52 protein-coding genes, 1 pseudogene and 2 riboswitches (2 of these 55 only partly in view) are annotated in these 56,971 nt (G+C 58.3%); of the genes and pseudogenes, 27 read left to right on the top strand and 26 right to left on the bottom strand.

The features are described from left to right. The 3 genes in view from mgtA to mgtU are tightly spaced (at most 18 nt apart) and all read left to right on the top strand, a layout consistent with a single transcriptional unit that may run on beyond the window. A protein-coding gene (gene mgtA / locus F8562_RS15535) for a magnesium-translocating P-type ATPase (protein ID WP_049080919.1) crosses the window boundary here: on the top strand, window positions 1-57 show its end. Its footprint begins 2,676 nt before the window's first position; 57 of the gene's 2,733 nt are visible here — the last part of the coding sequence; its start codon lies off the left edge, out of view; the stop codon is at window positions 55-57. An 18-nt stretch (window positions 58-75) separates the two neighbouring features. Next, window positions 76-168, top strand: coding sequence for a protein MgtR (gene mgtR, locus F8562_RS15540; protein WP_014229313.1), 93 nt, complete (start codon window positions 76-78; stop codon window positions 166-168). 13 nt (window positions 169-181) lie between these two features. Next, complete coding sequence (gene mgtU, locus F8562_RS29650; protein ID WP_251009858.1) at window positions 182-268, top strand: magnesium transporter protection protein MgtU; 87 nt, start codon at window positions 182-184, stop codon at window positions 266-268. 50 nt (window positions 269-318) lie between these two features. Here the strand turns inward: mgtU and katG are convergent, their stop codons facing one another. Next, entirely contained in the window at window positions 319-2,502 is a 2,184-nt protein-coding gene (gene katG / locus F8562_RS15545; protein WP_014838449.1) for a catalase/peroxidase HPI, read from the bottom strand. A gap of 265 nt (window positions 2,503-2,767) precedes the next feature. Beyond that, the gene (locus tag F8562_RS15550; RefSeq protein WP_014838450.1) at window positions 2,768-3,700 is read right to left on the bottom strand and encodes a LysR family transcriptional regulator; all 933 of its coding nucleotides are present in this window, start codon (window positions 3,698-3,700) and stop codon (window positions 2,768-2,770) included. Between the two features lie 99 nt (window positions 3,701-3,799). On the opposite strand from F8562_RS15550, the gene F8562_RS15555 reads away from it, so the two are divergent. The 3 genes and pseudogenes from F8562_RS15555 to F8562_RS15565 all read left to right on the top strand — a co-directional run bounded on the left by F8562_RS15555 (window position 3,800) and on the right by F8562_RS15565 (window position 5,494). After that, window positions 3,800-4,234 (top strand): DMT family transporter, encoded by a 435-nt coding sequence (locus tag F8562_RS15555; protein ID WP_004850792.1) that lies wholly within the window; start codon window positions 3,800-3,802, stop codon window positions 4,232-4,234. Window positions 4,235-4,243: 9 nt separating this feature from the next. Beyond that, the gene (locus F8562_RS15560) at window positions 4,244-4,711 is read left to right on the top strand and encodes a DMT family transporter (protein WP_025108281.1); all 468 of its coding nucleotides are present in this window, start codon (window positions 4,244-4,246) and stop codon (window positions 4,709-4,711) included. A gap of 149 nt (window positions 4,712-4,860) precedes the next feature. After that, window positions 4,861-5,494 (top strand): annotated as a pseudogene (locus tag F8562_RS15565) (LysE family translocator). A 46-nt stretch (window positions 5,495-5,540) separates the two neighbouring features. Here F8562_RS15565 and F8562_RS15570 read toward each other — a convergent pair. After that, window positions 5,541-6,233: a B3/4 domain-containing protein gene (locus tag F8562_RS15570; RefSeq protein ID WP_014229318.1), complete on the bottom strand. Its 693-nt coding sequence runs from the start codon at window positions 6,231-6,233 to the stop codon at window positions 5,541-5,543. 43 nt (window positions 6,234-6,276) lie between these two features. On the opposite strand from F8562_RS15570, the gene F8562_RS15575 reads away from it, so the two are divergent. The 10 genes from F8562_RS15575 to F8562_RS15620 all read left to right on the top strand — a co-directional run bounded on the left by F8562_RS15575 (window position 6,277) and on the right by F8562_RS15620 (window position 19,818). After that, on the top strand, window positions 6,277-6,879 hold the full coding sequence (locus tag F8562_RS15575; protein WP_014229319.1) for a helix-turn-helix domain-containing protein: 603 nt from the start codon (window positions 6,277-6,279) through the stop codon (window positions 6,877-6,879). A gap of 212 nt (window positions 6,880-7,091) precedes the next feature. Continuing rightward, a riboswitch (guanidine-I (ykkC/yxkD leader) is annotated at window positions 7,092-7,190 on the top strand. Window positions 7,191-7,247: 57 nt separating this feature from the next. Further along, a complete protein-coding gene (locus F8562_RS15580; RefSeq protein ID WP_014838452.1) occupies window positions 7,248-8,306 on the top strand; it encodes a putative urea ABC transporter substrate-binding protein in 1,059 nt (352 codons plus the stop codon). A 24-nt stretch (window positions 8,307-8,330) separates the two neighbouring features. Further along, window positions 8,331-9,146, top strand: a complete 816-nt coding sequence (locus tag F8562_RS15585; RefSeq protein WP_009652192.1) for an ABC transporter permease — start codon at window positions 8,331-8,333, stop codon at window positions 9,144-9,146. After that, on the top strand, window positions 9,143-9,919 hold the full coding sequence (locus F8562_RS15590; RefSeq protein WP_014838454.1) for an ABC transporter ATP-binding protein: 777 nt from the start codon (window positions 9,143-9,145) through the stop codon (window positions 9,917-9,919). The genes F8562_RS15585 and F8562_RS15590 overlap by 4 nt, the downstream gene beginning before the upstream one ends. Before the next feature lie 4 nt (window positions 9,920-9,923). Then, the gene (locus F8562_RS15595) at window positions 9,924-10,652 is read left to right on the top strand and encodes an urea amidolyase associated protein UAAP1 (RefSeq protein WP_014838455.1); all 729 of its coding nucleotides are present in this window, start codon (window positions 9,924-9,926) and stop codon (window positions 10,650-10,652) included. A gap of 10 nt (window positions 10,653-10,662) precedes the next feature. Further along, window positions 10,663-11,298, top strand: a complete 636-nt coding sequence (locus tag F8562_RS15600; protein WP_009652130.1) for an urea amidolyase associated protein UAAP2 — start codon at window positions 10,663-10,665, stop codon at window positions 11,296-11,298. Window positions 11,299-11,466: 168 nt separating this feature from the next. Beyond that, a complete protein-coding gene (uca, locus tag F8562_RS15605) occupies window positions 11,467-15,072 on the top strand; it encodes an urea carboxylase (RefSeq protein WP_014838456.1) in 3,606 nt (1,201 codons plus the stop codon). Further along, window positions 15,069-16,865 (top strand): allophanate hydrolase, encoded by a 1,797-nt coding sequence (gene atzF, locus F8562_RS15610; protein ID WP_014838457.1) that lies wholly within the window; start codon window positions 15,069-15,071, stop codon window positions 16,863-16,865. Before uca ends, atzF begins: the two co-directional genes overlap by 4 nt. A 185-nt stretch (window positions 16,866-17,050) precedes the next feature. Continuing rightward, window positions 17,051-18,970 carry a penicillin-binding protein 2 gene (gene mrdA, locus F8562_RS15615; RefSeq protein ID WP_014838458.1) on the top strand — a complete coding sequence of 640 codons (1,920 nt, stop codon included), beginning with the start codon at window positions 17,051-17,053 and terminating at the stop codon, window positions 18,968-18,970. 104 nt (window positions 18,971-19,074) lie between these two features. Then, entirely contained in the window at window positions 19,075-19,818 is a 744-nt protein-coding gene (locus tag F8562_RS15620) for a glutamine amidotransferase (RefSeq protein WP_014229326.1), read from the top strand. 2 nt (window positions 19,819-19,820) lie between these two features. On the opposite strand, the gene F8562_RS15625 is transcribed toward F8562_RS15620, so the two are convergent. Next, window positions 19,821-20,369 carry a TetR/AcrR family transcriptional regulator gene (locus tag F8562_RS15625; protein ID WP_014838459.1) on the bottom strand — a complete coding sequence of 183 codons (549 nt, stop codon included), beginning with the start codon at window positions 20,367-20,369 and terminating at the stop codon, window positions 19,821-19,823. Window positions 20,370-20,485: 116 nt separating this feature from the next. Between F8562_RS15625 and F8562_RS15630 the strand changes: the two genes are divergently transcribed. Continuing rightward, complete coding sequence (locus F8562_RS15630) at window positions 20,486-21,274, top strand: SDR family NAD(P)-dependent oxidoreductase (protein ID WP_014838460.1); 789 nt, start codon at window positions 20,486-20,488, stop codon at window positions 21,272-21,274. A gap of 329 nt (window positions 21,275-21,603) precedes the next feature. On the opposite strand, the gene F8562_RS15635 is transcribed toward F8562_RS15630, so the two are convergent. The 9 genes from F8562_RS15635 to F8562_RS15675 all read right to left on the bottom strand — a co-directional run bounded on the left by F8562_RS15635 (window position 21,604) and on the right by F8562_RS15675 (window position 31,558). Next, window positions 21,604-23,085 (bottom strand): pyridoxal phosphate-dependent decarboxylase family protein, encoded by a 1,482-nt coding sequence (locus tag F8562_RS15635; protein WP_160740681.1) that lies wholly within the window; start codon window positions 23,083-23,085, stop codon window positions 21,604-21,606. 9 nt (window positions 23,086-23,094) lie between these two features. Then, window positions 23,095-24,480 carry a diaminobutyrate--2-oxoglutarate transaminase gene (locus tag F8562_RS15640; RefSeq protein ID WP_009652210.1) on the bottom strand — a complete coding sequence of 462 codons (1,386 nt, stop codon included), beginning with the start codon at window positions 24,478-24,480 and terminating at the stop codon, window positions 23,095-23,097. A 307-nt stretch (window positions 24,481-24,787) separates the two neighbouring features. Next, the gene (locus F8562_RS15645) at window positions 24,788-25,723 is read right to left on the bottom strand and encodes an ABC transporter substrate-binding protein (protein ID WP_014838463.1); all 936 of its coding nucleotides are present in this window, start codon (window positions 25,721-25,723) and stop codon (window positions 24,788-24,790) included. Window positions 25,724-25,747: 24 nt separating this feature from the next. Continuing rightward, window positions 25,748-26,488 carry an ABC transporter permease gene (locus tag F8562_RS15650; RefSeq protein ID WP_004850829.1) on the bottom strand — a complete coding sequence of 247 codons (741 nt, stop codon included), beginning with the start codon at window positions 26,486-26,488 and terminating at the stop codon, window positions 25,748-25,750. Then, window positions 26,485-27,213, bottom strand: a complete 729-nt coding sequence (locus F8562_RS15655) for an ABC transporter ATP-binding protein (protein ID WP_032695014.1) — start codon at window positions 27,211-27,213, stop codon at window positions 26,485-26,487. The genes F8562_RS15650 and F8562_RS15655 overlap by 4 nt, the downstream gene beginning before the upstream one ends. Then, a complete protein-coding gene (locus F8562_RS15660) occupies window positions 27,210-27,905 on the bottom strand; it encodes a TenA family protein (protein ID WP_014838465.1) in 696 nt (231 codons plus the stop codon). Before F8562_RS15660 ends, F8562_RS15655 begins: the two co-directional genes overlap by 4 nt. Before the next feature lie 69 nt (window positions 27,906-27,974). Further along, a riboswitch (TPP riboswitch) is annotated at window positions 27,975-28,076 on the bottom strand. Window positions 28,077-28,228: 152 nt separating this feature from the next. Then, window positions 28,229-29,401, bottom strand: coding sequence for a Gfo/Idh/MocA family protein (locus F8562_RS15665; RefSeq protein WP_014838466.1), 1,173 nt, complete (start codon window positions 29,399-29,401; stop codon window positions 28,229-28,231). A gap of 14 nt (window positions 29,402-29,415) precedes the next feature. After that, window positions 29,416-30,339, bottom strand: a complete 924-nt coding sequence (locus F8562_RS15670) for a sugar phosphate isomerase/epimerase family protein (RefSeq protein WP_009652232.1) — start codon at window positions 30,337-30,339, stop codon at window positions 29,416-29,418. A 184-nt stretch (window positions 30,340-30,523) separates the two neighbouring features. Continuing rightward, entirely contained in the window at window positions 30,524-31,558 is a 1,035-nt protein-coding gene (locus tag F8562_RS15675; protein WP_014229335.1) for a LacI family DNA-binding transcriptional regulator, read from the bottom strand. Between the two features lie 168 nt (window positions 31,559-31,726). Between F8562_RS15675 and F8562_RS15680 the strand changes: the two genes are divergently transcribed. Further along, window positions 31,727-32,869: an alpha/beta hydrolase gene (locus F8562_RS15680; RefSeq protein WP_014838467.1), complete on the top strand. Its 1,143-nt coding sequence runs from the start codon at window positions 31,727-31,729 to the stop codon at window positions 32,867-32,869. Window positions 32,870-32,929: 60 nt separating this feature from the next. Here the strand turns inward: F8562_RS15680 and ykgR are convergent, their stop codons facing one another. Next, the gene (ykgR, locus tag F8562_RS29695) at window positions 32,930-33,031 is read right to left on the bottom strand and encodes a small membrane protein YkgR (RefSeq protein WP_004137159.1); all 102 of its coding nucleotides are present in this window, start codon (window positions 33,029-33,031) and stop codon (window positions 32,930-32,932) included. Between the two features lie 200 nt (window positions 33,032-33,231). Here ykgR and F8562_RS15685 point away from each other — a divergent pair, with 200 nt between their 5' ends. Both F8562_RS15685 and F8562_RS15690 read left to right on the top strand, forming a co-directional pair. After that, a complete protein-coding gene (locus tag F8562_RS15685) occupies window positions 33,232-33,657 on the top strand; it encodes a hypothetical protein (RefSeq protein WP_014229337.1) in 426 nt (141 codons plus the stop codon). Window positions 33,658-33,662: 5 nt separating this feature from the next. Next, window positions 33,663-34,223 (top strand): RNA polymerase sigma factor, encoded by a 561-nt coding sequence (locus F8562_RS15690; protein ID WP_014229338.1) that lies wholly within the window; start codon window positions 33,663-33,665, stop codon window positions 34,221-34,223. Window positions 34,224-34,280: 57 nt separating this feature from the next. Here F8562_RS15690 and F8562_RS15695 read toward each other — a convergent pair whose 3' ends face one another. From F8562_RS15695 to F8562_RS15705, 3 genes are all read right to left on the bottom strand, one after another. Further along, complete coding sequence (locus tag F8562_RS15695) at window positions 34,281-34,898, bottom strand: TetR/AcrR family transcriptional regulator (protein WP_014838468.1); 618 nt, start codon at window positions 34,896-34,898, stop codon at window positions 34,281-34,283. Between the two features lie 166 nt (window positions 34,899-35,064). Beyond that, window positions 35,065-35,517, bottom strand: coding sequence for a nuclear transport factor 2 family protein (locus tag F8562_RS15700; protein WP_014229342.1), 453 nt, complete (start codon window positions 35,515-35,517; stop codon window positions 35,065-35,067). A 51-nt stretch (window positions 35,518-35,568) separates the two neighbouring features. Further along, entirely contained in the window at window positions 35,569-36,897 is a 1,329-nt protein-coding gene (locus tag F8562_RS15705) for a glycoside hydrolase family 10 protein (protein ID WP_014838470.1), read from the bottom strand. Between the two features lie 269 nt (window positions 36,898-37,166). Here F8562_RS15705 and F8562_RS15710 point away from each other — a divergent pair, with 269 nt between their 5' ends. After that, window positions 37,167-38,702 carry a cyclic diguanylate phosphodiesterase gene (locus tag F8562_RS15710; protein ID WP_094909384.1) on the top strand — a complete coding sequence of 512 codons (1,536 nt, stop codon included), beginning with the start codon at window positions 37,167-37,169 and terminating at the stop codon, window positions 38,700-38,702. 120 nt (window positions 38,703-38,822) lie between these two features. After that, entirely contained in the window at window positions 38,823-39,434 is a 612-nt protein-coding gene (gene nqrE / locus F8562_RS15715; RefSeq protein ID WP_009652200.1) for an NADH:ubiquinone reductase (Na(+)-transporting) subunit E, read from the top strand. Window positions 39,435-39,522: 88 nt separating this feature from the next. Here nqrE and ivy read toward each other — a convergent pair whose 3' ends face one another. Both ivy and F8562_RS15725 read right to left on the bottom strand, forming a co-directional pair. Further along, window positions 39,523-39,963, bottom strand: coding sequence for an Ivy family C-type lysozyme inhibitor (ivy, locus tag F8562_RS15720; protein ID WP_014229345.1), 441 nt, complete (start codon window positions 39,961-39,963; stop codon window positions 39,523-39,525). A gap of 57 nt (window positions 39,964-40,020) precedes the next feature. After that, window positions 40,021-40,182 carry a YqaE/Pmp3 family membrane protein gene (locus tag F8562_RS15725; RefSeq protein ID WP_004102047.1) on the bottom strand — a complete coding sequence of 54 codons (162 nt, stop codon included), beginning with the start codon at window positions 40,180-40,182 and terminating at the stop codon, window positions 40,021-40,023. Window positions 40,183-40,500: 318 nt separating this feature from the next. Here F8562_RS15725 and F8562_RS15730 point away from each other — a divergent pair, with 318 nt between their 5' ends. After that, a complete protein-coding gene (locus F8562_RS15730; protein ID WP_014838472.1) occupies window positions 40,501-40,731 on the top strand; it encodes a hypothetical protein in 231 nt (76 codons plus the stop codon). Between the two features lie 53 nt (window positions 40,732-40,784). On the opposite strand, the gene F8562_RS15735 is transcribed toward F8562_RS15730, so the two are convergent. Together F8562_RS15735 and F8562_RS15740 are read right to left on the bottom strand one after the other, a co-directional pair. Then, window positions 40,785-41,669, bottom strand: coding sequence for an SDR family oxidoreductase (locus F8562_RS15735; RefSeq protein ID WP_004850866.1), 885 nt, complete (start codon window positions 41,667-41,669; stop codon window positions 40,785-40,787). A 116-nt stretch (window positions 41,670-41,785) separates the two neighbouring features. Then, window positions 41,786-42,313, bottom strand: a complete 528-nt coding sequence (locus F8562_RS15740) for a GNAT family N-acetyltransferase (protein WP_014229347.1) — start codon at window positions 42,311-42,313, stop codon at window positions 41,786-41,788. A 144-nt stretch (window positions 42,314-42,457) separates the two neighbouring features. Here F8562_RS15740 and treZ point away from each other — a divergent pair, with 144 nt between their 5' ends. Genes treZ through glgX form a run of 3 tightly spaced genes read left to right on the top strand, consistent with a single transcriptional unit; the run spans window position 42,458 to window position 48,860 of the window. Next, window positions 42,458-44,245: a malto-oligosyltrehalose trehalohydrolase gene (gene treZ / locus F8562_RS15745; RefSeq protein WP_014838473.1), complete on the top strand. Its 1,788-nt coding sequence runs from the start codon at window positions 42,458-42,460 to the stop codon at window positions 44,243-44,245. Then, window positions 44,242-46,785: a malto-oligosyltrehalose synthase gene (gene treY, locus F8562_RS15750; protein ID WP_014838474.1), complete on the top strand. Its 2,544-nt coding sequence runs from the start codon at window positions 44,242-44,244 to the stop codon at window positions 46,783-46,785. The genes treZ and treY overlap by 4 nt, the downstream gene beginning before the upstream one ends. 5 nt (window positions 46,786-46,790) lie before the next feature. Continuing rightward, window positions 46,791-48,860 carry a glycogen debranching protein GlgX gene (gene glgX, locus F8562_RS15755; RefSeq protein WP_014838475.1) on the top strand — a complete coding sequence of 690 codons (2,070 nt, stop codon included), beginning with the start codon at window positions 46,791-46,793 and terminating at the stop codon, window positions 48,858-48,860. A 44-nt stretch (window positions 48,861-48,904) separates the two neighbouring features. On the opposite strand, the gene lpdA is transcribed toward glgX, so the two are convergent. The 4 genes from lpdA to F8562_RS15775 are packed head-to-tail and all read right to left on the bottom strand — an operon-like array spanning window position 48,905 to window position 53,809. Further along, window positions 48,905-50,302, bottom strand: a complete 1,398-nt coding sequence (gene lpdA, locus F8562_RS15760; protein WP_014838476.1) for a dihydrolipoyl dehydrogenase — start codon at window positions 50,300-50,302, stop codon at window positions 48,905-48,907. After that, on the bottom strand, window positions 50,286-51,815 hold the full coding sequence (locus tag F8562_RS15765; RefSeq protein ID WP_014838477.1) for a 2-oxo acid dehydrogenase subunit E2: 1,530 nt from the start codon (window positions 51,813-51,815) through the stop codon (window positions 50,286-50,288). The genes lpdA and F8562_RS15765 overlap by 17 nt, the downstream gene beginning before the upstream one ends. Before the next feature lie 3 nt (window positions 51,816-51,818). Further along, a complete protein-coding gene (locus F8562_RS15770; protein ID WP_014229353.1) occupies window positions 51,819-52,838 on the bottom strand; it encodes an alpha-ketoacid dehydrogenase subunit beta in 1,020 nt (339 codons plus the stop codon). A gap of 11 nt (window positions 52,839-52,849) precedes the next feature. Beyond that, window positions 52,850-53,809 (bottom strand): thiamine pyrophosphate-dependent dehydrogenase E1 component subunit alpha, encoded by a 960-nt coding sequence (locus tag F8562_RS15775; RefSeq protein WP_014229354.1) that lies wholly within the window; start codon window positions 53,807-53,809, stop codon window positions 52,850-52,852. Window positions 53,810-54,062: 253 nt separating this feature from the next. On the opposite strand from F8562_RS15775, the gene F8562_RS15780 reads away from it, so the two are divergent. Next, a complete protein-coding gene (locus F8562_RS15780; protein ID WP_094909385.1) occupies window positions 54,063-56,816 on the top strand; it encodes a LuxR C-terminal-related transcriptional regulator in 2,754 nt (917 codons plus the stop codon). A gap of 51 nt (window positions 56,817-56,867) precedes the next feature. On the opposite strand, the gene F8562_RS15785 is transcribed toward F8562_RS15780, so the two are convergent. After that, window positions 56,868-56,971, bottom strand: partial view of a histidine phosphatase family protein gene (locus tag F8562_RS15785; RefSeq protein ID WP_014838479.1) — the final stretch only. It continues 454 nt past the right edge of the window; only the last 104 of its 558 coding nucleotides appear in the window; its start codon lies off the right edge, out of view; the stop codon is at window positions 56,868-56,870.

A 56,971-nucleotide genomic window follows, 5' to 3' on the forward strand; every position in this document is an offset into this window, starting at 1 on the left:
CTGGTCGCGCAGGGCATGAAGCGTTTCTATATCAAACGCTTTGGTCAGTGGTTCTGATGATAAGGAGGCGCAGAGATGAATCGTTCTCCGGACACCCTCATCGCGCTGATATTTTTCCTGGTGGGTCTGCTGGTGCTGTTGCTGGCTATCTGGCAAATCCTGTTCTGAAAAAGGGGGCGCGATGCGCAGAGGATCGCTGGATAAAGTCTTTATTCAGGTGGCGATTATTGCGGCCATCATTATTCTGCTGACAATCTGGATTAGATAAGAGGAGCCCGGGCCATTGGCCCGGGTTTAGCATTTCTGCCGGGGAAAGGATTACAGATCGAAGCGGTCGAGGTTCATCACCTTGGTCCATGCGGCAACGAAGTCATTCACGAACTTCTGCCGCGCATCGCTGCAGGCATAAACTTCAGCCAGGGCGCGCAGGACGGAGTTGGAGCCAAACACCAGGTCAACGCGGGTCGCGGTATATTTCTCTTCGCCGCTCTTACGGTCGCGGCCGATAAACAGCTCAGCGTGCTCGTCAGCGGCTTTCCAGACGGTCCCCATATCGAGCAGGTTAGCGAAGAAATCATTGCTCAACACCCCCACGCGGTCGGTAAATACGCCGTGTCGGCTGCCGTCGAAGTTCGCGCCCAGCACGCGCAGACCGCCCACCAGTACCGTCATTTCCGGCGCCGTCAGCGTTAACTGCTGCGCTTTATCAATCAGCAGCGTTTCGGTGGAGATGCCGCCGCCAACGCGACGATAGTTGCGGAAACCATCGGCCAGCGGCTGCAGCAGATCCATCGCTTCCACATCGGTCTGATCCTGACGCGCATCGACGCGGCCAGGGGCGAAGGGAACGCTAACCTGAACGCCCGCCGCCGCGGCAGCCTGCTCAATGCCCACCACGCCGGCCAGAACGATAATATCGGCCAGCGACGCTTTACCGGATGCCTGCTGAATCCCCTGCAGGGTCGGCAGCACGCGGGACGCGATGGCGTTTACCGGCCAGGATTTCTGCGGTTCCAGCGCCAGACGCGCGCCGTTGGCGCCGCCGCGTTTATCGCCGCCGCGGAAGGTGGAGGCCGATGCCCAGGCAACGGAAACCAGCTCGCTGACCGAAAGGCCGGCGTCGGCAATGGCGGTTTTCAGCGTCGCGATATCCTCTGCGGTTGGGGTGTGGACCGCCGCCGGTAGCGGATCTTGCCAGATCAGATCTTCTTTCGGCACTTCCGGGCCCATGTAGCGGGACTTCGGCCCCATATCGCGGTGGATAAGTTTAAACCACGCGCGGGCAAAGGCTTCGTTAAAGGCCTGCGGGTCGTTAAGGAAGCGGCGGGAAATCTTGTCGAACTCCGGGTCGAAGCGCAGCGTCAGGTCGGTGACCAGCATGGTCGGCTTGCGTTTTTTCTCCGGATTAAACGGGTCTGGAATAATTTCCGGGCCGTCTTTCGCTTCGAACTGAATCGCGCCTGCCGGGCTGCGGGTTTGCACCCACTCATATTTGTACAGGTTTTCGAAGAAGTAGTTGCTCCACTGGGTCGGCGTTTGCGTCCAGACCACTTCCAGACCGGAGGTGATCGCGTCGGCGCCCGCGCCGCTGCCGTAGCTGTTCGCCCAGCCGAGTCCCTGCGCTTCAATCGGCGCCGCTTCCGGCTCTGCGCCAACGTGGCTGGTCACCGCGGAACCGTGGGTTTTGCCCAGCGTATGACCGCCGGCGATCAGCGCGACGATCTCTTCATCATTCATTGCCATATTGCCGAAGGTCGCGCGAATCGCGGAGGCGGCGGAGAGCGGGTCGCCGCTGGCGTTGGGGCCTTCAGGGTTGACGTAAATCAGCCCCATTTCGGTCGCGCCAATGGCCTGCTGATTCAGGCTTTCCGGATGACGATGGGCCAGCCATTCGGTTTCGTTACCCCAGTCGACGTCCAGATCCGGTTCCCAGACGTCTTCACGACCGGCACCGAAGCCAAACGTACGGAAACCGGCATTTTCCAGCGCCACGTTGCCTGCCAGCATATAGAGGTCGGCCCAGGAGATTTTTTGCCCGTATTTTTGTTTTACCGGCCACAGCAGGCGACGGGCTTTGTCGAGGCTGACGTTATCCGGCCAGGAGTTGAGCGGTGCGAAACGCTGCTGGCCGCGGCCCGCGCCGCCGCGTCCGTCAACGGTACGATAGGTACCGGCGCCGTGCCACGCCATACGAATAAACAGCCCGATATAGCTACCCCAGTCCGCTGGCCACCACTCCTGAGAATCGGTGAGCAGGGCGCGCAGATCGGCCTTCAGGGCCGAGTAGTCGAGCTTCTTAAACTCTTCGCGGTAGTTAAAGTGTTCGCCCAGCGGGTTTGAACGATTGGAGTGCTGATTCAGCAGATCCACCCGTAGTTGATTTGGCCACCAGTCGCGGTTGCCGGTGCCACCGCCCGCGCTCTGGGTGGGCGTCGCCGTCTCGGCGTGGAAAGGGCATTTCCCTGCCGACGGGGTATTCGAAGGATCGTTTGACGTGCTCATATCAGGCTCCGTTTGCTTTTGTGAATGCCATTACGATATACACTGCTACCAATAAGCGATATTTGAATGAGTCTACGGATTTAATAGTTATTTCCGTTCAATGCCTTTGTAAAAACCGAACATATATCATTGTTCAATGATTGATTGTTCAGTATTGACTCAACCACAATAGTCGTAACATACGCGTAAAGGAATCGTTAAGACATCATCCCCGCCAGCGAAGAGCGATTGTTTGAGTTACGACAATTTTAGTGCGTAAAACGGCTTAGCGCTGCCAGTATAAAGGCGTACCAAAAACGTCGATAAAATAGTCAATTACCGCACGTACGTTTAACGAAGGATGGCGGGCATGAGGGTAGATCGCCGACACCGGCGAGGAGCTGCTGCCGATCGCCGCGCTGTAGTGAGGCATCAGCTGAACCAGCCTTCCAGCCCCCATGGCTTCATTGACCATCCAATCGGGAAAGAGCACCACCCCCATGCCTCCCAGCGCAGCGGTCAGCAGCGCATCGGCGTTATTTGATGCCAGCCGCGGCGTTTGCGGATAGTGAACCCATTCTCCCTCCGCGAGGCGGAACAGCCAGCGGTTAGGTCCATTTGAACCGCTGTAGACCAGCGTGCTGTGATGGCGAAGATCTTCCGGTTTCTCCGGCGTGCCGCAGCGCTGCAGATAGTCCGGAGCCGCAACCAGATAGTGATGCTGCATACCCAGTACTCTGGCATGAACGCTGGAGTCCGGCAGGCTGCCGATGCGGAAAATCAGGTCGGTCGCTTCGCGGTGCGGATCGATAAAATCATCGGTCAGCGCCAGCGCAATTTGCATCTGTGGATAGCGCTGCGTCAGCCCCGGCAGCCACGGCGCGATATGGCGCTGGCCAAAATAGACCGGGGCGTTGATCCGCACCAGTCCACCCGGCTCAAGACGACGGTCCTGCAGGTCGCGCCTGGCAACGCTGAACCGTTCGCCGAGCCCTCTGGCATGTTCAGCAAACAGGCGTCCCGCTTCGGTGGGAACCACCGCCCGGGTATTACGATAAAAGAGCTGCTGGCCGAGCGCATCCTCAAGCTGGTGAATGACGCGCGACACCATCGAGGGCGAAACGCCTTCCCGCCTCGCCACTACGGAGAAACTCTGGCTGTCATAGACGGCGATAAACAGCTGCAGCGCCCGAAAATTCACATTACCCGCATCGCTCATTAATGCAATATCCGCAAAAGTGTTTCCCTGATTGTATCGTTTTTCACATTACTTCGCTGCTTTATGCTCTGCCACTCAATCAATAATCGGATATCAACGATGCAGTTATTACTTATTTTTCTTGTGATTGCCGGCGGCATGGGGTTATCCGTGGAAGCCGGACTACTCGGGCCGCTTGCCGGTCAGGTAGGGGACCTGTGGGCTACCTTCAGCATTTTTAGCGTCGGGAGCGCGCTAACCTTTCTGCTGATGCTGCTGTTTGGCCCCAGGCAGGGCCCCTCGTTCTTCTCCTTACCGGGCTGGCAGCTTACCGGGGGCGTACTGGGGCCCATTTACGTCGTCATCTTAACCATCGCCGTACCGGTTATCGGTATCGCCATGACGATGATCGGCATTCTGGCCGGTCAGGTATGCAAAAGCCTGCTGATTGACCATTACGGCCTGTTTGGTTCGGCAAAACGTAAAATCGATGGACGGCGGGTTATCGCGCTGCTGTTTATCATCGTCGCCCTGATTCTGATCGCCACAAGCTGAGGAGTTAACATGAGTAGCATAATGATTTTGCTGGCGCTGGTCGGCGGCGCGATGCTGAGTATGCAGGCGGCGATTAACGGCCGTTTGGGCAGCCAGGTGGGCGTATTTCGCAGCGCGTTTCTCACGTTTGCGGTGGGCGCCTTGATCACGGCGCTGCTGATTTTTTATTTTGCCCCCCATCAGTCGACAACGCTGCTGGATGTGCCGAAATGGCAGCTGCTGGGCGCATTTTGCGGCGTCCCCTATATCGTAATTATGGTGGTGGCGGTGCAGCGTATCGGTACCGCGACGGCCACGGTGGCGGTAATTTTTGGCCAACTGGCCATGAGTCTGCTGATCGATAATTTTGGCTGGCTGGGTAACGACGCCATTGCCTTTTCAGCGGGGCGGCTGGGGGCCATCGTCTGTCTGGGGCTGGCGCTGTTCTTTATTTACCGCTCCAGCGCGGCGGCAAAAGCTGAAGATAAGGAGAGTTAGCCCACCTGTTCAGGTGAGTTGTCGCGCATCGCCAACCGCGGTCATACTGTTCGTCACCCTGTGACTGGCGCTTTAAACAGGTACTGTCGGGGAGCATGGGGATCGCCGCCGCGCGCCTGGGCATCACATCACTTTACCGGAGATACGCTATGCCTGAGATACCGTCGCTGCTGACCTTCGCGCTTGTTGCCCTTGGCCTGGTATTGACCCCGGGGCCGAATATGATCTATCTGATTTCACGCTCGATTTGCCAGGGAAGAAGGGCCGGACTGGTCTCCCTCGGCGGGGTGGCGCTGGGGTTTGTGTTTTATATGCTGTGCGCCGCGTTCGGTATTACCGCACTGATCTTCGCCGTTCCCTACGCTTACGACGCGTTGCGCATCAGCGGCGTGGTCTATCTGCTTTATCTGGCCTGGCAGGCGGTGAAGCCCGGCGGGCGCTCGGTCTTTGCGGTGCGCGACCTGCCTGCCGATAGCGGCCGTAAGCTGTTTATGATGGGCTTTATTACTAACCTGGCCAACCCTAAAATCGCCATCATGTATCTCTCCCTGCTGCCGCAGTTTATCTCGCCCGGACACGGCGGCATCCTTGCGCAGTCGCTGGTGCTGGGAGGGACGCAGGCGCTCATTAGCGTAGCGGTTAATGCGCTGGATTGTGGTGATGGCCGGGCAGGTGTCGCTGTTTCTCGCGGGGCGCCCGTTATGGCAGCAGTTTCAGCGCTGGCTGATGGCGACGGTGCTGGCGGGGATGGCGGTGAAAATTGCCTTCGAGGCGCGGAAGTAATCCCTGCGCCCGGCGGCGCTACGCTGCCGGGCGCAGGGGAATGGCTTTAGGCCCCTGGCCCTATCAGCTGTGAGCGGATCGTCGCCTCCGGCATCATCTCCAGCAGGCCGTTGCTCAGCATCTCTCCCGCCTCCTGCAGCGCGCTAAGCGGCATTTCCGGCAGGCTTTCAAGAATAAACCACATCCGCGGACTCTCCACGCTCAGACGAGTGCGTACTCCCTGTCGCCAGTTCCAGCGTCGGCAGGTCACGCCGCGATCGTCGCCCCAGACCACTTCTCCCGCGTCGGGATATTCGTGAACGATCTGCCCCTCTTTGACGGTATCGAACGGTTCGCTGCCGTCCGCGAGCTTGAGGTGCGGGGCGCCAACGTAAGCCGCCAGGTTTTCGCCGCCGACCGGCACGGCGTAGCGCAGGCTCACCGCATTATAGAGATCGACGATGGGATCGATCGCAGCCATCTCGCCATCGCGCAGCACCCGCCGGCGCAAGGCTTCCGCCGAGCAGGGCGTCCGCTTGGGTTTTGCGCCAAAGGCGCGGAATACCTCGTTCCAGGCCTGCAGGTGCGCCTCCGCCCACTGCGGCTCGCCGGCGATAACCGCCTGGCAGGCGGAGCGGAGCGCATCGGACCCGACCAGGGGGGCGCGTACGGCGGCGGAAACGACATCAATGCTCAGGGCGCGAAAGCCGGGGGCCAGCGCGGAGACCTGCGGGCTGATTGACGGTAATACGCTATTCATTGGATAATCCTGTAACGACCATTTTAAAGCATAATATCGACCGATGACCAATAAAGTCAATATAACGACCGACGCGGGCGCCGATGCCGCCATGATTAATGAAGCCGTTGCGGCGCGCATTAAGCGCTACCGGGCGGAAAAGAAGATCTCCCTGGATGAGCTGTCGCGACGCGCGGGCGTCAGCAAAGGTATGCTGGTAGACATTGAAGCCTGCAGGGCCAATCCCAGCATTGCGCTGTTGTGCCGTCTGGCCTCGGCGCTGGGCGTTTCCGTGGCCGATTTTGTCAATGTCGCCACAGCGCCGCCGGTAAAGGTGATTGCAGAAGGCGAGATTCCCACGCTGTGGCAGGGCGAGCAGGGCGGCAAGGCGCGGCTCCTTGCCGGTACCAGCGGTCCGGATATGGTTGAGCTCTGGCAGTGGAGCCTCAATCCGGGAGAAATGTTCACATCGCCGGGGCACGGGGAGGGGACGACTGAGCTGCTTTTCGTGACCGAGGGCGCCTTAACCCTGACGGTTAACGACGGGGTCTATCTGATTCGAGAGGGGGATTCCGCCGTCGCGCGTACCGACGCCCCGCATAGCTACGCTAACGCCGGGGATAAGATCGCGCGATTCACCATGACGGTGAGCGAAAAAGCGCGCTAGCAAGCGTTTCCCGGCGAGCGGCTATCGTCCCGACCGCTCGCCGCCTTCACGCCATACGCACCAAATCCATGCAATGCCCCATCATCACTCCCCATTTTTGGGAGCCGCGGCGGCGCCTGCCGTCGTAGGGCTGATTTTACGCGCGCTGCGCGCCTGGCATAGACCTTGCACACTCCTGTTCAGAAGGCAGCGCAACAGACAATTGAGATAACACAATAGCTGGCTAGGGTTCCGGTTCACTCAGGTGAACGTCTGGTCCGAGAGCTGGCGACCTCTGCGAGGTTACACGGCGGGACAAAAGCCCGGGAGACAGCAGCACCGTTGGGTGTCGCGCTGCCCCCGTTTCTCGTGCTAACCAGAGGTCCACCATGAAGACACCGCCGATCCTCCGCTCTCTTATCCTGTCGCTGGCGCTACTGGCCAGCGTCCCTTCGTTTGCCGCCGTCAAAAAAGAGTTCAACATCTGCTGGACTATCTATGCCGGATGGATGCCCTGGGGCACCATCAGCAACGAAAAAATCATCGATAAATGGGCCAGTAAATACGGCATCAAAATCAATATCGTTCAGCTTAACGACTACATCGAATCCATTAACCAGTACACCGCGGGCCAGTTTGACGGCTGCACCATGACCAACATGGATGCCCTGACCATTCCGGCGGCGGGCGGCGTTGATACCACGGCGCTCATTACCGGCAGCTACTCCGACGGCAACGACGGCGTGGTGCTGAAGGGGGCGGATAAAAAGCTCAGCGATCTGAAAGGCATGGCGGTGTATCTCCCGGAGCTTTCGGTATCGCACTACCTGCTGGTTCGCGGTCTGGAAAAAGCCGGGCTGCAGGAAAAAGACGTCAAAGTGGTCAATACCTCGGATGCGGATATCGTCTCGGCTTTTGGCACCAGCGGCGTACGCGCGGCGGTGGCCTGGAATCCGCAGCTTTCGGTTATCAAAAAGACGCCGCAAACCACGGAGGTCTTTAGCTCTTCGCAGGTTCCCGGCGAGCTGATCGACATGATGGTAGTGAATACTCAGACTCTGAAAGATAACCCGGCGCTGGGTAAAGCCCTGACCGGCGCCTGGTTCGAGATGATGGCCAAAATGCAGGCCGGAGACACGCAGGCGCTAAGCGCAATGGCCGCCGATTCCGGCACCGACCTCGCGGGCTACCGGGCGCAGCTCAAAACAACCCATCTCTTCTGGACGCCTGCCGATACCCTGACGTTTATCTCCTCGCCGGCGCTGGCAAAAACCATGCAGCGGGTGGCGCAGTTCTCTTTTGATAAAGGGCTGCTGGGAGAGGGAGCGCAGAGCGCTGACTTTATCGGCATGACCTTCCCCGGCGGCGTCACCGTCGGCGATACCGCCAACAGCAAACTGCGCTTTGACGACAGCTATCTGAAGCTGGCCGCGGCGGGGCAGCTGTAATGATTGACCTTGGGAGTCCACGCCATGCGCCACATTAACCGCTATCCCCGGCAGGGTATGCGCCTGACGCTGATGCTATTGCCCTTCGTCCTGATGATCGCCGCCTGGTTTATCGGTTCGGCGGTGCGGCTGGAAGCCAACCCGCAGGATAAGCTGCTGCCCGGCCTGTCGCAGATGATCGCGGCCATCGATCGGATGGCCTTCACCCCGGATAAACGCAGCGGCGAGTATCTGCTGTGGGCCGACACGCTGATTAGTATGAGCCGCCTGCTGATTGGTCTGGCGCTCTCGTCGCTGATTGGCCTGGGCATCGGCATCGCCGCCGGCGTGTTCCCGATGTACCGCGCGGCGCTGTCGCCGCTGATGACCGTGGTGTCGATGATCCCGCCGCTGGCGATCCTGCCGGTGCTGTTTATCGTCTTCGGCCTGGATGAGCTATCAAAAGTGATGCTTATCGTCATTGGCATTACGCCGATGCTGGCGCGCGACCTTGAACAGCGGGCGCGGGAAATCCCGGCGGAGCTGTTTATCAAAGCGCAAACCCTCGGCGCCAATAGCTGGACGGTGGTGCTGCGGGTAGTGCTGCCGCAGCTGCTGTCGCGGCTGATAACCTCCCTGCGCCTGCTGCTGGGCTCCGCATGGCTGTTTTTGATCTCCGCCGAGGCCATTTCCGCCACCGCCGGTCTCGGCTATCGCATATTCCTCGTCCGCCGCTATATGGCGATGGACGTGATTATTCCTTACGTCATCTGGATAACCCTGCTGGCGTGGCTGATGGATCTGGCTCTGCGCCAGCTGCACAAAGCCTGTTTCCCGTGGGCGGAAGGAGGCCGGGCATGAGCTTTATCGACATCAAAAATATCTGGCAGGAGTACGGCGACCACGTGGTGCTGGAGCGCATCAATTTGCAGGTGAAAGAGGGCGAGTTCTGTTCGATGGTCGGCGCGTCCGGCTGCGGGAAGTCGACGTTTTTACGCCTGCTGCTCGGCCAGGAAAAGCCGACTCGCGGGGAAATCACCCTCGACGGCCAGCCGCTGGCGGCGGAGCCGGACCGCAGCCGCGGCGTGGTGTTTCAGCGTTATTCGGTTTTTCCGCACCTCAACGTGCTGGATAACGTCGCCATTGGCCTCGAACTCCCGGCGTCACCGCTGTTTGGCCGGCTGTTTGCCGGCAGGAAACGCGACGCGCGCGAACGGGCGCAGCGGATGCTGGAGAAAGTCGGGCTGGGGCACGCGCTGAATAAATATCCGGCGCAGCTCTCCGGCGGGATGCAGCAGCGGCTGGCGATCGCCCAGGCTTTCGTCATGCAGCCGCGCGTACTGCTGCTTGATGAACCCTTCGGCGCGCTGGATCCCGGTATTCGCAAGGATATGCACGGGCTGCTGCTCCAGCTGTGGAGCGAAACGCGGATGACGGTTTTTATGGTCACCCACGACCTCGCGGAGGGCTTCAACCTTGGCACCCGGCTGCTGGTTTTCGACAAAGTGCGCATCGATCCGCAGGCGCCCAACGCCTGGGGTGCGCGCGTTACCTACGATATTCCGCTCAATGAAGCGCGGATGTCGCAGATGACCACCGGCAGCGACAATAACGTTTACGCATTAAGGAGATAGTTTGATGACCGCACTTTTTCACTCATCCCCCAGCCTGCGCGAAGAGCGGCTACCCGGCGGGGCGCACACCTCATTGATTTTGCGCAAAGGGCAGATCCTGCGCCTGACCGATATCGACGGCGGGGCCAACGTCAGCATGATGATGCTGAATCCCCATGAGAAGAGTGAGCGCCTGAATCTGCCGGATACCCTCAAGGGGCAGCACACCGCGCGCCTGACCGCCGGGCACTGTTTCTACTCCGATATGGGGCGCGTTCTGGCCGGGATTGTTGCCGACAGCTGCGGCTGGCACGACCCGTTCGGCGGGATACTCAACGCCGACGAGACGCGTGAAAAATATGGCGCAGGACGCTACCAGGAGCTGCGCAATGGCTTCTACCGCAACGGCGTCGATAACCTGCTGGTTGAAATGGGTAAATGGGATCTGGGCCTGGAGGACCTGCTGATGGTGGTTAACTTCTTCAGCAAAGTCACGGTCGATGAGGATGGCCGTTTTCAGTTTATTTCCGCCAACAGCCGCGCCGGAGATTACGTTGAGCTGTTTGCGCCGATGGATGTCCTCATGGTGCTGACCGCGCTGCCGCATCCTCAGGACCCTGCCGCTGAGTACGCCCCGCGGCCGATCCAGCTGAGCTGGTACCAGGCTGACGATGCGCAGGCGGCCGCGGAAGCGCTCTTTACCCGCGATGAAAACCAGCGCGCGTTCCTCAACACCCAACTTTTTGCCCTGTAAGGAGGCTGCGATGACCCTGATCGCCAGTAACCGTCGTCCCGAAGATGCCGTCTATCGCCATGTGATCCCGGCAGGGGAACCCTGGCTGTTTGAGGTACAAAAAGGGCAAACCCTGCGCCTGCTTGACCTCGAAGGCAACCAGGCCATTGATACCCTGTTTTACAACGCCGATAACCCCCGAGAACGCTACGATCCGCAGCGCACGCTGCGCCGCCAGGGCAATGCCTACCTGACCACCGGCAGCGTACTCTATTCCAATCTGGGCAATCCGCTGCTGACCATCGTTGCCGACACCTGCGGTCGCCACGATACCCTCGGCGGCGCCTGTGCCCAGGAGAGCAACACCGTGCGCTACGCCCAGGATAAACGCTATATGCACAGCTGTCGGGATAATTTCCTCTGCGCCTGCCTGCACGATGGCCGCCTGCATAAGCGCGATATCGGCGCCAACATTAATTTTTTTATGAACGTCCCGGTGACGCCGGAAGGCGGTCTGACCTTTGAGGACGGGATATCGGCGGCGGGGAAATACGTTGAGCTGCGCGCCGAGTGCAACGCCGTGGTGCTGATTTCCAACTGTCCGCAGTTAAATAATCCCTGCAACGGCTGGAACCCCACGCCCGCCGAGGTGCTGGTATGGAACTGACCCGCTGGCAGCGCTGGCGTCTGCTGGCCTTTCGGCTCTTCGCCGTCCGCGCAGACCGCCTGAACAGTACGCCGACGCGCAAACCTTAAGCGCCGGTTCACCCCGGGGACGACCTCAGGGGAACATCGAATTATTGCGGGACGACCCGCGACCCTGTGAGTTGCGCTTATGTTTGATACCTTACTGATTGCCAACCGCGGCGCCATCGCCTGCCGCATTCTGCGCACCCTGCGCGCGATGCAGGTGAAGGGCGTCGCCGTCTATTCCGAAGCCGACCTGAGTAGTCTGCATATCCGCGACGCGGATGAAGCGTTAAGCCTCGGCGACGGCCCGGCGGCGCAAACCTATCTGGTGACGGAGAAGATCATTGCCGCCGCGCAGCAGAGCGGCGCCAAAGCGATCCACCCCGGCTACGGCTTTCTGTCTGAAAACGCGGCCTTCGCTGAGGCCTGCGAGGCGGCGGGGGTGGCGTTTGTCGGCCCCACTCCGCAACAGCTGCGCACCTTCGGCCTGAAGCATACCGCTCGGGCCTTAGCCAAAGCCGAGGGCGTGCCGCTGCTGGAAGGCAGCGAGCTGCTGGCCGACAGCGGCGAAGCCTGCCGGGCGGCTGAGGCGGTGGGCTATCCGGTCATGCTCAAAAGCACCGCCGGCGGCGGCGGGATTGGCATGCGCGTCTGTCGCGACGCCCGTGAGCTGATTGAGGCGTTTGCCGCGGTGCAGCGGCTGGGACAAAACAACTTCAGCGACGGCGGGGTATTTCTCGAAAAATATATCGAACGCGCCCGCCATCTGGAGGTACAAATCTTCGGCGACGGGCGGGGAGAGGTCATCGCGCTCGGCGTGCGCGACTGTTCAGTCCAGCGACGTAACCAGAAAGTGATTGAAGAGACGCCCGCGCCGAATCTGCCTGACGGGATGGCGCAGGCGCTATGCGCGGCGGCTATCGCGTTGGGTAAAGCGGTGAGCTACCGCAGCGCCGGGACGGTGGAGTTTGTCTACGACAGCGCGGCGCGGCAGTTTTATTTCCTCGAGGTAAATACCCGGCTTCAGGTCGAACACGGCGTCACGGAGCAGGTGTGGGGCGTTGACCTGGTGCGCTGGATGATTGAGCTGGCGGCGGGGGAACTGCCTCCGCTACCTGAGCTGGCCGCCGGGTTACGGCCCCAGGGCCACGCTATCCAGGCGCGAATTTACGCCGAAGATCCGGGGCGGCAATTCCAGCCTTCTCCCGGACTGTTAACGGACGTCTTCTTTCCGCCGGCGGACGGCGCAGCCCTGCGTATTGACCGCTGGGTGGAGGCCGGGTGCGAAGTCCCGCCGTTCTTCGACCCGATGCTGGCAAAAGCGATCGCCTGGCGCCCCAGCCGCGATGAGGCTATCGCCGGCCTGGCGCAGGCGCTGGCGGAGACCCGCCTGTACGGCGTAGAAACTAACCGCGTGTACCTGCAACAAATTCTTGGCTTTGCGCCCTTTACCGAAGGCGAGCCCTGGACCCGCTGCCTTGAGCAGCTGCGCTACCGCGCGGCGACCGTGGAGGTGCTGAGCGCCGGAACCCAGACCAGCGTGCAGGACTATCCGGGACGTTTGGGGTACTGGGCGGTGGGCGTACCGCCGTCGGGGCCGATGGACGATCGCGCCCTGCGTCTCGGCAACCGCCTGCTGGGCAATGCCGAGGGAGCGGCCGCGCTGGAAATCACCCTCAACGGGCCGACCCTGAAATTTAATACCGACGTTCAGGCGGTGGTGTGCGGCGCGCCATTGGCGGTGACGCTCGATGGCGTAGACCAGCCGCTGGACTGCGTATTGACTATTCCGGCGGGGGCGACCCTGAAGCTGGGCGCGATAAGCGGCGCGGGGGTCAGAAGCTATCTCTGCCTGAGCGGCGGCATTCAGGTACCGGACTATCTGGGGAGTAAAAGCACCTTTACCCTCGGCCAGTTTGGCGGCCACGGCGGACGGGCGCTGCGCGGAGGCGACGTGCTGCATCTGGCGCCGCACGCCGCCGCCAGAAGCGGGGATCAACTGCCCGCCGCGCTACGCACAGCGCTGGCTGAGGTGCGGACGCTGCGGGTGATTTACGGCCCCCACGGCGCGCCGGAATTCTTTGCGCCGGAATATATTGCGACGTTCTTCGCCACGGAGTGGGCGGTCCACTTTAACTCCAGCCGCACCGGCGTGCGCCTGATTGGCCCCAAGCCGCTGTGGGCCCGCGACAGCGGCGGCGAAGCGGGGCTGCATCCGTCGAATATTCACGATAACCCTTACGCGGTGGGCGCGGTCGATTTTACCGGCGATATGCCGGTGATCCTTGGACCGGACGGGCCGAGCCTCGGCGGTTTTGTCTGCCCGGTCACGGTGATTGAAGCCGACCTCTGGCAGTTAGGCCAGCTCAAGGCCGGGGATAAGGTGCGTTTCGTGGCGGTGGATTTACCCACCGCCCGGCGGCTGGCGGAAGGGCGGCGCGCCGAGCTGGCGACCCTAAGTCACCAGGCGATAGCCTGGCAGCCCGCGCCGCTGACGTCGCCTGTCGTGATGACCTGCGGCGAGGCGGACAAACGCCTGGTGGCGCGACTCTCCGGCGATACGCATCTGCTGCTGGAAGCCGGGGAGCCGGAGCTGGATCTGGTTCTGCGTTTCCGCATTCACGCCCTGATGCAGGCCCTGGAAGCGCAATCAAGAGACGGCGCGATCGATATCACCCCGGGGATTCGCTCGCTGCAAATCCATTTTCAGCCGGAAACGTTGCCCCTTGAGACGCTGCTGGCGTGGGTGCGCGGCGAGTGGTCCACGGTCTGCCTGAGCGACGATCTGCAGGTGCCGACGCGCGTGGTGCATCTGCCGCTCTCCTGGGACGATCCGGCCTGCCGCAGGGCAATCGATAAATATATGACCACCGTGCGCCAGGACGCGCCCTGGTGCCCGAGTAATCTGGAATTTATCCGTCGCATCAACGATCTGCCCGATGAACAGGCGGTATGGAATACGGTATTTGACGCCAGCTATCTGGTGATGGGGCTGGGCGATGTTTATCTCGGCGCGCCGGTGGCGACGCCGCTTGACCCGCGCCATCGCCTGGTTACCACCAAGTACAACCCGGCGCGCACCTGGACGGCGGAAAACTCGGTCGGCATCGGCGGGGCCTATCTGTGCGTCTACGGCATGGAGGGGCCCGGCGGCTATCAGTTCGTTGGCCGGACCCTGCAGATGTGGAATCGCTATCGCGAGGTAGCGGATTTTGCCGGCAAACCCTGGCTGCTGCGTTTCTTCGACCAACTGCGTTTCTATCCGGTTTCGGCCGAAGAGCTGCTGCAAATTCGCCGCGATTTCCCGCTCGGACGCTACCCGCTGCGCATTGAGCACAGCACGCTGCGGCTGGCGGAATACCAGCAGTTTCTCCGCCGTGAAGCGCACAGCATCGGCGCGTTTCGCGAGCATCAGCAGCAGGCGTTTAACGCCGAACGCGATCGCTGGATAGCCAGCGGGCAGGCCCATTTTGACAGCCAGGAGAGCGCCGTGGATGAGGGCGGAGACGCGCCGCTGCGGCAGGGCGAACAGGGGGTGGAAAGCCCGATTTCCGGAAACCTGTGGCAAGTACAAACGGCGGCAGGCAGCCGGGTCCGCGCGGGGGATGTGTTGGTCGTGCTGGAGTCGATGAAGATGGAGATCCCGCTGCTGGCCCCCTGCGATGGCGTTATTCAACAGGTTCACGTGCAGCCGGGCAGCGCGGTACGCGCCGGGCAGCGGGTGGCGGTGATTATTGAGGAGAAGGCATGATGCAGCAGACGTTTGATTTACGCCTGGCAACCCTGGCGGAGCGTTACCGCACCGGTAAAACCACGCCGCGCAGCGTGCTGGCGGACATCCGCCAGCGGGCGCAGGCGCTTAACCCCGAGTTCCGGTTGTTTATCCATATTCTGAGCGAAGAGGAGCAGGAGCCGTTTCTGGCGGCGCTGGATGACCTCTCGCCGGCCGCGCTGCCGCTGTACGGCGTGCCGTTCGCCATCAAAGACAATATCGATCTGGCGGAGATTGTCACCACCGCGGCCTGTCCGGCGTTTGCGTATCGGGCGGAGCAGAGCGCGACGATTGTCGCTCAGCTGATTGCGCTGGGCGCCGTGCCGGTCGGTAAAACCAATCTCGATCAGTTTGCTACCGGTCTGAACGGTACCCGATCGCCGTACGGTCGCTGCCGCAATAGCTATCATGCGGAGTATCCCTCCGGCGGTTCCAGCGCCGGTTCCGCGCTGGCGGTGGCGCTGGGCGTTGCCAGCTTCTCGTTGGGCACGGATACCGCCGGTAGCGGCCGCGTCCCGGCAGGGCTGAATAACCTGGTGGGTCTGAAGGCCAGTAAAGGGCTGATATCCACCGCAGGGGTGGTCCCCGCCTGTCGTACGTTAGACTGCGTGACCTTTTTCAGCCCCACCGCCGACGAGGCCAGCCAGCTGCTGGCGCTCGTCGCACAGTGCGATCCGCAGGACGCCTGGAGCCGCCGTAATCCTCAGTGGAACAGCCGTCAGGCGTTCGGCAGGCCGTCCGCGGGGTTTCGTTTTGGCGTTCCGCGCGAGCTCAATTTCCTCGGCTGCCGCGCAAGCGAACGCCTGTTTTCCCAGGCCCGGCAACGGCTGACGGCGCTGGGCGGGGTGGCAGTTGAGATTGATTTCACGTCGTTTCTGGCGGCAGCCCGGCTGCTGTATGACGGGCCGTGGGTCGCCGAACGCTACGCGGTGGTCGGTCCGCTGATGGCGCGGCAGCCGGAGGCGGTACTGCCGGTTATTCGTGACGTGCTGGCAAAAGCGCCGGGCACCGACGCCACGGCGACCTTTACGGCGATCTATCAGCTACAGCAGTACAAAGCCCGGTGCGACGCGATACTCGAGACTCTGGACTGCGTGCTGACGCCAACCTATCCGCGCCCGGTGACGCTTGACGAGCTGGAGGCGGAGCCGATCGCGCGCAACGCCGATCTCGGGTACTACACCAACTTTATGAACCTGCTGGACTATGCCGCGGTGAGCGTGCCATGCGGATTTATGCCGGACGGATTGCCTTCGGGCGTCACGCTGTTTGGCCGGGCCTTTACCGACCAGTATTTACTGGGCCTGGCCGATGCGTTTCAGCGCGCTGAGCGGCTGCCGCTGGCGGGCGGAGCGCGGCTGGAGACCCCGCCGCCTGAACGCGTCGCCGGGCATGACCGAATGGCGCTGGTTGTTTGCGGCGCTCATCTCTCTGGCCTGCCGCTTAACGGCCAGCTGCTGGCGCGGGGCGGTCGGCTGCTGCAGGCGACCCGCAGCGCGCCGCACTATCGTTTATACGCTCTCGCGGACGGCAAACGCCCGGCGATGGTTCGCGCCGATAGCGGCGGGGCGTCGATCGCGGTTGAAGTGTGGGAGCTACCCAGCGCGGAGGTCGGTTCGCTGCTGGCGGCCATCCCCGCGCCGCTGGGTCTGGGAAAAGTTGAGCTTGCCGACGGACGTCGGTTAGCGGGCTTTATCTGCGAAGCCAACGGATTAGGCGAAGCCACGGAGATTACCGCCTACGGCGGCTGGCGCGCCTGGCTGGCACGTTAAACTACAACCCCTCCATCGCTTTTTGATGGAGGGGATTTGTGACACTGTCACCTTAAATTTCTAACATGCTGAAACATTTCTGCCAGATCATTAGCAACCTTTCGGTAGGGCTCCCGCTGCGATAACGCTATTCTTCCCCGCTTTTCCCTTTTCAGGCACTTTGTAACCCAGGTAAATGACCGCTAATGTCCCTAATGAGAGATGAAATTCGCGACCATTCAGCGGAAAAGATGCTATTTGTCCGCCGTGCCGTCATTGCGTTTCTACTGGTGGTGATTTGCTTCGCCATCCTGATCCTTAATCTTTACCGCCTGCAGGTGGATCAGCACGACTTTTATCAGACGCGTTCAAACCAGAACGACATTAAAATGCTGCCCATCGCGCCGAGCCGGGGGCTGATTTTCGACCGCAACGGCATCCCGCTGGTACAAAATATTACCCTCTACCGTTTGCAGGTGATCCCGAGCAAAATCGCCGATATGACGGCGCTGCTGCAGCAACTGACGCCGATCGTTGATTTAACCCCGCAGGATATCGCCGACTTCCGCGACGATATGCACCACAACAGCCGCTACAAAGAGGTGACGTTAAAATCGGACCTGAGCGATGTTGAAGTAGCGCGTTTTGCGGTCAATGAGTTTCACTTCCCCGGCGTCACGGTGGAGAGCTATCAGCAGCGCGCTTACCCCTACGGCGCCGAACTGGCGCACGTGGTTGGCTATGTCTCGAAGATCAACGACAGCGATCTGCAAAAGCTGGCCAAAGCCGGGGAAGAAGAGAACTACGCCGCCGACCACAATATCGGTAAGCAGGGCATTGAAGGCTACTACGAGAAAGCGCTGCACGGCACCACCGGCTATCAGGAAGTGGAAGTGGATAACCACGGGCGGGTCGTGCGTCTGCTAAAAGAGGTCCCGCCGGTGGCCGGGAAGAACATCTACCTGACGCTGGATCTGCACCTGCAGCAGTATATCGAATCGGTGCTGAAGGGGCAGCGCGCGGCGGTGGTGGCCGTCGATCCGCGCGATGGCGGCGTGCTGGCCATGGTGTCGAGCCCCAGCTACGATCCCAATCCCTTTGTCAGGGGCATCGGCTATCAGGCCTACCGTTCGCTGCTCGATAACCCGGACCGGCCGCTGATTAACCGGGTCACCCAGGGCCTCTATCCACCCGCGTCGACGGTGAAGCCCTACATGGCGCTGTCGGCGCTGTCGGCGGGCGTAATCACGCCAACCACCTCCTTCTTCGGCGCGCCGACCTGGACGCTGCCGGGGACCCAGCGCCGCTACCGCGACTGGCTGAAGAGCGGCCACGGCATGCTTAACGTCACCAAAGCGATAGAAGAATCGGCGGATACTTTCTTCTATCAGGTGGCGTTTGAGATGGGTATCGACCGCATTCACGAGTGGCTAAGCAAGTTTGGCTACGGTCAGTCTACCGGCATCGATCTTAACGAAGAGTATGCCGGGGTGCTGCCGAGCCGGGAGTGGAAACAGCGGGTGCATAAAAAACCGTGGTATCAGGGGGATACCATTTCCGTCGGTATCGGTCAGGGCTACTGGATTGCCACGCCGATCCAGATGGTCAAGGCGCTGACGACCCTGATTAACAACGGCAAAGTGCAAAATCCGCATCTGCTTTACTCCATGAAGCAGGGTAATAAGGTCGAGCGCTATCAGCCGCCGCAGGATCTGCCGCAGGTTGGCGATCCGCATTCGCCCTACTGGGGCGTGGTGCGCAACGGCATGTACGGCATGGCGAACCTGCCAAACGGCACCGGCTATAAGCTGTTCCATACCGCGCCGTACCAGATCGCCGCAAAATCCGGGACGTCCCAGGTCTTCAGCCTGAAGGAGAACCAGACCTACAACGCGAAGATGATCCCGGTGCGCCTGCGCGACCATATCTTCTATACCCTGTTTGCCCCCTATCAGCATCCGAAGGTGGCGATGGCGCTGATTCTGGAGAACGGCGGCGGCGATGGCGTGGTTGCGGGGCCGACGGCGCGCGCCATCCTCGACCATATCTTCGACCCGGCCAACGCGCCGGCGGAACAGGGCGCGACGTCGACGGTGCCGCAGGTGGAGAGCGCCGACGCGCAGTAAACGTTATTCACTCTGAGCATAAGCGTTAGCGGATTGGTTATTTGCCGCCGCCGGCGCTTTTGCTCATAGTAGCGTTCTGTGTTGCTGTGAAAAAAGGCGCTCTGATGTCGTTAAGCCGAAATACGCTTCTTCTTGTACAAACCGGGACTCCGCCGGATGAAATCGTCTCCGACCACGGCGATCTTCCCCTCTGGTTTGGCAATTTACTGGCGCCGTGGCGCAATAAAATCAGCGTGGCGCGCGTCTATGCCGGAGAGCCGCTTCCCGCGCCGGATAACGCGACCATCGCGGTGATTACCGGCTCCTGGGATATGGTGACCGAACGCCTGCCGTGGAGTGAAATGACCGCGGCCTGGATCCGCGAGGCGATGGCGATAGAGATGCCGCTGTTTGGCGTCTGCTACGGGCATCAGCTGATGGCGCACGCCCTGGGGGGTGAGGTGGACTACCATCCAGCCGGACGCGAAGCCGGTAGTAAAACCATTTCCCTGTCCGCACACGGCCTGGCGGATCGTCTGCTGGCTGACCACCCGGCACCGTTCAGCGCGCACCTCACGCATATGCAAACGGTCACCCGATTACCGCCAGGGGCGAAGGTGCTGGCTTCGTCGCAGCACGATCCTCACCAGATTGTACGCTACGGCGCGCATGCCGTTTCTACGCAGTTTCATCCGGAGATCACCCCGGCGATTGCCCGCTCGCTGATCGCGTTCCGCCAGGCGGCGCTTCGCAACGAGGGGGTTGACCCGGACAGGCTGAGTCGTGACGTTGTGGAGAGCCCGGTGGCCTCGGCGATTCTGACCCGCTTTGTCGCAGGCTACCTGCAGCCAGACCTGAACCCGGCTTAACCTCAGCGCTGTTTTTCCGCGAGCCAGGCCGCCGTTTCACCGAGGATTTCGTCGGAAAACGCTGAATCCGCGGTCATCCGCGCCAGAATTAACGCGCCGACCATGGCCGACCAGCTGCCAATCGCCGCGCGGCGGCTGGCTTCAGCGTCCCGATCATCCATCGCTTCACTGAGCTGCGCTATCTGCTGCTGCAGCCGTGCGCTCATTTCGTCACGCGCGGGTTCGGACTGGCGGATGGTTTCCGCCGCCAGCGCCGCCAGCGGGCAGCCGCTGGCAAAATTATCCCGATGTTCGGGGGAAAGATAACGCTCGATTTGCGCGACGACGTCGTTTTTCGCCGCGTCGTTCTCTATCTTCAGTTCCGCGAGGGTTTGGGCGATCAGGTCATCCTTCGATTTGAAGTAGCCGTAGAATCCGCCGTGGGTCAGACCGGCAGATTTCATAATATCGGTGACCGTGACCGCGTCAAAACCCCGCTCGCGAAACAACCGCCCGGCGGCGGTCAGGATTGTCTGCTTATTCTCTTCAACCTGTTTTCTGCTCACTCTCATGGCGTCGTCCTGCTGCGAAATTATTTATGATGACCATCATATAACATTATTTACAGCATACCCAGCCCGTGCCATTATACATGACGATCATCATGTATAAATTGAGGAGTACACCTATGAGCAGTGAATCAGCGGTGCTGGTAACCGGCGCATCGACCGGAATCGGCGCAGTCTATGCCGAACGTTTTGCCCGCCGCGGCCACGACCTGGTGCTGGTCGCGCGTAATCACGAGCGGCTGACGGCGCTGGCCGAGCGGCTGCGCGACGAAACCGGCGTTCAGGTCGACATCCTGCAGGCCGACTTAACCCAGGATAGCGACATCGCCGCCGTGGAGCAGCGGCTGCGGGAAGACGCGCGTATCAGGATTCTGGTCAACAATGCCGGCACCTCGATTCCCGGTGATTTCCTCCACCAGAGCAGTGACGATATCACTCGCCTGATTACCCTCAACGTGACCTCTGTGGCTCGCCTGGCGAACGCGATCGCGCCGCGTCTGGCCGAGGCCGGAGAGGGGGCGATTGTCAACATTGCGTCGGTCGTTGGGCTGGGTCCGGAAATGGGGTTGACCGTCTACGGCGCCACGAAAGCCTTTGTGCTGTTTCTCTCGCAGGGGCTCGACGTTGAGCTGAGCGCGAAAGGCGTATACGTTCAGGCGGTACTGCCGGCGGCAACGCGCACCGAGATTTGGCAGCACAGCGGCAAAGACGTGGATACCATTCCCGGCGTCATGGAGGTGGATAAACTGGTGGATGCCGCCCTGGTGGGGTTCGACCGCCGCGAATCGGTGACCATACCGCCGCTGCATGATGAAACGCAGTGGCAGGCGCTGAACGCGACGCGTCAGGCCATGCTCCCCGGCTTTGCGCAATCTGAACCCGCGGCCCGTTACCTGTCGCGATCGTGAGTTTGTCGCACCGTGTATCGGAAAGGAGAGTCGATACACGGTGCGACAACATCCCGCCATGTCACGCCCGGCACGGATACAGTGCCTCTGGAAGGCAGTGCTGCGCACAGCCATCATCGGGCCGGTAGCCCGGCGCCGCCCCCGGGAGAAGAGCGCTGAGTGGCAGAATACCCGGAGGCGGTGCTGCGCACCTGTCCGGGCTACAGGTTCACAGCCATCTTCAGGCCGGTAGCCTCAATATCGTGACAACGTCACAAATTCAGGGCGAAAACCAATAAAAAAGCCGATAAGGTGAGTTATCGGCTTTCAAGGTTAATGCGAAAACAAATTTACTGCGCCAGCAGCTCCTGGGCGGTACGCTCTACCAGACTCAGCAGCACCTTCACGTCCTCTAACGTCACGATCGGGTTCAGCAGCGTCAGCTTCAGACAGGTGACGCCGTTGTGCTCGGTCACGCCGACGTTAGCGCGACCGGAAGCCAGCAGCGCATCGCCAACCCGCTGGTTGAGCAGGGCGATCGCGGCATCGTCGCTGCCCGCCATCTGCTGCGGACGGGAACGGAACAGCACGCTCGCCAGCTGCGGCTGCATGACCAGCTCCAGCGTCGGCTGCGTTTTGACGTAATCCGCCACGTTCAGCGCCATCGTCACGCCGTGATCGATGATTTCCGCGTACTGCTTCTGGCCCAGCGCCTCCAGGCCCATCCACAGCTTCAGCGCGTCGAAGCGGCGGGTGGTCTGCAGCGATTTGGATACCAGGTTCGGTACGCCGTGCTCTTCATCAAACTCAGAGTTCAGATAGGCCGCTTGATAGCGCATCAGCTCATAGTGACGGGCTTCTTTTAACAGAAACGCGCCGCAGCTGATGGTCTGGAAGAACTGCTTATGGAAATCCAGGGTGATGGAGTCCACTAAGTCAATGCCGTCCAGACGATCGCGATACTTCTCGGACATCAGCAGCGCGCCGCCCCAGGCCGCGTCAACGTGCAGCCAGATCTGGTGCTCAGCCGCGACGGCCGCAATCTCGCGCAGCGGGTCGATTGCCCCCGCGTCGGTGGTGCCGGCGGTGGCGACGATGGCCATAATCTGTTCGCCGTTAGCCTGCGCCTCGGCGATTTTCGCTTTCAGATCCGCCACGTCCATCCGCGCGAATTCGTCGGTTTTCACCAGCGTCACGGAACGGTAGCCGAGGCCCATCAGCGCCATGTTCTTCTGCACCGAGAAGTGGGCGTTTTCTGAACACAGCACTTTGTACTGACGAATATCGCCCGGCAAACCATCCTGCTGGATGGAATGACCCCGGCGGGCAAAGAAGGCATCGCGCGCCAGCATCAGGCCCATCATGTTGCTCTGGGTGCCGCCGCTGGTGAAAACGCCCGCATCGCCGGCGCCGTAGCCGACCTGAGCGCGCAGCCATTCAATCAGCTTGATCTCGATGATGGTGGCTGACGGGCTTTGGTCCCAGGAGTCCATGCTCTGGTTGGTGGCGTTAATCAGCACTTCCGCCGCCTGGCTAATCACCAGGCTCGGGCAGTGCAGATGCGCCACGCACTGCGGGTGATGTACCGACAGGCTGTCTTTCAGGAAGTACTCGATCGCACGTTCAATCGCCGCCTGGTTGCCCAGACCCTGTTCGTTGAAATCAAGGGTGATGCGCTCACGCAGTTCGTCAACGCTTTTCCCCTGATACATTTCAGGCTGCTGCAGCCACTGCGCTACCGCCTGGCTGGTCTGGGCAATCGCTTGCTGGTAGGCATCAATACTTTGCGCGGAACCAGCAAGAATCGGATTCAACTTGGACATTGCGGTCACTTACTCCACTCAGACCGGTTTTACGCCGGCGGCCAGCAGGGCCTGTTCAAATTTGTCGAAGAAAATTTCCAGCTCAGCATTGCTGATCAGCAGGGACGGCAGCAGACGCAGCACGCAGCCGTGGCGGCCGCCGCGCTCGAGGATCAGACCCGCTTCGAAGCATTTCTTCTGCAGCAGCGCGGAAAGTTCGCCATCCGCCGGGTAGCAGCCCATGTGGTCCGGCGCTTCGTTCGGTTTAACGATCTCGATGCCGATCATCAGGCCCAGACCGCGAACGTGGCCGATAACCGGATAGCGTTTCTGCATCTCGGCCAGCTTGCCTTTCAGCCATTCGCCCTGAGCGGCGGTTTTATCCGCAATGTTATTGTCTTTCAGGTGGCGCAGGGTAGTCAGGCCGGTGGCCATCGCCAGCTGGTTGCCGCGGAAGGTGCCGGTATGGTGACCCGGTTCCCAGGCGTCGAACTGCTTTTTGATACCGAGAACGGCCAGCGGCAGACCGCCGCCAACGGCTTTCGACATCACGATAATGTCCGGCTCGATGCCCGCGTGTTCGAAGGCGAAGAATTTACCGGTACGCGCAAAGCCAGCCTGAACTTCATCGATGATCAGCAGAATGCCGTGTTCCTGAGTCACTTTACGGATGCGCTGCAGCCACTCGACCGGAGCCGGGTTCACGCCGCCTTCACCCTGAACGGCTTCCAGGATCACCGCCGCCGGTTTACGCACGCCGCTTTCGACGTCATTGATCAGGTTTTCGAAGTAGTAAGTCAGCGCTTTCACGCCGGCTTCACCGCCGATACCCAGCGGGCAGCGGTACTGGTGCGGGTAAGGCATAAACTGCACTTCCGGCATCATGCCGTTAACCGCCGCTTTTGGCGACAGGTTGCCGGTGACGGACAGCGCGCCGTGGGTCATCCCATGGTAGCCGCCGGAGAAGCTGATCACGGAAGAACGGCCGGTGTATTTTTTCGCCAGCTTCAGCGCCGCTTCCACGGCGTCAGCGCCGGACGGACCGGTGAACTGCAGGCAGTATTCTTTGCCTTCGCCCGGCAGCAGGGAAAGCAGGTATTCAGAGAAGCGATCTTTTAACGGAGTGGTCAGATCGAGAGTATGTAACGGCAAGCCGCTGGTAATGACACTTTGGATGCTCTGCAGCACATCAGGGTGGTTGTGGCCGAGTGCCAGAGTACCTGCGCCGGCAAGGCAGTCCAGATACTGTTTATTATCCGCATCGGTCAGCCAGACGCCTTCCGCTTTGGTAATCGCAAGGGGCAGCTTGCGCGGGTAGCTCCTGACATTCGATTCGAATTCAGCCTGACGGGCCAAAAAGGTATCGTTGTTTGCATCTAATAAATCTGCGCCTAAAGTATCAATACGGACTTTATCCGTCATCATATCACTCCCACAACCAGCGTTACGGTTGAGCGCTGGTTGAATAAATTGGTGTAAGAAATTGAATCGCCATGCATTAAAGCGGGCACAATATATGGCTTTTTAGATACGCATTCAACGTTTTATTGATTAAGGTATATTTACGTTATTTTTACACTGGCAAAAACCAACGTAACCATTTGATTTAAATCAGGTGTTTTAAAGGATAAAAGACCTTTAAAATTGTAATTATTAGTGAGGAAGTTTCTCGTTTTTTAATACTGCCGCGCGGGCATTGCTGGCGAAAAGTTTCCGCCAGCAATGGCATGACTCAATGCAGCTCAACCGCATAATTTGTTAAAGGTGTGACTTTTTTCACCAACTTATTGTTATATAAAAACTGTTCATAAGCTTCATACCGTGGTTTATCCAGCGCCGCCGGATCGCTGGCAAACAGAGGAAGGGTTTTCAGCCATGCCTGCTTGTTCAGTTCGGTATTGAGCTCGGGATGCGCGGCGGCAAACGCCTGCCAGGTCTCCTGCGGGTGAGCGCGCAGGTAAGCGACGCCTTTTTGCAGCGCCTTGAGGAAGGCCCTGATTTTCGCCGCGTGGACTTCATCCCGGTTGGCGACAATCACCAGTTCGTCGTAGGCCGGTACGCCGTAATCCTCAACGTTCATCACCTGCGGATCTTTTCCCTGCAGCTTCAGCTCCAGCGCTTCGATATTACGATAGCCGCCAATGACCGCGTCGACCTGTCCGGCCAGCAGGGCGCTGGTCAGCTGGAAGTTAACATTGATGAGCTTGATGCTTTTGGGATCGATTTTCGCATGCTGCGCCATGGTGGCCAGCGTCGCCTGTTCGATGCCGCTCACCGAATATCCTACTTTTTTGCCCTGCAGATCGGCGGGAGATTTTATGCTTTTATCCAGCGCGATCACCGTATTCAGCGGCGAATTAATCAGCGTGCCGACGCGGACCAGCGGCAGCCCTTCATCAGCAAAAAAATGCACCTGCGGCTGGTAGGTAATCGCCAGGTCCGCCTGGCGGGCGGCAACCAGCCGCGGCGGCAGCGCCGGGTCGGACGGCGGCACAATGTCGACGTCCAGCCCCGCGTCTTTAAAGGCGCCAATCTGTTCGGCCACCAGGATCGGCGCGTGGTCGGGATTGATATACCAGTCCAGCACCAGGGTGAGTTTCTCGTTGGCCAGCGCCTGACCGCTGAACAGCGCGGCAAGCGTCATACCGGCATAAATACGTTTACGCATGGTTAGTCCTTTTATTTAAGAGCGTTATTCCGGCGTCCAGTTAATCAGCCGGTGTAAGAAAGCATCCACCGCCAGCCAGAGCAGGACGGTCAGTAGCACCAGAATAAACAGGGCCGCAAAGCAGATATCGGTTTGCAGACGGGCGTTGGCGTTAAGCATCACGTAGCCCAATCCTTCGGCTGAACCGACCCATTCGCCGATGATCGCCCCGATGGGGGCGACGGCGGCCGCCATCCGCAGGCCGGAACCGAGTGCCGGAAGGGCAGCCATCAGGCGAACGTGGCGCAGCTGCGCGCCAAAAGAGGCCCCCATCGTGCGCGCCAGATCGAGATAGTCGTGGTTAACCCGGCGCAGACCGTCAAAAAACGCCGAGGTGACGGGAAAGAAAATCACCAGCACCGCCATCATGACCTTGGCGCTCATGCCGAAACCGAACCACAGCACCAGCAGCGGGGCAAGGGCGAAAACCGGGATCGCCTGACTGGTCAGCACCAGCGGCATCAGCCAGCGCTGAAGGCGAGGCGAGACAATCATGCACAGCGCCAGGATCACGCCGAGCAGAACGCCGAGCGCGAGGCCGCTGAGGATCTCGCTTAATGTGATCAGCGTGTGTTCGCCGAGGTACGCGCGGTTGACCCACAGAGCGCTTGCCACCGCCGAGGGGGAAGGCAGCAGGAAAGCGGGAATGCCGCTGCGGGTCGCCAGCCACCAGAGCAGCAGCAGGCCGCAGAACACCACGGCGGCGCGAAACAGTTTTGCGCTCATCCGTTAGCCCTTATGAGCTGTTGCAGCAGCTCCGCCTGGCTGGCCAACAGCGCCGGGTCGTCCGGCGCGCGCGGCGGCATGCCGGAGAGGTGATGCCCGTCGTCAATCCCGCCGGGAGCGGGGGAAAGGACCAGCAGACGGTGGCTCAGGCGGCAGGCTTCCATCGGGTCGTGGGTGATCAGCACGACGGTGCGGTTTACCAGCAGCCCGGCGGCCAGGGTCTGAATGCGCGTGCGGGTAATCGTGTCGAGCGCGGAAAAGGGCTCGTCCATCAGCACGATGGGCCGGTCTTCGTAGAGCGTACGCGCCAGCGCCGCACGCTGGCGCATGCCGCCTGAGAGGGCGGCCGGGCGGTCGCCGGCGCAGTGTTCAAGGCCAACCTGCTGTAACAGCGCAGCAACCCGCCGATGGTCTACGCGCTCCCCGCGCAGACGCGCGCCAAGCGAGACGTTGTCGCGCACGCTTAACCACGGATAAAGCAGATCTTTTTGCCCCATCCACGCCAGCCGCTTGTCTATTGGCTGCCCGTCGCTGGCGCGAACCTCACCGGCGGTGGCTTTTGCCAGCCCGGCGATAATACGCAGCAGGCTGGTCTTTCCGGCGCCGCTGGCCCCGAGCAGCGATACCCACTGGCCGCCGGGGATAGTGAACGTCAGATTGTCGAAGATCTGCCGCGAGCCAAAGCGCAGGCCCAGGCCGCGCACCTCAATTCCGGGAGCCGTCACGCCGGGCGCTCCGCGACGGCGTTAAGGCCCATCTGCCAGAAGTTAGCCTCCAGACGCGTGGCGGTGGTGAAAATAGCGCTGAGTTCAGCGAAACGCGCCTCGCCGCCGCGCTGCCGCCAGAGGGTTTCCAGCAGGCCGATGGCGTTATTGACGCTATTCAGGTAGCCCTCATCGCCGTAGTTGCGGATCCAGGAGGCATAAGGATTGGCGGTCAGTCGGGTCGCCGGATCGTGCAGCAGGCTGAGGCCGATTTCCGCGTAGCCGGCCACGCAGGGCATCAGCGCCGCCAGCAGATCCAGGGCGTCGCCGGAGTGGCCGATGTCCAGTACGTAGCGGGTGTAGTTGACGGTTTCCGCGGCTTCCGTTTCGGCGGCCATCGTCGCTTCATCCAGCCCCCATTCCCGGCAGTAGCCAACGTGGAGCGGCAGTTCGTCGAGAATGGCGTTCATCGACGCGGCGGCAGCGCGCATTTCCGCCAGGGTGCGCAGCTTGCTGACCAGCAGGGCGTAGCTGCGGGCGAAGTGGATCAGAAACAGATAGTCCTGCGTCAGATAGCGGCGAAAAGCGGGCTCGGGGAGGGTACCGTTGGCGAGCTGGCGGAGGAAGGGGTGGGCGACGTAGTGCTGCCAGTCGGCGCCGGCCTGCTGACGCAGACGACCATAAATACCCTGGGTAAACGCGGGAAGAATCACAGGACCTCCTGAAAAAAGGGAGATCCGGGCGTGCTGAAAGAAGTGTGAACAGGCAATGGCGCAAAACTGGCGGAAATGCCGACCCGTCCCTTCGCTGGCATGACCCAGATCAGGTTCAAAGGGTTCGGCTTACGCCATCTCAGCCCTCACGGGACACCCCTCGGTTTGGCCCCTGTTATACGACATTCCCTTTTTGATTACAATGCTGTGAATTTTATGATGAAAGGTGACGTTGTCACGTGTGAGAGTCGCGAGTAAGGGCTTTTTGCATCGTGGCAGCCCGGCGGCGGCTGATGCCTTGCCGGGCGCGTATTATCAAAGGATCAGTGAAATTCTACCCAGCTGGCGCCGCTGTCTGCTGAACGTACGCACTTCTCGACCCAGTGCACGCCGAGCGCCCCGGCTTTGGCATCCGGATACCAGAAGTTTTCCAGCAAAGCCGCGTCGCGACGGTCGGTTGCATCCATGGCGATGGCAAAGCGGCGATACAGATTCGACCAGGCCTCAAACAGCCCTTCGGGATGGCCGCCGCCGATCCGGTCGTCCTGCAGGGCCAGCGGATCGAGATAGGACATTCCGCGTTCGAGGATGCGCACCGGCTCGCCCTGAATTTCGTAGCGCAGCTGGTTCGGCTGTTCATCCCACCACTCCAGGCTGGCTTTCTCCCCGACGATGCGGACTTTCTGTCCGTGCATTGAGCCGCTGTTGACCGCCGAGCACCACATCGACCCTACGGCGCCGTTGTCGTACTCCATCAGCACATGCGCGTTATCCTCCAGCGGCGCGCGGCTTTTGACAAAGCTCTGGCGGGAGCACATCAGGCGAGTGATATTGAGCTTCGGCGCCATGGTCTCCGCCAGGAACAGCGGGTGGGTGGCCAGATCGCCCAGCACGTAGCTGGGGCCGACAAATTTCGGGTCCACCCGCCAGCGGGTGCTGGGGTTATCCTGCTCTACCGGCTGGTTATGGAAACCGTGGGCGAACTGCATATTGATGATGCGGATCTCGCCCAGCAGCCCCTGTTCAATCATCTGCCGCGCCTGCAGAATCAGCTGATGCCCGGCGTAGCCGTAGGTGACGCCGATGATTTTGCGCTGTTTTTCGCTCAGGGCCACCAGCGCATCGGCCTCTTCGCCGGTAAAACAGAGCGGTTTTTCGCAGACCACATGCAGTCCGGCCTCCAGCGCCGCGCGGCAAATAGCGTAGTGGGTGTTGTTTGGCGTGGCGATGGAGATCGCTTCAATGCCGTCTTCCCGCGCCGCCTCTTCGCGAAACAACGTTTGGTAGTCGGGGTAACAGCGCCCGGCCTCCACGCCCAGCTGCTGGCCAAACTCGCGCCCGCGCTGGGGGTCAATATCAAAGGCTCCGGCCAGCAGGGTAAACGATCCGTCACGCAGCGCCGCAGAGCGGTGAATATAGCCAATCTGGCTGCTTCCGCCGCCGCCCACCATGCCCCAGCGCAAGGAGCGGCCAACAGGTTTAATACCGTTAATCATGTGTTTTCTCCCGATTAAAAACCAACCGAGCGCAGGTAGCGCAGGCTTTCCGTGACCGCCTGCAGGCTGCCCTCGACGTTGCGCGGATCGCGCTCTTGCTCAATGGTGATCCAGCCCTGATAGCCCCGCTTGTCGAGAAAGGCGCGCACCGCCGGATAATCAATGGCGCCGCTGCCGAGCGGGCACATCACCCCCTCCGCGCAGGCGGAGAAGAAGTCGATGCCGCGGGAAATCACGCTCCTGAATACCTGCGGGTCGACATCTTTAAAGTGCAGGTAGTCAAGGCGGTCAAAATGGCGATCCAGCCAGCTGATGGGGTCCATGCCCGAATAGAAGAGATGGCCGGTGTCGAGACATAAACCGGCTACGTCATGGGGGATTTGCGCCGCCAGCAGATCGATTTCATCGGCAAACTCAATGCAGCCGCCGGCGTGAGGATGGATAACCGGGCGAACGCCGTACTCCTGCCACGCCAGTCGGCTGATGGTCACAATGTGGTCGACCATCCGCTGCCAGTCGGCGGGTGACAGGCGGGGAGCCAGCTCGCCGCGCCCGGCATATTTCGCCCGCTGCGGATTGCCGAAATCAATAATGACCAGATAAGGCGGCTGGAAGGGGTTGCCCGGCGTCTTTTCCGCCGACGGCACCTGCGACAGGTTGCGGCAGAGGTTATGCGTCAGTTCGACAATATTCGCGAAGTTCTCTTCGCTGACCAGATCGTCGAAGATCGTTCCGGCAACCAGCGACAGCCCCTGTTTATTCAGCGCTGCGCTGAGTTCATCGGCCCGGGTCGGCAGATAGCTCCACGGGCCCAGTTCAATGCTTTTATAACCGGCGGTCGCCGCTTCTTCCAGTACCTTGGACCACGGCGGCAGATAAGGATTTTTGGGATCATCGACGCCCCAGCTGCACGGCGCGTTGGCAATATGTATGGTCATGATGGCTTCCTTTTCAGATGAGGAGAAAACATGACCAGTATTGAATGAAAATTTCATATCCAACAATGATGAAATTTAAATTCTTTGATGGGATTCAAGGTTTATTTTGATAGCGTAAATGATAGTTTTTTATCAAATGCAGCACTGAAGCGGGGCGCGGCGACTTTACCCGCGCCTGCGGCAATCAGAGGTTTTCTTTAGTGAGGAGGTCAAACGGCTGCAGAGCGTTGATAAACGCCGCCTGCGGCTGGCTGGCGGCGTGGACAAACGCGTTGATGGTGGCGGCGGCAAATTCATCAAGCCGATGGGTAAGCATGAGATCGATAGTGCCGTCAATTAGCGCCAGCTCGCCGCTATCCACCGGGCCATGACAAATCAGGGTGACCTGATGCTGGCGCTGGCGCGCGCGCAGGGCGGCGACAATCCCTTCCACGCCGCCGCAGGGCGCGTAAATGGCCTTCAGATCGGGGTACTGTTGCAGCATCTCTTCCGTGACCTGGCGCGCGACATCGGCGCGTTCGTGGCTGCGCACCGGTTCAAGCACCCGATCGCCTTTGCCCTGTTCACGCAGGTAGGAGCGGAAACTTATCTCGCAGCTTTCCTGACAAATAAACCGGTTATCGCCGACGATAATGCCAATTTCGCCGTCGTCGTGGCACAGCCTGTCCACCGCCCAACCGGCGGTGCGGCCCGCTTTCTGGTTATCCAGCCCGATATAGCCGGTACGCTGCGGGATACTCATATCGGAGAGCAGGGTGAAGACGCGGACGCCTTTCTCGATGGCCTGCACGACCGCATGGCGGATAAGCGGATTATCCAGCGCGACAATACCGATAACGTCGACCGTATCGCTCAGACGGGCGATCGCGGCGGCCATATCGTCGATGGCGTTAATATCGTAATGCAGAAAAGCGGGGGCCTGCGCCGGGCTATGCCACGGTAACGCCGCCTGCTCCAGCGCCTGCGCCAGCTGATGGTAAAACGAGTGTGACTGCTGTAGCAGAATGAAGCCCATTCTGAGGGCTACCGCCGGCCGATCCGCCGCCAGCCGATAGCGGGATTGCTCCAGCGCGAAGCCTAAGCGCCGCGCGGATTCCAGCACTTTACGTTCGGTGCTCTCTTTCACGGGCGTGCGTTTATTGAGGACCCTGTCCACCGTCGCGATACCGACTCTGGCCTCTTTGGCGATATCCGCCATGGTGACTTTTTTTGCTGACATGATTCTCTTCCTTTGAGGGTAATGATAAAAAGCTATCATTATTGTGACAGGCAAACAGCGAGGCGGGTCAGACTTCAGGAAAATCATTTCGCCGCGCTGGCTTCATTGACCTGATATTCAACCGCCAGGGTCTACACTAAGTGCATCCCCACTCAGGAACAGGATGTTATGACGTATTCCCTCTCAAAAAAATTCCTCGCCGCCACCTCTGCGCTGCTACTGCTCTCCATGAGCGCGGTCCCGGCCAGCGCCGCCGCCGATAATAGCGACGCGGTCTCTCCGCTCAGCGCCGGAAATGGCTTAAGCGAAGCGGCAAAGCAGTATCTCCTGCGCTATCCCTCCCGCAGCGGCGTGGACGGCAAAACCGCCCGCGAAGATACCGCCGCGGTCTTTATTCCGTTTGGCGCCACACCGGAAGGGGGATGGCCGGTCGTGGTCTGGGCCCACGGTACCGTGGGCGTGGCTAATCACTGCGCGCCGTCGTTAAACCCGCGCAGCGATCGCGATAAGCAGTACCTGAACACCTGGCTGTCGCTGGGCTACGCGGTGGTCGCGCCGGATTATGCCGGTCTGGGTTCGTCTGGCCTGCACCACTATCTTAATGCCCGCGGCGAAGCGTGGAGCGTGCTTGATAGCGTTCGCGCCGCCCTGAAACAGTTCCCGCTGAAAAATGAACTCATTCTGGTCGGACAGTCGCAGGGCGCGCACGCCGCGTTCGCCAGCGCCGGATATCAACCCCACTACGCGCCGGAGCTGAATGTTCGCGCAACGGTGCTGACCGGAACGCCGTATTTTGAGAAGGGGACCACCGCAGCCGACATTCTTCCGCCGGCAGGCGGCAAAGCGCCGAGCGGCGGCGACCCGAAAATACCCTATATTTTCTATATTTACCTCTCGGCTGCCGATAGCAACCCGCAGCTCAATCCGGCTGATTATTTCCAGGATAAAGCGTTGCCGCTGCTGAAAGAGGCGAGCAATTTATGCATTACGCCGCTCAACGATGAAGTGATGAAGGCCGGTCTGAATGCGGCTAACGCCCTGAAGCCGGGGGTGGATTCGCTGTTAAACGCCAGCGTGGGCGCCATGCTCTACCCGACGCTGAAAATCGATCACCCGGTGTTTATCGGTATTGGTAGCGCGGATATTAACGTGCCGACGGCAATGCAAAAACGCTTTGCGGACGCGGTGAAAAGCGCGGGAACCCGTGCGGACGTGCATATTTATGAGGGGCTGGATCATAGCGGTACGGTTAACCCGTCTTTACGCGACTCGGTGCCGTTTTTGATTAAGACGCTCAACGATAAGCGGTAGCGGCGAAGGGATGATGAGCCGCCCTGAGCAAGGGGCGGTTCAGTACAGGTATGGCGTCGATTACCAGTATTTGGGGATCAGATAGCCATACATAACGACGGCGACAACAATCATCAGCGTAATAATTGCCCAGTCGGCTTTTAGTGATTTTACCGCGTTCATAAGTTCCTCTTTTTCAATGAATCACCGGGTAACGTTAGCGCCGTCGCGCCTGCATGTAGGTGATAGAGATCACATAAAAAATATTTGTCATACAAATAAAGTGTGTCAATTTTTTTACTATTCTCAGCAATATTTTGTCCGCTCATTCGTCTACCTCCGCACAGGGTAATTATTCAATAGCGTAATGAGGTAAACAGACGATGAGAGATATCGATATGCACGGTCAGCACCACCATCACCGCTTTGGCCGCCACAGAATGGCGAAGCCGCTTCTTATCGGCGTGGCGCTAATCGCCATACTTGGGCTGCTGGTGATGTCGCTGTGGAATGCGCTGCTGCCGGCCATCCTTGGGGTGAAGAGCATTGGCTTCTGGCAGGCGTTAGGTGTGCTGGCGCTGTCGCGGATCCTGTTCGGCGGCCTCGGCTTTCGCCCGGGAATGTTCGGCATCGGTAACGCGCGGCGTCGGATGCATGAACGCTGGATGAACATGAGCCCGGAGCAGCGCGATGAGTTTGTGCAGCGCTTTGGCCACCGCGGGCATCGCGGCCGCTGCGGCTGGCGCGACCGCCGCAGCGAGCATGCTCCGCAGCAGGAGAGTTCGGCTAAAAGCGCGGATCCCGAGTGAGCACAATGAAAAACAGGATCGTGGCGCCATCACGGCTTGTTTCCGCCCTCGATGCCTGCCGGTCGCGGCTGAAGGCTTTTATTCGCGGACGGACCCCGCTACGCGATGAGGCGGACGATATCCTGCAGGAAGTGACGTATCAGCTCATTCGCGTCGAGCAGCCGGTGGAGAATATCGCCGCCTGGTTGTTCCGGGCGGCGCGTAACGAGATGACCGACAGGGCGAGAAAAAAGCGCGAGCTGCCGCTGGCGGGCGGTTTCAGCGACGAGGAAGAGGGCGATTTTCCCGAGGATGAGCTGGCCGAAACGCTGTTTGGCGTTGCGCAAACCCCGGAGGATGAGTATCTGAAAGCGCTGCTCTGGGAGGAATTAAGTCAGGCGCTCTCGGAGCTGCCGCCCGCCCAGCGTGAAGCCTTTGAGAAAACCGAACTGCATGGCTACAGCTACCGGGAGCTGGCAGAGGAGTCCGGCGTCAGCGAACAGGCGCTGCTCTCACGTAAGCATAAAGCGGTACTCTACCTTCGTACCCGCCTGCGCGCGCTGTACGATGAACTGCTGGCCAGTTAGGCGTTCTCCGGCTCCTGCAGCAGGGGCCGGAGAGGTGCGTTTAAGCCGCTGATTGAATTATTGCCTGTAGCCCCAGGCCATGAGGAAGGCGCTAATCGCGCATTCGGCGAGCTGCTCCAGCCTCTCTGGCGCCACCGCTTTTTGCGCAATTAAGGCCCCCGGCAGCAGATAGCCCATAATCGCGCCGAGAAACGCCGTCGCCTCTAGCTCCGGGTCGCTGAGGGTCAGCAGACCTTCGTCTTGTTTCTGCGCCAGGATATCGCTCAGCGCCTGCAATACGCGGCCTGAGGGGCGCTGTTCGAGCGTGACGTAAAGCTCGGGCTTTTGCACCAGCACCTGGATCAGCAGGCGCTGAAAGTGAATATTCTCCGGCGCATAAAAGTGCTGTTGCACCACTTTTGCAAACCCGCGCAGCAGCGCGGGAAGATCCTGCTGACGATCCTGCAAAAGCTGGCGCAGGGGCGGCTGCATGGTGTCATTGAAAAACGCGAACGTCTCCAGCAGCAGCGCGTCTTTGCCGCCGGGAAAATGGCTGTACAGGGTCGGGCGCGTGGTACCCGCTTCGGCGGCAATGGTATCCAGCGACACATCAAGCCCGTGGCTGAGAAACAGCTCACGGGCGGTTTGTAAAATGCGTGGGCGGGCTTTCATTGGCCGCCCGCGTTGATTTCCCATCAATTGAGTCCTTACCGTTTGCGCCTTTCTTTGTTAATCATCAGATTCACTCCGTCAGTTTATTTACTTTACAGTAAAGTAAATAAACTGTTTAAACAAGCGTTCATCTGTACAAAGAGTAAACGGGGAAAGCGAGGGGGATGAGCAGGAAACGCCTGCTCAGGATTTAAAACATGCCGTTGCCGCTGGCGGTTTTTTGCGGAACGTTCTGGGTCACGTCCCAGTGTTCAACGATTTTATGCTGCTCGTCGACGCGGAAGATATCGATAATCGCCCGCGTCACGCCCGGCTCGCGACCGGTGACCTCAACGTGCAGGATCACATGATCGCCGTCGACAAACGCCTGCTTAATTTCGCTGTGCGAGTCGGGATATTTGTTCTTCAGGAAGGCGATAAATTGCTCAAAGCCTGCAACGCCGTCTTTCGCCATCGGGTTATGCTGTACGTAGTGGTCTCCCAGATAGGGTCTGGCGGCGGCAAAGTCTTTGTCATTTAACGCTTTATTATAAAAATCAATAACATTCTTTTTATTCAGCTGTTCATTTTCACTGTTGCCCGCAAAAACGGCGGGCGTCAGAGCGCAGAACAAGGAAAAGGCGACGATCGATTTTTTCAACATACATCCTCCGGTGGGGTTGATACCAGGCTCCTGGCCTGTCAGGTGAGTGCATCAGCTTCCCCAGCGGCTTTTCAGGTAGTTAACGGCCTGCTGGGTTTGCGGCTGATTGAGGTAATTCTCTCTGAATAAAATCGTGCCCTGAATTTGCGGCATGGATTCATTCAGATCAAGCTGCTTTTTCAGCTCCGGCACGCCGCCGCTAATCATCCAGTCAGGTTCGTTCTTCGATGGCTCGCCAACTTTGTACAGCGCCACGCCGATATAGAGGCGGGTATGGGTGGGTTTCACCACGTCAGCCCACCACTTTGCCAGCACATCGTAGCGGGCCGCGTCGCGGGCGAAAGGCCAGTAAATCTGCGGCGCGATGTAGTCCAGCCATCCCTGCTGGACCCAGAGGCGGGTATCCGCATACGACTCATCGTAGGCCGCTGCGCCGCGGGTATCCGAACCCGCCGGATCGTGGGAGCGGTTGCGCCAGACGCCTGCCGGACTGACGCCAAATTCAACATCGGGATTCAGCTGCTTGATGGTGCGGGAAACCTGCTCAATCAGCAGCTGCGTGTTGTGCCGCCGCCAGTCCGCTTTCGCGGCAAAGCCCTGGCCGTACTGCTGGAACGTCCGGTTGTCGTTAAGGGCCGATCCCGGTGATTCGGTGTAGAAGTAATCGTCGAACTGGACGCCGTCAACCGGGTAATGCTCCACAACCTCGGCCACGATGCTGGTGATCCAGTCGCGGACTTCCGGAATGCCCGGATCGAGCACGAAGCGATCGCCGGAGGTGCGAATCCACTCAGGGTGCAGGACGTATACGCTGGCGGGAACCTGCGACAGCGTGCTGTTCAGTTCGGTGACGGTTTTCGGCCGCGTATTGACCGAGACGCGATAGGGGTTAAACCAGGCATGAACGCGCATGCCGCGCTTGTGAGCTTCATCCAGCATAAACTTGAGCGGATCGTAGCCCGGATCCTCACCGATTTTGCCGGTCAGCATATCGGACCACGGCAGAATCTTCGATGGCCAGAGCGCGGTGCCATCCGGTTTCACCTGGAAGAAGACGGTGTTAATGCCGAGGCTTTTTAAATTATCCAGCTTGGCAACCAGCGCCTGCTGCTGCAGGGCGATGCGGCGTTCGGCGCTAATGCCGCCATTGACGGATTCCAGCGGCGGCCAGTCGAGGCGCGACACGGTCGTCAGCCAGACGCCGCGCACCGGCTCCTGGCTTTTGGGCAAGGTCGGCTGGCGGGTCGCGGGCGGCATGGGCGTGACAAGAGAAACGGGCGGTTTGCTACCGCAGTGGGCTAACAGCAGCGCGGCAGCTATAGCTACCGCGGATATTTTCACCTTGTTCAGAATAAACTTACGAGAGCGGATCGTCATCATATTTGCCAGCTTTTCTGGTCATCGCACAAAAGAGTCATTTTCGTATTATTCGGCTTTAAGTCAATCATTTAGCTACAGATGCGGCGGCATAAGCACGCAAACCTCAGACGCAGAAAACGCCTCCTGCGCCGCGCAATGGTTTGCCATGATATATCATTGATATGCATTAAAACTTGATCGGTTCAGGGCGAGTATAAACAGGACTTATTAAAATTTGGCCAAACAATTGACCTTTGGCCTTTTCCGGCGAGTCAAACTGGATTAGCACAATGAACTACTCATCATCACGCCATCGTCTGTGGATACTCCTGTTTCTGATTGCGCTACTGAGCCTGGGCACCGGGCTTTGCTACTGGCAAATGCAAAAAAAGGTGGATCAAGATATCCATTCGCGCCTGCAGCAGGCGATAGCCAGCCTTGATGTGACCGTCTCCCATGCGGAGCAGGCAGCCGATCGGGCTGAGCCTTTTTATGGTAAAAGCTGTAGCGAGAATGTCCTGACGGAGCTGCGTACGCTGGTGGCCACCATTCCCGATGTGCGCACGGTGAATTTAGGTAGGGATAACGAAATATACTGCACCTCGGTTTTTGGCGGGCGTAAATTTCAGTTCGATCGTCGCCAGTATACGCATGGCGCTCTGCGCCTGCTGAGCGGCAGCGAAATCACGCCGTTTCATCCCTTGATGGTTTACAGCGAACAGGATGAGCGGGGAAATACGATTCTGGTTGGCGTTGACGGCTATTATTTATACAACATTTTGACCGTTCTTGATGGCGATGCGCATCTCTATCTTCAGGTTGGCGATCGGATAATGACCCGCAAAGGGGAAGTGACGGCGACGCCGGATATCAAGGTTCCCGTGCGCCTGGCCTCTGAGCTGTTTACCTATTCGGTTATTGCCGACCGCGGCTACGCCTCTGGCGTCGGGGCGTTTATCCGCTATGAGCAACACACGCTTATCGCCATTATTCTGGCCTCCTTGCTGCTCACCTTTTTATTCAGAAACTACCTCCGCTACCGGAATACGATTGAGTATCAGCTCAGAAAGGCTATCGAACTGAAGCAGCTCAAGCCCTATATTCAGCCGATTATCAACAATGACAGCGGAGCGGTTATCGGCGGTGAGGTGCTGGTGCGCTGGGAACATCCGAAGCAGGGATTTATTGCGCCGGATAAATTTATTTCCGTGGCAGAGCAGACCGGCTTGATTAAAGACGTGACGGCGATTTGCTTTGCCGAGGTGATCCGTCAGCTTCGGCGCCATCAATCCGTTATCCCTGGAGGGTTGTTTATTTGCTTTAACACCAGTTCGGTAAACTTTCAGGACGACGAAATAGTGACCCTGTGCCAGACGTTTATCCAGCAGATGAAAGAGGCGCAAGTCCGCCTTGTTCTGGAGATAACCGAGCGCGAGTCGATCGAGAATACCCGGCAAACATCAGCGGTGACGGACAAACTCAGGCGTATCGGCGTCCAGTTTTCGCTGGATGATTTTGGTACCGGCTACGCGAACTACAGCTACATCCAGCAATTTAATCCTGAGATTATCAAAATCGATAAGGTCTTTACCCTCAACATTGTGACCAACACGGCTTCCGCGCTGGTGGTGAAGAATATGGTTAATCTGGCCAGGAAGTTTCATTGCCAGATTATTGCTGAGGGCATCGAGGATAAGGAGCAGCTCACGATGCTCAAAAATATGGGGATTACCCTCTATCAGGGCTATTACTTTTCTAAACCGGTGCCGGTCGATGCGTTTATTCAGATGCTTCCTCGCTCGTTTAGCGAGTCAGGAAGTCCCTAAAGGCGACGCTCTTGCCTACGCAAAACACAGGAAATTAAAAGGTGATCGACTCGGCAAAACCGAGTAATAATGACCCGTTCAAGCTGAAAATTTGACATTATTGAGAAACAACTCAACAACATGGAGGTTGTCTTGTTTGAATCTCATCTCAATATTTTTATCCGCGCGGTTTTCGTTGAAAATATGGCGCTCAATTTTTTCCTCGGGATGTGTACTTTTCTCGCTATCTCCAAAAAAATCGATGTCGCATTTCGCCTCGGGGTAACCGTGACGGCGCTGCTGGCCATTGCGACGCCGATTAACAACCTGATTTACCATTATCTGCTGAAAGAGAACGCCCTGATCGAAGGGGTTGACCTGAGCTTCCTCGATTTCATCACGTTTATCGGCGTTCTTGCGGCGCTGGTGCAGATCCTCGAAATGGTGATCGACAAATATTTCCACGCGTTAAACCATGCTCTGGGGCCGTTCCTGCCGCTGTTAACTATCCACTGCGCCATTTTCGGCGCGACGATTTTTATGGTGCAGCGTGAATACAGCTTCCTTGAATCACTGACTTATGGCACCGGGTGCGGTATTGGCTGGGCGCTGGCGATTGTGGCGCTGGCCGGCATTCGTGAAAAGCTGAAATATGCCAATATGCCGAAAGGCTTACGCGGTTTAGGCAGCGTATTTATTACCGCCGGCTTAATGTCGCTGGGGTTTATGTCGTTCGCCGGCATCTCGCTGTAGGCTGCGCTGAACGTCGGGGGAGAGATTCTGCCGTCCAGACCCTGGGGTTGTACGGCAGAAGGCGCGAAATTATTGCCTCAGCGTTTTACTACGGGTAGTTAAACGCATCCGGATGGTTCTCCAGGCTGCCGCTCAGGGCGGCAAAGAGCACCGTCTTGCCATCGATAGAGCGTTCATCTCCAACATTCAGCCAAGTCAGTGTCTCCTGGGCGGTTTTTTCGTCAACGGCGGAATAAAGCCCGGACATCTCTCCGGATTTTTCCGACCACAGCACGGCGAAGCGCTCCGCTGCGCAGTCGTGGGGCTTGCAGACGCTGAATACCTGATAGACCTCGGCGCCAAGCTTCACCGTCCGGGCAGGCGAGCCCGTGCCGCCGGACTTTATCCAGGCGGGCAGGGTATGCCCTTTAACCATCTGGCTAAAGGCTGCCGGTTCCTTTTTGGCCAGACCGTCCAGCGTCATATCGGTTTGCGCCATGGCGTGGGTGGATGCAGCCAGAAAAGCGATAGCGGTTAAGTGTTTAAGCATAAAATTGCTCCTGCGAACTCTCTGATTCCGTTTGATGGCCGGTGATAATGGCTCTGATTAGCTGTTTTTGGTCTGAACCCAAAAAGCGTGGATAAGGCCTGGAATATAGCCGAGGATCGTTAAAATAATATTGAGGATAAACGCCCAACCAAAGCCTTTACCCAGCAGTACGCCAAGCGGGGGTAGAATAATCGTCAACACAATTCGCCAAAAACCCATAATATCTCCCTGTTAAGTGAGTTAGCTCATAATTATTTTAGCGGTTGCGCCTGTTTTTGCAAATTTTAACTTTTTGAATAATAAGACTGCTAATATTACCCGCGCCTCGTTACTACATATTTAATAAATAGAAAAGCCCCAATTCACCTTTCTGACATATATAAGATTATTCCAGGGTGAGGCTTGCGTCAGCAACGCTGACAAAGCAAGAGTGTTCCATCGTAAACGCATTTAAACGTAAATAAGGAATGCAGGTAACGAGGCGGGAAGTGCGCTACACTGGCGGGGAGATTTATCCCATCATGAAATGGCGGCGGCATGGACAACATTATCCTTTATAAAGTTATCGTCATCCTGACCATTGTCGGGTGGGGCTGGAGCATGGTTAGAAGGAAGCAGAAAAAGCAGGTCCTGGAACCCGCTATTGCGCAGGCGAATGCCAGGGAGCGTTATCAGTGGCGTTATTTCAGGTGGGGCTGGAGAGTTTTGCAAATCGTCTGCGGTTTTTATTTGCTGATTACCCTCATCCAGTTTCTTCTCTGCGGCTAGCGTTCGCCGCTGCGGCGAGCTGGAACAGCGCGCGACAGCGACGAGCGCTTCTTTTATGCGACGCCGGTACCGCCGTCTGAGCACCAGACCTGACCGGAAGCGTACGAGCAGGCATCTGAGGCGAGGAGAACGTAAAGGGGCGCAATCTCGACCGGCTGTCCCGGCCTGCCGAGCGGCGTATCCTCACCAAACTGCTGAACTTTCTCTTGCGGCTGGCCGCCGCTTGACTGCAGCGGAGTCCAGTACGGGCCGGGCGCCACGGCGTTAACGCGGATACCGCGCGGACCAAGCTGCTTAGCCAGCGATTTGGTAAACGCCACGTTGCAGGCTTTGGTCTGGGCATAATCCAGCAGGATCTCACTGGGTTTAAACGCCTGCACGGAAGAGGTGTTAATGATCGCCGCCCCCTGAGAGAGATGACGAAGCGCGGCTTTGGTTATCCAGAAGGGCGCATAAACGTTGGTTTTAAACGTGGCGTCAAACGCGGCGGTCGTTAACGCCTCAATGGATTCACAATACTGCTGCCTGCCGGCGTTGTTGACCAGAATATCCAGCCCGCCCAGCTCAGCGACCGCTTTTTCAACCAGGGTATCGCAAAATGACTCAATCCGAATATCGCCGGGAATGGCGACGGCTTTTCTTCCCTCGGCCTGGATCAGCGCGATAACGGCAGCCGCGTCGGACTCCTCCTCCGGCAGGTAGCCGATAGCGACATCCGCGCCTTCCCGCGCGTAGGCAATCGCGACAGCCCGACCAATTCCCGAATCACCGCCGGTAATCAGCGCTTTTTTCCCCGCCAGCTTTCCGGAACCGGTATAGCTGGTCTCTCCGTGATCGGGAAGGGGCTTCATTTCGGATGCCAGCCCCGGGGGTTGCTGCGGCTGCTCGACAAACGGCGGAAGTGGATAGTGTAGCGTTGGGTTATTTCCTGTTGTCATACCGGCCTCCTTAATAAATGAAATTTAAGATTAGTCAATGACTGCGTTTGGGCGATAAAAAAAGCGCAAACCAGGAATAATTAACATCGTAAAACCAGGAATTATTTACCTGGCTTTTAAGTCAACATGTAATACCAGAACAACGCAATTTCATCTTTTTCCGGTAACGCGCTGTAGAGATAACGATCGTATCCGCCCAGGGTAAAGCCATAATTTCGATAGAAAAGGCAGGCGGGAACGTTGACGTTCTGGGTTTCCAGCTTTAATCCCGCCGCGCTCATGCTCCGAGCCCATATATGGGCTGCCGCCATGAGCTTGTTGGCCGCGCCCGTTCTGCGCTGTGAGCGCTCGATGGCGATATAATCCACGGAAATAAACTTGTTCCAGATCAAGGAAGCGGTGATAAATCCGGCCACTTGCCCCGCGTCGGTTTCCGCGATTAAAAATATAGCATCCGGATTAACGCAGTGGTTTTCCAGCGTCTGGATATCCAGTTCATAGGTTTTATTATAAGTGCTGGGAAGTGTTTCAATTTTCAGATCATTATTGACAAAGGGGCCGGTGGCAATCTGGCTGACGGTGAAGGAAAAATCACAATATTCCAGACGAGCCAGGTCGGAATTTAATCCTTTACGAATCTGCATAGCATTCCTTGTTTTTTAAGCGATTTATTAATCATAGACAACGCCTTTAAAAATATCAGCCTCGCCAGCAACAGCGCACGCGTTTAAACCTGGTCTAATCTTATATTCATGCCGCATTTTCCACAGGTCATTTGAGGATATTTAATGGAATCCAGAGTATTTAAAAAACATTGGGGGGCGGAGTTCATTGCCGCGGACACGGTCCGCTTTCGCGTCTGGGCCGAAGGTCAAAAAACGATGACGCTGAGCCTGACGGGGCGGGATATTCCGATGGACGCCGCGGGAGAGGGCTGGTTTCAGATTGACGTCCCCGGCGTAAAGCATGGTGATGAATATATGCTCCGTTTAGCCGACGGCACGCGCATTCCGGACCCGGCGTCGCGCGCGCAACGCGATGATGTTAACGGCCCCTCGGTGGTCATCGACCCCAGGCGTTTTCAGCCGGTTAACGCTGGCTGGAAAGGGCGTCCGTGGGAAGAAACCGTGATATATGAACTTCATCCGGGCACCTTTACGCCGGAAGGCACCTTTCTGGCCGCCATCGAAAAGCTGCCTTATCTGGCGGAGCTGGGGATCACCCAGATAGAGGTCATGCCCGTTGCCCAGTTTGGCGGTTCCCGCGGCTGGGGTTACGACGGCGTATTACTCTATGCGCCGCACGCAGCGTATGGCGCACCTGAGGATTTTCACGCCTTTATTGATGCCGCCCACGGGTTAGGGCTATCGGTGGTTCTCGATATCGTGCTGAACCATTTTGGCCCGGAAGGCAACTATCTCTCTCTGCTGTCACCGGGCTTTTTTCATCAGGACCGGATGACCCCGTGGGGTAACGCTATCGCCTATGAAACCGAGGCCGTGCGGCAGTATATTACCGAGGCGCCGCTGTTCTGGCTGACCGAATACCAGCTCGATGGGCTGCGCTTTGATGCTATCGATCAGATAGAAGATCGCTCCGCCAGGCACGTACTGATAGAAATAGCCGAAAATATCCGCGCCGCGATTCCCGACCGCCATATCCACCTCACCACCGAAGACAGCCGCAACGTGATTTTCCTCCATCCGCGCGATGAGAACGGACAGACGCCGCTCTTTACCGCCGAGTGGAACGATGACTTTCATAACGCCGCCCACGTTTTCGCGACCGGCGAAACGCACGCCTATTATCAGGATTTTGCGCATCAGCCGGCAAAGAATGTCGCAAGGGCGCTGGCCGAAGGGTTTGTCTACCAGGGTGAGCTTTCTGCGCAAACCGGAAAGCCACGCGGCGTGGCCTGCGCCGCTCAGCCGCCGCAGTTTTTTGTCGACTTTATTCAGAATCACGATCAGACCGGGAACCGTGCGCAGGGGGAGAGGCTGATTTCCCTTGCCGGCGCCGGGAAAACGCGCGTTCTGCTCGCCGCATTGCTTCTGTCGCCCCACATTCCTTTGCTGTTTATGGGCGAAGAGTTTGCGGAGACGAACCCCTTTCTGTTCTTTACCGATTTTCATGGCGACCTCGCGAAGGCGGTGCGGGAAGGGCGGGCTAAAGAGTTTGCCGGGCACGCGGGACACGATGCATCAGTCCCTGACCCGAACGATCCCCAAACCTTTATCCGTTCTAAGCTCGACTGGCAGAAGGCGGCAAGCGAGGAGGGGAAAGCCTGGCTGCGCTTCACGCGCCACCTTATCCAGCTGCGCCATCGCTACATTGTCCCGCTGCTCGCGGCGCGAGGGGCCGTGGAGGGCATGATCCTGCACGCGGCGGCGCAGGCGCTGGCGGTGAGCTGGCAATTCTCCGGCGGCACGCTCTCCGTAGCGCTGAATATCGGCGAGGAGCGGGCCGCGATGCCGGAAATACCGGGCGAGGTCATTTTTAGCTGGCCGGAGCGGCAGGAGGCGTTATCGCCAAACAGTATTGTTGTCCGTTTTGCACATGGAGAAGCCTCATCATGATCCCTTCCGCAACCTATCGTATTCAGTTCCGTAACGGCATGACCTTCGATCGCGCGGCGGCGCTGGCGCCGTATCTCAAAGACCTGGGAATCAGCCATCTTTACGCTTCGCCGATTTTTACGGCAACCAGCGGGTCAACCCATGGCTATGATATTACCGATCCTAACGAGATCGACCCGGCCATCGGGGGCCGCGAAGGGTTTGACCGGATGGTCAAGGCGCTGCGAAACGCGCAAATTGGCCTGATTCTGGATATTGTTCCCAACCATATGGCGACCTCGCTGGAGAATCGCTGGTGGCGGGACGTCATCGAGCAGGGCAAAAACAGCGCCTGGGCCCATTATTTCGATATTGACTGGACGCGTCCCGTTACGCTGCCGTTTCTGGGGGATACCTTTGAGGCAGAGCTGGAGAGCGGGGCGCTCGCGCTAAAACGCGATCCGGAAACCGGGAAGCCGGCGTTCGTCTACTATGACCAGGCCTGGCCCCTGAATCCTCAAACCCTGGCGACAGGTGAGCAACTACTAACATCTCCGGATCGCGACGCCATTCTGGCGCTGCACGAGGCGCAAAGCTGGCGGCTGATGTCCTGGCGGGAAGCGCCCAGGCAGCTCTCCTGGCGGCGCTTTTTTGAAATTACCGGCCTGATTGGCGTCAGGGTTGAAGACCCGGCGGTGTTTGACGACACCCACCGGCTTATCCTTGAACTGGTGCATTCTGGCATCGTCGATGGTCTGCGCATTGACCATATCGATGGCCTTGCCGACCCGCTGGGGTATTTGCAGCGCCTGCGCCAGGCAGCCGGGCCAGAGTGCTACATTACGGTGGAAAAAATCCTCGCCAAAGGCGAGCAGCTGCCCGCCGACTGGCCCGTCTCCGGCACCACAGGATATGAGTTTATCGCTTCGCTGGCGGAAGTGCTGGTGGATGACAATAACCTCGATCAGCTGCAGCAGGTTCATGACGAAGCGCTCGGCGGAGCGATAGATCGCCACACCGCGCTGCGCGAGGCGAAAGGACTGATGGTGGATCGCAATTTTGAGGGTGAATTTACCACCTTATTGCGGCTGGCCACCGAGCTGGCGGAGCGTAATAGCATGGCGGTTGAGAGCGACGCGCTGCGCCATGCCTTGCGTGAACTGCTGCTGGCCTTCCCGGTCTATCGTACCTACGGTACCGCCGAAGGGCTGACCGCAGGCGATATTACGCTGTTAAACCGGGTGGTTGACCAGGTGAACGCCAGGGAAGATAAACCCGATGCCAGGGCGCTTGAGGTCATTATCGCCATCCTGACCGGCAATCTGCACGAAAGTAGCCTCGACACCGCGTCACTCTTCAGAACCCGCTTTCAGCAGCTGACGGGGCCGTTGATGGCTAAATCGGTCGAGGATACGCTGTTCTTTCGCCATAACCTCGACCTGGCATTGAACGAAGTCGGGGCCGATCCTACTCCTCGCGCATTTTCTCTCTCTCGTTTTCACCAGGAGATGCGCATTCGTCTTGCCCGCCAGCCCGACGCGCTGCTGGGAACGTCGACGCACGATACTAAACGCGGGGAAGATGCGCGCGCCCGGCTTTACACCCTGACGGAAGCACCGCAGCTGTGGGCGGAAAACCTTGCGCGCTGGCGTCAGATGAATCAAACCCAGGTGCGTTTTTTGAACGACGGTACGGCGCCGAACGCGGCGGATACGTGGATGATCTATCAGGCGCTCGCCGGCGTGTGGCCTGCAACGCTGCTGCCCGACGATACCGCAGGGCTGAAAGAACTCGAGACGCGTTTTCTTGCTTTTATGGAAAAAGCGCTGCGCGAGGCCAAGCAAAGAACCGACTGGATCGACAGCAATGAAAGCTATGAAAGCGTTGTGCTGAACTATGCGCAACAGCTGTTCGCTGCGGATAATTCGCTCTTTCTCAACGATTTTCACACCGCCCTGCAGCCTTTTATCCGTGCCGGCCTGGTGAACAGCCTCAGCCAGACGGTCATCAAACTGACCGCGCCCGGCGTACCGGATATTTATCAGGGGAGCGAGGCGCTGAACTTCAGCCTTGTCGATCCGGATAACCGACGTGAACCTGACTTCGCCGTCCTGGCGCATAACCTCGATAGCGAAGGCCCAGAGTTATTTGATAACGAAAACGCATGGCGAGACGGGCAGCTGAAGCAGTACGTCACCGCGTCGTTTCTCAGGTTAAGGCAGAGACATTCCGCGCTCTTCCATTATGGTGACTGGGTACCATTAAAGGTCACCGGTGACAGGGAAGAGAATCTTATCGCCTACGCGCGCATCAACGACGAGGAGGCCCTTATCGTGGTGGTTCCTCGCCTGGCCTTTGACGTCGCGGCGCACGGGTTGGCTGATTCCCCGGCCAGGCTGTGGGGCAACACTGCGGTAGCCATACCCGAAGATCTGGCAGGACGACATTATCGCGATGCGTTAACCGGCGAAAACCGTCTTGTCGAAGAGGCGCTCGATCTGGCGTCAGCAACGGGGTGGTTAGTAACGCTTATTAGTGAAAAGAAAAGTAGAGAGGAATAGTGTCAATGAAAGAAACGTTTGCAATAGAGCCCGGGGACGGCCAGCAGCTGGGGGCTAATTTTGACGGAAAGGGCGTGAACTTTGCGCTGTTTTCAGCGCACGCTGAGCGGGTTGAACTGTGCTTATTCGATCCTTGCGGAAAAACGGAAATAGCCCGGCTTGAACTACCTGAATATACACACGAAATCTGGCACGGCTACGTACCCGGTCTGCAGCCCGGAGCCTTATACGGTTATCGGGTTTATGGGCCGTACGATCCGGAAAACGGCCATCGCTTTAATCCACATAAATTGCTTATCGATCCCTACGCGCGGGAGCTGGAAGGCGATATTGAATGGAACGATGCGCATTTCGGCTACGAGATGGGCCATGAGGAGAAAGATCTGAGCTTTGATACCCGCGATAGCGCGGCTTTTACGCCAAAATGCAAGGTTGTCGACCCGGATGCCTTCGACTGGCAGGGGGAAAATCGCCCAGACGTCCCCTGGCCGCATGCGGTTATCTACGAAACGCATGTGAAGGGTTTTACCCAGCGCAATCCGGCGCTTCCCCCGGAGCTTCGCGGCACATTTGAGGGGCTTGGGCATCAGGCTTCCGTCGATTATATCAAGAGCCTGGGCATCACTTCCGTTGAGCTGCTTCCCGTACACTGGTTTCCGGACGATCAGCATCTGCTCGACAGAGGGCTAAAAAACTTCTGGGGTTACAATACGCTGGGCTTCTTCGCTCCCGCGTCCCGTTACTATGGACCTGCGGGTATCGCGGGCTTCCGCGACATGGTGCGCGCATTTCATGATGCCGGTATCGAAGTGATCCTTGACGTGGTTTACAACCACACCGCGGAAGGCAATGAGCTGGGACCGACGCTCTCATTTAAAGGCATCGATAATTTTTCCTACTACCGGACGATGCCGGATCAGCATCGCTATTACATAAATGATACCGGGACGGGGAACACGGTGAATACCTCGCATCCCCGGGTGCTGCAGATGGTCATGGATTCGCTACGTTACTGGGCTCAAGCCATGCACGTCGACGGCTTTCGTTTTGATCTGGGGACCATTCTCGGACGCGAACCCGAGGGCTTCGATCCGCGAGGCGGGTTCTTCGATGCGGTAACCCAGGATCCGGTTTTATCGAAGCTTAAACTGATTGGTGAGCCCTGGGATATCGGTCCCGGGGGTTATCAGGTCGGCGGTTTTCCGCCTGGCTGGGGCGAGTGGAACGATAAATATCGTGATACGGTGCGGGAATACTGGAAGGGGGATAATGTTTCCAATGACTTTGCCGCCCGTTTACTGGGCTCCGGCGATCTGTACGATTTACGCGGCCGTCGTCCGTGGTCCAGCGTCAATTTTATTACCGCCCATGACGGCTTCACGTTGAACGATCTGGTTTCGTATAACGAGAAGCATAATGAAGCCAACGGTGAGGACAATAACGACGGGCATAATGACAACCGCTCCTGCAATTATGGCGAAGAAGGCCCGACGGAAAACCAGGATATCGTCGCCGTCCGCGAACGCCAGAAGCGGAATTTCCTGACCACGTTATTGTTCTCCCACGGTACGCCGATGCTGCTGGCCGGCGATGAGTTTGGCCGTTCTCAGCAGGGCAATAATAACGGCTACTGCCAGGACAGCGAGATTTCATGGGTTAACTGGGAAGCACAGTCCGAGCAGGACCATGCGTTGCGCCATTTCACCCAGCGTCTGATAGCGCTGCGTGCGGAGCAACCGCTTTTACGCCGCGAAAGCTGGCGTGACGGGCTCGAGATACGCTGGTTTAACGCCGGCGGCGGTCTGCAGCAATCTGAACAATGGGATGAAGGTTCGACGTTAGGTCTCGCCATCAGCCGACCCGACCTTGAACAGGAGGAGGGCATCTGGAATGACGTGCTGATGCTGTTCAATCCCTTTGAGGGCGATGTTCCGTTCCAGATCCCGCAGTTTGGCGAAGGCGGCTGGGTTCTTGAGCTGTCGACCGCTGAAGAAAAAACGGACGGCGTCATCATTACCGAGACAATTGATTTTGTTCTGGCCGGGCGCAGCATTGCCCTTTTCAGACGGCCTTAAAGCCTCAGACAAACCCGGCGCTGAATGCCGGGTTTATATTGTCATTATTGATGCAGCGGCTGACCACTGGCGGCAAGGATGGATTCATGCATGGCTTCAGAAAGCGTTGGATGAGCAAAGATCATCGATAAGAGACTCTCATCTGTGGCCTCCAGATGATGCGCGATACCAAAACCCTGGATCTGTTCAGTGACCTGCTCACCAACCATATGCGCGCCCAGCAGTTCGCCGGTTTCGGCGTCGAAAACAGTCTTTACAAAACCCTCCGTCTCCCCGCTGGCCAGCGCCTTACCATTCCCCTGATATGCGAACTTACCGATCTTGATTGGCCGTCCCGTCTCGCGAGCCTTCGCCTCTGTCAAGCCCAGGCTGGCAACCTGTGGCCGGGCATAGATACAACCGGGCACATAGTCGCGGTTAAGAGGGCGTACGCCTTCGACGCCGGCCAGCGTCTCGACGCAGATCGCGCCTTCGTGGCTGGCTTTGTGCGCCAGACACGGCGGGCCGGCCACATCGCCGATAGCATAGAGCCCAAATACGTTGGTTCGGCAAGCTGCATCCGTCTTGATAAACCCGCGGTCCAACTCGACTCCCAGCGCTTCCAGCCCCAGGCCTTCCACATTAGGCTGTACGCCCGCTGCCAACAGCACACGTTCGACTTCCAGGGTCTGTTCGGCGCCGGTGGTTTTCAAGGTGCAGCGCACGCCCGTATCGGTGCGCTGTACCTGCGTCAGCAGCGTTTGGCAATGGACGTGTATACCGCGTCGTTCGAATGATTTACGCACGGTAGCGGAGACTTCGGCGTCTTCAACGGGCAGAATCTGCGCGGCTTGTTCGACCAGCGTCACTTTGCTGCCAAGATCGTTATAAAGGCTGGCGAACTCGACTCCGATGGCCCCTGATCCGATGATTAATAGAGACTCCGGTAAGCGCTCAGGCTGCAGGGCCTCAAAATAGGTCCAGATTCGCTCACCATCTGGCTCTACTCCTGGCAACGCTCGCGGCCGGGCACCAGTCGCAAGGATCACATGACCCGCGCGATAGTCTCGCTCTTCTCCTCGGGGATCGGCGACCGTGACTTGCCCCTTACCACGCAGCCGGGCGGTGCCGGTAATGACCGTAACGCCATTTTTCTTCAGCAGGTACTCGACACCTCCGGTCAGCTGTTGCGACACGGCGCGGCTAAACTGCACCAGTTTCTGCACATCGAAACTCACCTCTCTGAGACTAAAACCCAGCCGATCGGCATGCGCAATACTGTGCGCCACCTCTGCACCATGCAGCAGCGCCTTGGTTGGAATGCATCCCCAGTTCAGGCAGATCCCCCCTAAATGCTGCTTTTCCACCAATGCTGTACGAAGCCCTAGCTGGCCGGCACGAATGGCGGCGACATACCCCCCAGGCCCGCCACCTATTATCAGTACATCATATTTGTCGTGCATAGCTCGTCTCCTCGATAAACAACAGCGTCGGTGTTTCAACCAGCCGCTTGAGCGCCTGGAGAAAAGCCGCGCCTGACGCCCCATCGATGACCCGGTGATCGCAGGACAGCGATACGGTCAGTTGATGGTGGACGACGATTTGTCCATCGCGAACTACCGCTCGGGGCTCGCCTGCGCCAATCGCAAGGATCGCGCCCTGGGGTGGGTTTATGATGGCGTCAAACTGCCGTACTCCGAGCATGCCCAGGTTTGACACGCTAAAGGTGCCGCCCTGGAATTCTTCAGGCTTGAGCATGCCCGCCCGGGCTTTGGTTATCAGAGAATGAATTTCGTTTGATATGTCGCTTATCGATCTGCTGTTGGCCGAACGTACGATAGGGGTAATTAACCCGTCTGGCAGCGCAACGGCCACGGAAATGTCGGCATCGGCAAAACGGCGGATGCTCTGGGTAGCCTCATCAAACTGTATGTTGACGTCCGGCACGGCTATCAGCGCCATGGCGCAGGCCTTAACCAGCATATCGTTAACCGAAATCTTGACGCCGGGTACTTCGCTGTTGATTTCCTTACGCAATGCTAAGAGTCGCTCCAGATCGAGATCGACGGTCAAACGGAAATGGGGTGCATGTTGCTTGGACATTTGCAAACGGCCAGCGATCGCTCGCCGCATGCTGGACATCGGCAACGTCTCAAAGGCTGTCGCTGACGTGGCTTGTGAAGCCCCGGCCTGGGGTAGCCCATCAAGCAGCAAAGCAGCCGCCAGCACATCATCACGGCTCACCCGTCCGAGTGAACCGCTTTTGCGGCAGTCGTGCAGGTTGATCCCCAGTTTGTTGGCCAGACGGCGCGCCAACGGGGTTGCCGATACCTGGCTATCATCGGTATGCGATCGCGGCGCTTTGCCGGAACGAACGGGCGGCGGCGGAGAGGCGATGCGGCCGCCTGCGGCAACGATCGCGCTCTCCAGGTCAGCGACAGAGATACGCTCGCCGCGCCCGCTACCCTGGACCTTTTTCAAGTCAACGCCCAACCGCGCAGACTGACGTAACGCATGGGGAGTGGCATTCACCTGAGTCGGATCGGTTATGCCTTGCAGGCTGGTGGGTACCTCGGTCTGCCCAATGGATGCCGCAGGCTTACTGGCGGGGGCCGGTACAACGGAGGGCGCGACGGCCGCTACAGCAGGCTCGGTAGTCTGCGTGACAGGCGCTGCTGGCTGCACCGCGGCCAGGCTGGCGGCAAAGGCATCCAGTTCAGCATCGCTTACCGAAGAGTCAGCTACCAGCGCCAAAACAGCGCCGACCGGGAGGGTATCTCCCACCCGGGCGATTATCCTCCGTAGCGTACCGGCGAAGGGGGCCTCCAGAACATTGACGATTTTGCTGGTCTCAATTTCACAGATTTCCTGCCCTTTGGCAAAGCGGTCACCCTCCTGGATGGCCCACCGCGCGAGCACGCCTTCCTCCATTGAAAGGCCCCACTTCGGCATTTCAAGTGTCCTGATATCGCTCATAGCTTAATCCTCCAGTACTTGACGGACGGCAGCTTCGATACGTTCAACGCCAGGGATCCAGAGTTTTTCGAGAGCAGGGGAGAACGGTACCGGGGTGTGTGGTGGTGTCACCAGAACAACAGGCGCTTTGAGGAAATGGAATGCCTGGGAAGCAATCAGCGCTGCGACATCATGAGCAAAACCAAAACGCGCGGCTGACTCGTCGACAATGACCACGCGGCCGGTAGAAGCCACTGATTCCAGAATACCTTCTTCGTCCAGAGGCGAGATTGTACGTGGATCGACCACCTCCACCGAGATCCCCTCCCTGGCCAGTTTGTCGGCGACCTGGTTTGCTTTATGTACCATTGCAGACAACGCGATGATGGTGACATCCTCACCTTCACGGGTATAGTTGGCGACGCCCAGGGGGAGGGTATAAATCTCGTCCGGTACCTCGCCCTTGAGGTCATAGAGCATTTTATGCTCGCAGAACACCACCGGATCGTCGTCGCGAATCGACTGGATCAGCAGCCCTTTGACATCATAAGGCGTCGATGGCACGACCACCTTGAGCCCCGGTGTGGTAGCAAAAATATTATAGGGTGACTGCGAATGCTGGGCTGCTGCAGAAAAACCAGCACCGATCATGCCCCGCATCACCAGCGGCGCCTTGGCCTTGCCGCCAAACATATAGCGAAACTTTGCCGCCTGGTTGTACAGCGCATCATGGCTAACACCGAAAAAATCCATAAACATCAGCTCCGCCACCGGCCGCAGACCCGTTGCAGCGGCGCCGGCAGCCATGCCGACGATCGCCGACTCCGTAATGGGGGTGTCGATCACCCGGTCGGAGCCGAACTGCGTCCACAGCCCTTTAGTGACTCCGAGCACGCCTCCAAAGGCCTCTATCCTTGCTTCTTCGGGCGCATTTCCGCCGTGACCGCCGCGCAAGTCTTCACCAATCAGAACGACGCGTTCGTCGTGCTCCATTTCCTGGGCCAGGGCTTCCTTGACCGCTTCTCGATAGGTTTTTATAGGCATTGTTATCACCCTCAGTATGAGACGTAAACGTCTGTAAGCAGGTCTTCCGGAGCCGGATAGGCAGCGGCGCGCGCTTTGAATACAGCATCATCGACAAGTGCTTCAACCGCCGCGTCGATCGCCGCCAGTTCCTCAAGGGAGATGTGTTGTTTGACCCTGGTGGTGAAAATCTTCAGCGGATCATGTTGTTCACGCAGACGTTGAACTTCGCCCTCAGCGCGGTAAAGCGCCGGATCGCCCTCAAAGTGACCGTGCCAGCGGAAAGCTTTGGCCTCAATCACGCTTGGGCCTCCACCTTCTCGGGCGCGCTTGACGGCCTCTGAGGTGGCATCGTAAACGGCAAAGAAATCTGTGCCATCAACCGTCACTGCCGGTAAACCGAAGCCGGCGGCGCGCCCGGCGATATCACGACCACCGACGGCGTAATCATGGCCAGTTCCTTCGCCATAACCGTTGTTCTCGAAAATAAAGATGGCAGGGAGTTGCAGCACCACTGCCATGTTGATGGCTTCAAATACCAGGCCCTGATTAGAACCGCCGTCACCGGTAAAAGAGACCCCAACGTTACCGGTCTTGAGGGTTTTGGCCGTCAGAGCAGCGCCGATGGCTAACGGAGGGGCGCCACCCACGATAGCGTTCGCACCCAGCATACCTTTCGACAGATCGGCAATATGCATAGAGCCTCCCTTGCCCCGGCATAATCCGCTGTCCTTACCGAATATTTCAGCCATCATGCCGTGAATATCGCAGCCTTTGGCAATACAGTGGCCATGCCCACGGTGCGTGGACCCAATGAAATCAGCGTTAGTGAGATTTTCGCAGACCCCCACCGCAATGGCTTCCTCACCGGTATAAAGGTGAATGAAGCCCGGAATATCACCGCTGGTGTTTTCCTGATGCAAACGCTCCTCAAACGTCCGGATTTCGCGCATCTTACGGTAAGCCTGGAGTAAAGCCTGTTTGTTAAGCATCACTTAATTCTCCTCAGTAAAGGTCGTCAGGCGGGGGTTTGACAGGCTGGAAGCCCCTTAACCACGCCGATGCAATGAATCTACGAGTGCGACGAGGAGGTGCGAAGCCACCTTCATGGGGGGGTAGGAGGGGGTTTTCATGCTTGAGGTCAAACTTTATAAATTTTATGTATCTATCGAGAGGGGTGGCTCCATGCCATCCCGGGCTCTGGCGTACAATTGATAAAAAAATAATACGAGTAGATAACTACGGATGAAGCCATCGGATTTGAAAAGTCGCCAGGCAACTTCACTGGTCTCCGGGCCATTGCGGCTGACGAGAGATTTGCCGCTAATCCTGACCAAATTCGTTCCACCACGCTCTTCGATACGGCTGCTACAGCGCTCACGGCTTCTGCTCCTCCTCGATCGCATGCAGCGACGCCGTCTGGGCGTCGTTTGCGCGGGTGCTGGATTTGGCAAAACCACGCTGTTGGCGCAGTGGTATCAGCAAATGATTGCCCAGGGTGAACGCGTTGCCTGGCTTAGCCTCGATGAGGATGATGATGGCGTATGGCAGTTCATTCCTTATCTGCTGCAAGCATTGCGGCCGCTCTATGGCGATTGGGACGCCGACTTTTGGCGCAACATAGAAGAACAGACGCCCTCCAGTTCGCAACAGCTGCTGGCCGGGTTGATTAACCAACTACATTACTGTCCGCACGACCTGTATCTGATCGTTGATGACTTCCATATGATTAATGATGCTGGTGTATATGAAGCCCTGGGATATTTGCTCAAGCATGCTCCTGCCGCCTTGCACCTGATCATTGGCAGCCGTTTCCACCCCAGTCTGTCCCTGAGCCTGCTTCAGGCACAGGACCAGCTGGTGGAAATCTACGATCGAGACCTGCAATTTACGCTTGAAGAAACCAGGCACTATTTCAGCCAGACGATTGACATACCACTCAGTAATCAGCATGTACAGCGGCTACTTTCCGCGACAGAGGGGTGGATCGCCGGTATGAAAATCGCTTCGTTATCCCCAGAATTGCTCAATGATCCAGAACATCTGCTGCGCAATATTCGTGGTGGAACCCGCGCTATCGCCCGTTATCTGAAAGAGGTGGTACTTGATCCATTGCCACAGGAAGTTTTTGATTTTCTGGTCAAAACATCGTTTCTTAATCGTTTAAATGCCGGGTTATGTAACGGGGTTACAGAGCGTGATGATAGTGAAGCGATACTGGCATGGATTGAGCGGCACAATCTTTTTTTGTCAGCCCTGGACGAACAAGGCTGCTGGTTTCGCTACCATCCTCTTTTGCAGGAAACCCTGCGAACGATATTGCAGCAGAACAACGATATCAACCTCAAGCACTTACATGAATTAGCCAGTCATTGGTTCGTTGAACAGAGATTGTGGTCCGAGGCGGTACGCCACGCACTGGCAGCGGGCAAGCCGATCCATAACCCCGGGCAGGATGGCGCGGGCGCGCAGTCGCTGGCGGAAGAAGGGGATATAGATACCCTGGTTTCCTGGATGCATCACTTACCTGCGAGTACTGACCCTTCGCGCATTGACCTGCAAATCAATCTGGCCTGGGCGCTGGCGCACTATTTTCGCTTCGATGAATCGAGGCAGTTACTTGATAATCTTGACCAAATGGTCGTTAATCATCGTGATGATATAACCCCCAACGCCTGGCTCAAATTACGTGTCGTGCGCGCAATTTGCGAAGCTTTTGCCGAGAAAATCCCGGAAAGCCTGGCGATTGTTGAGCCGTTGCTGGCTAAAGTGCCCTGCGGAGACACCTGGGTCGATGGTCTCATATGCAATATTCTGAGCTACTGCCACGTGGTTAACCAGCGCTATAGCGACGCTCTTGAGGTTCAACGGCATATGCCTTGCCCGGAAAGTCCACTAGACAATCTATTTGTCTCGGTTTATCGCGCTTTTATCATCACTCAGTGCCATCTTGGTCAGGGTGACCTGGAGAACGCCTGGGGGCATGCAGAGAATGCATTGCGCCAGGCTGAACGTTATACCGGCCCTCAGTCGACCAGCGGCGCGACGCTTGCGCCGCTGCTGGCGGAAATGGCTTACGAACGAATGAACCTGGACTCATTAAATACGCTGTTAGCAGATAGACTCGAATTCATCGATCGGTTTGGTCCACCCGACGCCCTGAGTCGCTGCTATACCTATCTTGCGCGTCAGGCTTTGAATGATGATATGCCCCATGAGGCAGAACGGCTGCTGGAACACGCGCAGCGACTAGCGGTATCTCGCGGATGGCAACGGCCGCAGGCTTTATTGTTAGCAGAGCAGGCGAGAGTGCGCCTGCAGCGCGCGAATTATCCAGGCGCGGAGCAGCTGCATCGGCAACTCGAACAACTGGCGGCCCGTGCCACAATTGATGCCGAAAACCCCTGTCAACGCGCAATAGCTCAGCATGCCAATGTCAGCCGCAGTCGCCTGCTTCTGGCGTCAGGCCAGGCGCCACAAGCCAGCCTTTTGCTGGGCGAACTCGTGACTGAGCAGGAGCGTCGGGGCGACCGGCTCTCCGCAGCGCGTCTTCGTACGCTATGGTCATTATCCTTGTGGAATAGTGGCGAAAACGCGGCTGCCGTGGCTGCATTGCAGCCCGTCCTGCAATTAGCGGCACAACAGCATCTCAAACGTATTTTTCTTGATGCTGGCGATGCCTTGCAGCCTCTGCTTGTCCGTGTACGCGAAACCTCGGCAGCCAGCGAAGGGGATGACCCTTGGCCCGGGAAAGGGAGCGAGTCTGAAGGCAAGCGGATTCAGCATGAAAACCTTGATGTTAACCAGGAGCTCAGTGAGCGAGAGCTGCAGATATTACAGCTCATTGCTGACGGTCAGATGAACAAAGAAATCGCTCGCTCCCTGACTATCTCTACTGAGACGGTGAAATGGCACATCAAGAACATCTACACCAAGCTCAAAGTCAATAGTCGTACGCAAGCCATGAGTCGGGCTCTGGAAATGAAGTTACTGGATTAATAATGTCAGTGATGTGCGAATATAATCCATAAGTGAATATGTCAGTAGCATCTATTGGCCCTTTAATAAACATAAATTCCAGCGCCGTCCGTCGCTACGCAACTCGGTGATGCTCAGCGGGTGGATGTCGATACGCGCAAATGAGTGAAGCGGGG

The sequence above is a fragment of the Klebsiella sp. RCJ4 genome (assembly GCF_009025755.1).
In the GTDB taxonomy this organism is placed as follows: Bacteria; Pseudomonadota; Gammaproteobacteria; order Enterobacterales; family Enterobacteriaceae; genus Klebsiella; species Klebsiella michiganensis.

Excerpts from the sequence above, each read along its gene's own strand:
- F8562_RS15600 (WP_009652130.1), top strand. The coding sequence starts at position 10,663 with ATGACCCTGATCGCCAGTAACCGTCGTCCCGAAGATGCCGTCTATCGC.
- katG (WP_014838449.1), bottom strand. The coding sequence starts at position 2,502 with ATGAGCACGTCAAACGATCCTTCGAATACCCCGTCGGCAGGGAAATGC.
- mgtR (WP_014229313.1), top strand. The coding sequence starts at position 76 with ATGAATCGTTCTCCGGACACCCTCATCGCGCTGATATTTTTCCTGGTG.
- F8562_RS15575 (WP_014229319.1), top strand. The coding sequence starts at position 6,277 with ATGACCAATAAAGTCAATATAACGACCGACGCGGGCGCCGATGCCGCC.
- mgtU (WP_251009858.1), top strand. The coding sequence starts at position 182 with ATGCGCAGAGGATCGCTGGATAAAGTCTTTATTCAGGTGGCGATTATT.
- F8562_RS15570 (WP_014229318.1), bottom strand. The coding sequence starts at position 6,233 with ATGAATAGCGTATTACCGTCAATCAGCCCGCAGGTCTCCGCGCTGGCC.
- F8562_RS15705 (WP_014838470.1), bottom strand. The coding sequence starts at position 36,897 with ATGATGACGATCCGCTCTCGTAAGTTTATTCTGAACAAGGTGAAAATA.
- F8562_RS15780 (WP_094909385.1), top strand. The coding sequence starts at position 54,063 with ATGAAGCCATCGGATTTGAAAAGTCGCCAGGCAACTTCACTGGTCTCC.
- F8562_RS15680 (WP_014838467.1), top strand. The coding sequence starts at position 31,727 with ATGACGTATTCCCTCTCAAAAAAATTCCTCGCCGCCACCTCTGCGCTG.
- F8562_RS15710 (WP_094909384.1), top strand. The coding sequence starts at position 37,167 with ATGAACTACTCATCATCACGCCATCGTCTGTGGATACTCCTGTTTCTG.
- ivy (WP_014229345.1), bottom strand. The coding sequence starts at position 39,963 with ATGCTTAAACACTTAACCGCTATCGCTTTTCTGGCTGCATCCACCCAC.
- ykgR (WP_004137159.1), bottom strand. The coding sequence starts at position 33,031 with ATGAACGCGGTAAAATCACTAAAAGCCGACTGGGCAATTATTACGCTG.
- uca (WP_014838456.1), top strand. The coding sequence starts at position 11,467 with ATGTTTGATACCTTACTGATTGCCAACCGCGGCGCCATCGCCTGCCGC.
- F8562_RS15630 (WP_014838460.1), top strand. The coding sequence starts at position 20,486 with ATGAGCAGTGAATCAGCGGTGCTGGTAACCGGCGCATCGACCGGAATC.
- F8562_RS15690 (WP_014229338.1), top strand. The coding sequence starts at position 33,663 with ATGAAAAACAGGATCGTGGCGCCATCACGGCTTGTTTCCGCCCTCGAT.
- F8562_RS15585 (WP_009652192.1), top strand. The coding sequence starts at position 8,331 with ATGCGCCACATTAACCGCTATCCCCGGCAGGGTATGCGCCTGACGCTG.
- F8562_RS15560 (WP_025108281.1), top strand. The coding sequence starts at position 4,244 with ATGAGTAGCATAATGATTTTGCTGGCGCTGGTCGGCGGCGCGATGCTG.
- F8562_RS15725 (WP_004102047.1), bottom strand. The coding sequence starts at position 40,182 with ATGGGTTTTTGGCGAATTGTGTTGACGATTATTCTACCCCCGCTTGGC.
- F8562_RS15620 (WP_014229326.1), top strand. The coding sequence starts at position 19,075 with ATGTCGTTAAGCCGAAATACGCTTCTTCTTGTACAAACCGGGACTCCG.
- F8562_RS15740 (WP_014229347.1), bottom strand. The coding sequence starts at position 42,313 with ATGCAGATTCGTAAAGGATTAAATTCCGACCTGGCTCGTCTGGAATAT.
- glgX (WP_014838475.1), top strand. The coding sequence starts at position 46,791 with ATGAAAGAAACGTTTGCAATAGAGCCCGGGGACGGCCAGCAGCTGGGG.
- F8562_RS15775 (WP_014229354.1), bottom strand. The coding sequence starts at position 53,809 with ATGCTTAACAAACAGGCTTTACTCCAGGCTTACCGTAAGATGCGCGAA.
- F8562_RS15650 (WP_004850829.1), bottom strand. The coding sequence starts at position 26,488 with ATGAGCGCAAAACTGTTTCGCGCCGCCGTGGTGTTCTGCGGCCTGCTG.
- F8562_RS15695 (WP_014838468.1), bottom strand. The coding sequence starts at position 34,898 with ATGGGAAATCAACGCGGGCGGCCAATGAAAGCCCGCCCACGCATTTTA.
- F8562_RS15765 (WP_014838477.1), bottom strand. The coding sequence starts at position 51,815 with ATGAGCGATATCAGGACACTTGAAATGCCGAAGTGGGGCCTTTCAATG.
- F8562_RS15700 (WP_014229342.1), bottom strand. The coding sequence starts at position 35,517 with ATGTTGAAAAAATCGATCGTCGCCTTTTCCTTGTTCTGCGCTCTGACG.
- F8562_RS15730 (WP_014838472.1), top strand. The coding sequence starts at position 40,501 with ATGGACAACATTATCCTTTATAAAGTTATCGTCATCCTGACCATTGTC.
- lpdA (WP_014838476.1), bottom strand. The coding sequence starts at position 50,302 with ATGCACGACAAATATGATGTACTGATAATAGGTGGCGGGCCTGGGGGG.
- F8562_RS15645 (WP_014838463.1), bottom strand. The coding sequence starts at position 25,723 with ATGCGTAAACGTATTTATGCCGGTATGACGCTTGCCGCGCTGTTCAGC.
- F8562_RS15640 (WP_009652210.1), bottom strand. The coding sequence starts at position 24,480 with ATGATGACGGATAAAGTCCGTATTGATACTTTAGGCGCAGATTTATTA.
- F8562_RS15665 (WP_014838466.1), bottom strand. The coding sequence starts at position 29,401 with ATGATTAACGGTATTAAACCTGTTGGCCGCTCCTTGCGCTGGGGCATG.
- F8562_RS15590 (WP_014838454.1), top strand. The coding sequence starts at position 9,143 with ATGAGCTTTATCGACATCAAAAATATCTGGCAGGAGTACGGCGACCAC.
- F8562_RS15550 (WP_014838450.1), bottom strand. The coding sequence starts at position 3,700 with ATGAGCGATGCGGGTAATGTGAATTTTCGGGCGCTGCAGCTGTTTATC.
- F8562_RS15670 (WP_009652232.1), bottom strand. The coding sequence starts at position 30,339 with ATGACCATACATATTGCCAACGCGCCGTGCAGCTGGGGCGTCGATGAT.
- mrdA (WP_014838458.1), top strand. The coding sequence starts at position 17,051 with ATGTCCCTAATGAGAGATGAAATTCGCGACCATTCAGCGGAAAAGATG.
- F8562_RS15625 (WP_014838459.1), bottom strand. The coding sequence starts at position 20,369 with ATGAGAGTGAGCAGAAAACAGGTTGAAGAGAATAAGCAGACAATCCTG.
- F8562_RS15555 (WP_004850792.1), top strand. The coding sequence starts at position 3,800 with ATGCAGTTATTACTTATTTTTCTTGTGATTGCCGGCGGCATGGGGTTA.
- F8562_RS15685 (WP_014229337.1), top strand. The coding sequence starts at position 33,232 with ATGAGAGATATCGATATGCACGGTCAGCACCACCATCACCGCTTTGGC.
- F8562_RS15735 (WP_004850866.1), bottom strand. The coding sequence starts at position 41,669 with ATGACAACAGGAAATAACCCAACGCTACACTATCCACTTCCGCCGTTT.
- nqrE (WP_009652200.1), top strand. The coding sequence starts at position 38,823 with ATGGAGGTTGTCTTGTTTGAATCTCATCTCAATATTTTTATCCGCGCG.
- F8562_RS15580 (WP_014838452.1), top strand. The coding sequence starts at position 7,248 with ATGAAGACACCGCCGATCCTCCGCTCTCTTATCCTGTCGCTGGCGCTA.
- treY (WP_014838474.1), top strand. The coding sequence starts at position 44,242 with ATGATCCCTTCCGCAACCTATCGTATTCAGTTCCGTAACGGCATGACC.
- F8562_RS15675 (WP_014229335.1), bottom strand. The coding sequence starts at position 31,558 with ATGTCAGCAAAAAAAGTCACCATGGCGGATATCGCCAAAGAGGCCAGA.
- F8562_RS15595 (WP_014838455.1), top strand. The coding sequence starts at position 9,924 with ATGACCGCACTTTTTCACTCATCCCCCAGCCTGCGCGAAGAGCGGCTA.
- treZ (WP_014838473.1), top strand. The coding sequence starts at position 42,458 with ATGGAATCCAGAGTATTTAAAAAACATTGGGGGGCGGAGTTCATTGCC.
- atzF (WP_014838457.1), top strand. The coding sequence starts at position 15,069 with ATGATGCAGCAGACGTTTGATTTACGCCTGGCAACCCTGGCGGAGCGT.
- F8562_RS15770 (WP_014229353.1), bottom strand. The coding sequence starts at position 52,838 with ATGCCTATAAAAACCTATCGAGAAGCGGTCAAGGAAGCCCTGGCCCAG.